Annotated in this window: 46 protein-coding genes and 2 tRNA genes (1 of these 48 running past the window's edge); 11 read left to right on the top strand and 37 right to left on the bottom strand. The window is 71.8% G+C overall.

Annotated features, from left to right (window positions below; all coding sequences use genetic code 11):
* Nucleotides 1–1,833 carry the 5' portion of a S41 family peptidase gene (locus QIT00_RS21290; protein ID WP_282536925.1) on the bottom strand. Its footprint begins 1,491 nt before the window's first position, so only the first 1,833 of its 3,324 coding nucleotides appear in the window; the start codon lies at nt 1,831–1,833; the stop codon falls past the left edge of the window.
* 77 nt (nt 1,834–1,910) lie between these two features.
* Between QIT00_RS21290 and QIT00_RS21285 the strand changes: the two genes are divergently transcribed.
* Nucleotides 1,911–2,264 carry a hypothetical protein gene (locus tag QIT00_RS21285; protein ID WP_282536924.1) on the top strand — a complete coding sequence of 118 codons (354 nt, stop codon included), beginning with the start codon at nt 1,911–1,913 and terminating at the stop codon, nt 2,262–2,264.
* Nucleotides 2,265–2,440: 176 nt separating this feature from the next.
* Here QIT00_RS21285 and QIT00_RS21280 read toward each other — a convergent pair whose 3' ends face one another.
* The 4 genes from QIT00_RS21280 to hrcA form a co-directional block, all read right to left on the bottom strand.
* Nucleotides 2,441–3,178 carry a 16S rRNA (uracil(1498)-N(3))-methyltransferase gene (locus QIT00_RS21280; RefSeq protein ID WP_282536923.1) on the bottom strand — a complete coding sequence of 246 codons (738 nt, stop codon included), beginning with the start codon at nt 3,176–3,178 and terminating at the stop codon, nt 2,441–2,443.
* Nucleotides 3,175–4,251: a nitronate monooxygenase gene (locus tag QIT00_RS21275; RefSeq protein WP_282536922.1), complete on the bottom strand. Its 1,077-nt coding sequence runs from the start codon at nt 4,249–4,251 to the stop codon at nt 3,175–3,177. Before QIT00_RS21275 ends, QIT00_RS21280 begins: the two co-directional genes overlap by 4 nt.
* 159 nt (nt 4,252–4,410) lie before the next feature.
* Nucleotides 4,411–5,547, bottom strand: coding sequence for a molecular chaperone DnaJ (gene dnaJ / locus QIT00_RS21270; RefSeq protein ID WP_282536921.1), 1,137 nt, complete (start codon nt 5,545–5,547; stop codon nt 4,411–4,413).
* Nucleotides 5,548–6,564 (bottom strand): heat-inducible transcriptional repressor HrcA, encoded by a 1,017-nt coding sequence (hrcA, locus tag QIT00_RS21265; protein WP_282536920.1) that lies wholly within the window; start codon nt 6,562–6,564, stop codon nt 5,548–5,550.
* A 175-nt stretch (nt 6,565–6,739) separates the two neighbouring features.
* On the opposite strand from hrcA, the gene QIT00_RS21260 reads away from it, so the two are divergent.
* Both QIT00_RS21260 and QIT00_RS21255 read left to right on the top strand, forming a co-directional pair.
* Complete coding sequence (locus QIT00_RS21260; protein WP_282536919.1) at nt 6,740–7,480, top strand: MBL fold metallo-hydrolase; 741 nt, start codon at nt 6,740–6,742, stop codon at nt 7,478–7,480.
* Nucleotides 7,481–7,514: 34 nt separating this feature from the next.
* Nucleotides 7,515–8,384: a DUF3097 domain-containing protein gene (locus tag QIT00_RS21255; protein WP_282536918.1), complete on the top strand. Its 870-nt coding sequence runs from the start codon at nt 7,515–7,517 to the stop codon at nt 8,382–8,384.
* Nucleotides 8,385–8,632: 248 nt separating this feature from the next.
* Here the strand turns inward: QIT00_RS21255 and hemW are convergent, their stop codons facing one another.
* From hemW to lepA, 4 genes are all read right to left on the bottom strand, one after another.
* On the bottom strand, nt 8,633–9,874 hold the full coding sequence (hemW, locus tag QIT00_RS21250; protein WP_282536917.1) for a radical SAM family heme chaperone HemW: 1,242 nt from the start codon (nt 9,872–9,874) through the stop codon (nt 8,633–8,635).
* Nucleotides 9,875–9,940: 66 nt separating this feature from the next.
* Nucleotides 9,941–11,995 carry a SpoIIE family protein phosphatase gene (locus tag QIT00_RS21245; RefSeq protein WP_408909818.1) on the bottom strand — a complete coding sequence of 685 codons (2,055 nt, stop codon included), beginning with the start codon at nt 11,993–11,995 and terminating at the stop codon, nt 9,941–9,943.
* Between the two features lie 365 nt (nt 11,996–12,360).
* Nucleotides 12,361–14,247, bottom strand: a complete 1,887-nt coding sequence (locus tag QIT00_RS21240) for an AMP-dependent synthetase/ligase (RefSeq protein ID WP_282536915.1) — start codon at nt 14,245–14,247, stop codon at nt 12,361–12,363.
* Between the two features lie 315 nt (nt 14,248–14,562).
* Nucleotides 14,563–16,428: a translation elongation factor 4 gene (gene lepA / locus QIT00_RS21235; RefSeq protein ID WP_282536914.1), complete on the bottom strand. Its 1,866-nt coding sequence runs from the start codon at nt 16,426–16,428 to the stop codon at nt 14,563–14,565.
* 274 nt (nt 16,429–16,702) lie between these two features.
* Here lepA and rpsT point away from each other — a divergent pair, with 274 nt between their 5' ends.
* Nucleotides 16,703–16,969, top strand: coding sequence for a 30S ribosomal protein S20 (rpsT, locus tag QIT00_RS21230; RefSeq protein WP_282536913.1), 267 nt, complete (start codon nt 16,703–16,705; stop codon nt 16,967–16,969).
* A 355-nt stretch (nt 16,970–17,324) separates the two neighbouring features.
* Here the strand turns inward: rpsT and holA are convergent, their stop codons facing one another.
* Nucleotides 17,325–18,308, bottom strand: coding sequence for a DNA polymerase III subunit delta (holA, locus tag QIT00_RS21225; protein WP_282536912.1), 984 nt, complete (start codon nt 18,306–18,308; stop codon nt 17,325–17,327).
* A gap of 161 nt (nt 18,309–18,469) precedes the next feature.
* Here holA and QIT00_RS21220 point away from each other — a divergent pair, with 161 nt between their 5' ends.
* Entirely contained in the window at nt 18,470–18,694 is a 225-nt protein-coding gene (locus QIT00_RS21220; RefSeq protein ID WP_282536911.1) for a hypothetical protein, read from the top strand.
* Nucleotides 18,695–18,772: 78 nt separating this feature from the next.
* On the opposite strand, the gene QIT00_RS21215 is transcribed toward QIT00_RS21220, so the two are convergent.
* The 7 genes from QIT00_RS21215 to leuS all read right to left on the bottom strand — a co-directional run bounded on the left by QIT00_RS21215 (nt 18,773) and on the right by leuS (nt 29,641).
* Nucleotides 18,773–19,018 (bottom strand): hypothetical protein, encoded by a 246-nt coding sequence (locus tag QIT00_RS21215; RefSeq protein WP_282536910.1) that lies wholly within the window; start codon nt 19,016–19,018, stop codon nt 18,773–18,775.
* 68 nt (nt 19,019–19,086) lie between these two features.
* Nucleotides 19,087–19,968 carry a YceI family protein gene (locus tag QIT00_RS21210; RefSeq protein ID WP_282536909.1) on the bottom strand — a complete coding sequence of 294 codons (882 nt, stop codon included), beginning with the start codon at nt 19,966–19,968 and terminating at the stop codon, nt 19,087–19,089.
* 332 nt (nt 19,969–20,300) lie between these two features.
* On the bottom strand, nt 20,301–23,126 hold the full coding sequence (locus tag QIT00_RS21205; protein ID WP_282536908.1) for a ComEC/Rec2 family competence protein: 2,826 nt from the start codon (nt 23,124–23,126) through the stop codon (nt 20,301–20,303).
* Complete coding sequence (locus QIT00_RS38775; protein ID WP_349017198.1) at nt 23,123–23,893, bottom strand: ComEA family DNA-binding protein; 771 nt, start codon at nt 23,891–23,893, stop codon at nt 23,123–23,125. Before QIT00_RS38775 ends, QIT00_RS21205 begins: the two co-directional genes overlap by 4 nt.
* Nucleotides 23,894–24,719: 826 nt before the next feature.
* Nucleotides 24,720–25,565 carry a DegV family protein gene (locus QIT00_RS21195; protein ID WP_282536906.1) on the bottom strand — a complete coding sequence of 282 codons (846 nt, stop codon included), beginning with the start codon at nt 25,563–25,565 and terminating at the stop codon, nt 24,720–24,722.
* Nucleotides 25,566–25,794: 229 nt separating this feature from the next.
* A complete protein-coding gene (locus QIT00_RS21190) occupies nt 25,795–26,619 on the bottom strand; it encodes a hypothetical protein (protein ID WP_282536905.1) in 825 nt (274 codons plus the stop codon).
* A gap of 142 nt (nt 26,620–26,761) precedes the next feature.
* Nucleotides 26,762–29,641, bottom strand: a complete 2,880-nt coding sequence (leuS, locus tag QIT00_RS21185; RefSeq protein WP_282536904.1) for a leucine--tRNA ligase — start codon at nt 29,639–29,641, stop codon at nt 26,762–26,764.
* Between the two features lie 483 nt (nt 29,642–30,124).
* On the opposite strand from leuS, the gene QIT00_RS21180 reads away from it, so the two are divergent.
* Together QIT00_RS21180 and QIT00_RS21175 are read left to right on the top strand one after the other, a co-directional pair.
* Nucleotides 30,125–31,357, top strand: coding sequence for a hypothetical protein (locus QIT00_RS21180; protein ID WP_282536903.1), 1,233 nt, complete (start codon nt 30,125–30,127; stop codon nt 31,355–31,357).
* A 43-nt stretch (nt 31,358–31,400) separates the two neighbouring features.
* Nucleotides 31,401–32,978, top strand: coding sequence for an NADH-quinone oxidoreductase subunit NuoF family protein (locus QIT00_RS21175; protein WP_282536902.1), 1,578 nt, complete (start codon nt 31,401–31,403; stop codon nt 32,976–32,978).
* Nucleotides 32,979–33,042: 64 nt separating this feature from the next.
* On the opposite strand, the gene QIT00_RS21170 is transcribed toward QIT00_RS21175, so the two are convergent.
* Nucleotides 33,043–33,115, bottom strand: a tRNA-Ala gene (locus QIT00_RS21170).
* Between the two features lie 244 nt (nt 33,116–33,359).
* On the opposite strand from QIT00_RS21170, the gene QIT00_RS21165 reads away from it, so the two are divergent.
* Complete coding sequence (locus tag QIT00_RS21165) at nt 33,360–34,625, top strand: glycosyltransferase 87 family protein (protein ID WP_282537004.1); 1,266 nt, start codon at nt 33,360–33,362, stop codon at nt 34,623–34,625.
* Here QIT00_RS21165 and QIT00_RS21160 read toward each other — a convergent pair.
* From QIT00_RS21160 to QIT00_RS21150, 3 genes are all read right to left on the bottom strand, one after another.
* Nucleotides 34,604–34,837, bottom strand: a complete 234-nt coding sequence (locus QIT00_RS21160) for a hypothetical protein (protein ID WP_282536901.1) — start codon at nt 34,835–34,837, stop codon at nt 34,604–34,606. The genes QIT00_RS21165 and QIT00_RS21160 overlap by 22 nt on opposite strands.
* A gap of 3 nt (nt 34,838–34,840) precedes the next feature.
* The gene (locus QIT00_RS21155; protein WP_282536900.1) at nt 34,841–35,074 is read right to left on the bottom strand and encodes a hypothetical protein; all 234 of its coding nucleotides are present in this window, start codon (nt 35,072–35,074) and stop codon (nt 34,841–34,843) included.
* 89 nt (nt 35,075–35,163) lie between these two features.
* The gene (locus tag QIT00_RS21150) at nt 35,164–36,606 is read right to left on the bottom strand and encodes an MFS transporter (RefSeq protein WP_408909817.1); all 1,443 of its coding nucleotides are present in this window, start codon (nt 36,604–36,606) and stop codon (nt 35,164–35,166) included.
* Between the two features lie 103 nt (nt 36,607–36,709).
* Here QIT00_RS21150 and QIT00_RS21145 point away from each other — a divergent pair, with 103 nt between their 5' ends.
* A complete protein-coding gene (locus QIT00_RS21145) occupies nt 36,710–37,567 on the top strand; it encodes a helix-turn-helix transcriptional regulator (RefSeq protein ID WP_408909816.1) in 858 nt (285 codons plus the stop codon).
* A gap of 107 nt (nt 37,568–37,674) precedes the next feature.
* Here the strand turns inward: QIT00_RS21145 and QIT00_RS21140 are convergent.
* From QIT00_RS21140 to QIT00_RS21110, 7 genes are all read right to left on the bottom strand, one after another.
* Nucleotides 37,675–37,747: transfer RNA gene (locus QIT00_RS21140), tRNA-Ala, on the bottom strand.
* 94 nt (nt 37,748–37,841) lie between these two features.
* Nucleotides 37,842–38,513, bottom strand: coding sequence for a histidine phosphatase family protein (locus QIT00_RS21135; RefSeq protein WP_282536898.1), 672 nt, complete (start codon nt 38,511–38,513; stop codon nt 37,842–37,844).
* A complete protein-coding gene (gene rsfS, locus QIT00_RS21130; protein ID WP_282536897.1) occupies nt 38,510–38,950 on the bottom strand; it encodes a ribosome silencing factor in 441 nt (146 codons plus the stop codon). Before rsfS ends, QIT00_RS21135 begins: the two co-directional genes overlap by 4 nt.
* Before the next feature lie 141 nt (nt 38,951–39,091).
* Complete coding sequence (locus tag QIT00_RS21125; protein ID WP_282536896.1) at nt 39,092–40,909, bottom strand: LCP family protein; 1,818 nt, start codon at nt 40,907–40,909, stop codon at nt 39,092–39,094.
* A 16-nt stretch (nt 40,910–40,925) separates the two neighbouring features.
* Nucleotides 40,926–41,552: a nicotinate-nucleotide adenylyltransferase gene (nadD, locus tag QIT00_RS21120; protein WP_282536895.1), complete on the bottom strand. Its 627-nt coding sequence runs from the start codon at nt 41,550–41,552 to the stop codon at nt 40,926–40,928.
* A gap of 54 nt (nt 41,553–41,606) precedes the next feature.
* A complete protein-coding gene (locus QIT00_RS21115; protein ID WP_282536894.1) occupies nt 41,607–41,771 on the bottom strand; it encodes a hypothetical protein in 165 nt (54 codons plus the stop codon).
* Between the two features lie 123 nt (nt 41,772–41,894).
* Complete coding sequence (locus QIT00_RS21110; protein WP_282536893.1) at nt 41,895–42,080, bottom strand: hypothetical protein; 186 nt, start codon at nt 42,078–42,080, stop codon at nt 41,895–41,897.
* Between the two features lie 145 nt (nt 42,081–42,225).
* Here QIT00_RS21110 and QIT00_RS21105 point away from each other — a divergent pair, with 145 nt between their 5' ends.
* Nucleotides 42,226–43,404 (top strand): M48 family metallopeptidase, encoded by a 1,179-nt coding sequence (locus QIT00_RS21105; RefSeq protein WP_282536892.1) that lies wholly within the window; start codon nt 42,226–42,228, stop codon nt 43,402–43,404.
* Between the two features lie 69 nt (nt 43,405–43,473).
* Here QIT00_RS21105 and QIT00_RS21100 read toward each other — a convergent pair whose 3' ends face one another.
* The 5 genes from QIT00_RS21100 to proB form a co-directional block, all read right to left on the bottom strand.
* The gene (locus QIT00_RS21100) at nt 43,474–44,595 is read right to left on the bottom strand and encodes an SCO2583 family membrane protein (RefSeq protein ID WP_282536891.1); all 1,122 of its coding nucleotides are present in this window, start codon (nt 44,593–44,595) and stop codon (nt 43,474–43,476) included.
* 136 nt (nt 44,596–44,731) lie between these two features.
* A complete protein-coding gene (locus QIT00_RS21095) occupies nt 44,732–45,469 on the bottom strand; it encodes an SCO2584 family spore wall biosynthesis protein (RefSeq protein WP_282536890.1) in 738 nt (245 codons plus the stop codon).
* A 79-nt stretch (nt 45,470–45,548) separates the two neighbouring features.
* Nucleotides 45,549–46,832 (bottom strand): glutamate-5-semialdehyde dehydrogenase, encoded by a 1,284-nt coding sequence (locus QIT00_RS21090; RefSeq protein WP_282536889.1) that lies wholly within the window; start codon nt 46,830–46,832, stop codon nt 45,549–45,551.
* Between the two features lie 134 nt (nt 46,833–46,966).
* Nucleotides 46,967–47,455, bottom strand: a complete 489-nt coding sequence (locus QIT00_RS21085; RefSeq protein ID WP_282536888.1) for a hypothetical protein — start codon at nt 47,453–47,455, stop codon at nt 46,967–46,969.
* A 220-nt stretch (nt 47,456–47,675) separates the two neighbouring features.
* On the bottom strand, nt 47,676–48,782 hold the full coding sequence (gene proB / locus QIT00_RS21080; protein ID WP_282536887.1) for a glutamate 5-kinase: 1,107 nt from the start codon (nt 48,780–48,782) through the stop codon (nt 47,676–47,678).
* 423 nt (nt 48,783–49,205) lie between these two features.
* Between proB and QIT00_RS21075 the strand changes: the two genes are divergently transcribed.
* Nucleotides 49,206–51,281: a hypothetical protein gene (locus tag QIT00_RS21075; protein WP_282536886.1), complete on the top strand. Its 2,076-nt coding sequence runs from the start codon at nt 49,206–49,208 to the stop codon at nt 51,279–51,281.
* Nucleotides 51,282–51,376: 95 nt separating this feature from the next.
* Here QIT00_RS21075 and obgE read toward each other — a convergent pair whose 3' ends face one another.
* The 4 genes from obgE to QIT00_RS21055 form a co-directional block, all read right to left on the bottom strand.
* Nucleotides 51,377–52,816 carry a GTPase ObgE gene (gene obgE, locus QIT00_RS21070; RefSeq protein ID WP_282536885.1) on the bottom strand — a complete coding sequence of 480 codons (1,440 nt, stop codon included), beginning with the start codon at nt 52,814–52,816 and terminating at the stop codon, nt 51,377–51,379.
* 221 nt (nt 52,817–53,037) lie between these two features.
* Complete coding sequence (gene rpmA / locus QIT00_RS21065; protein ID WP_282515039.1) at nt 53,038–53,292, bottom strand: 50S ribosomal protein L27; 255 nt, start codon at nt 53,290–53,292, stop codon at nt 53,038–53,040.
* A gap of 14 nt (nt 53,293–53,306) precedes the next feature.
* A complete protein-coding gene (rplU, locus tag QIT00_RS21060) occupies nt 53,307–53,627 on the bottom strand; it encodes a 50S ribosomal protein L21 (RefSeq protein WP_282515038.1) in 321 nt (106 codons plus the stop codon).
* 357 nt (nt 53,628–53,984) lie between these two features.
* The coding region (locus tag QIT00_RS21055) for an Rne/Rng family ribonuclease (protein WP_282536884.1) at nt 53,985–57,671 on the bottom strand (3,687 nt) is incomplete at its 5' end.

Raw genomic sequence — 57,671 nt, 5'->3', positions numbered from 1 at the left:
GCGCAGCGTGGAGTAGCGGGCGGCCTCCACGGGGAAGGGCACGATCCGGTCGGCGAGCCCGTCGAGGTCGATACGCGTGGTGGGCGCGTCGTCGCCTCCTTGCACCTCGCCGGACTTCTCGGCGCTCTCGAAGGGCCGGCCGTGCCGCTGCGGTCCGAACGGCGACGGCGTCGTCGCGGACAGGGTGATGAGGTGCGGGCGGCAGGCGCCGACGAAGGCCAGGTCGAAGACGTGCACGTCGTAGACCGGGTCGAAGGAGCGCTCGGAGAGGAACGCGAGATGCCGGCCGTCGAGGGTGAACGCGGGCGCGTAGTCGCAGAAGCGCAGCGGGGTCGCCTCGGAGACGGTGAGGTCGGTGGTGTTGGCCAGCTTGAGCTGGCGCAGCGGGGAGGGCCCGGCGTGGGACCAGGCGAGCCAGCCGGAGTCGGGCGAGAAGACGAGCCCGGACGCCTCGCCGTGCTCGCTGCGGTCGACCTCCCTGACCTCCCCGGAGGCGCGCTCGACGAGCAGGATCCGCCCGTCGTGCGAGGTGACGGCGGCGCGGCTGCCGTCGGGCGCCATGGCGAGCGACAGCACCCGGCCCAACTGCCCCGCGGCGACCCGCCGTACGGTCCCGCCGGGCGCGACGCCGGTGGCCGGGGAGAACTCCAGGGCGTCGTCACCCTCGGCGTCCGTCACCCACACCACATGCTCCTCGCCCTCCACCCGGAAGGTGCGGGGCAGGCGCGCGCGTACGCCCAGTTCGGCGGTGAGGGTGCGGGCGGGGCCGTCGCGGTGGGTGACCCAGTGCACGGCGCCGCGCACGGAGACGGCGCTGCCCCGGCCGGTGTGGTCGGGGGCGGCGGTGCCGAGGTACCGCTCGGGCCGGACGGGGTGCGGCTGCAGGTCGGTGCGCTGCCCGCCGAGGCTGATGTCGAGGCGGCGGGGTTCGACGGCCGTGCGGTCGTCGAGGCTGTCGAGGCTGTCGAGGAGCCAGAGTTCACCGGCCGCGGAGTAGACGACGCGGCGCCCGTCGGTGGCGGCGTGCCGCGCGTAGAAGCCGTCGAGCGGGGTGTGCCTGCGCAGGTCGCTGCCGTCGAGCGGGGTGTGCCTGCGCAGATCGCTGCCGTCGAGCGGGGTGTGCCTGCGCAGATCGCTGCCGTCGAGCGGGGTGTGCCTGCGCAGATCGCTGCCGTCGGGCAGGGAGGAGTAGACGGCCCCGACCCCTTCGTGATCGGACAGGAACCCGATCCGCTCCCCGACCCACAGCGGATACTCGGCGTTCCCGTCGAGCTCGTCGAGTACGCGGACGAACTGGCCCTCTCCCGCCCGGTCGATCCACAACTTCCCCGCCGTGCCGCCGCGGTACCGCTTCCAGTACGCGGCCTCGCGGCCCATCGTCACGCTCTGCAGCAGCACTTCGCCGCCGGGGCCGAAGGCGAGGTCACCGACCGGCCCGTACGACAGCGTGCGCGCGGGCCCGCCGTCGAGCGGCACGGCACGGGCCCAGCTGCGGCGCAGTGAGGCCTGGCCCTCGGTGGTGACGGCGAGGACCTGTCCGTCCGGGGTCCAGCCGCGCACGGAGGTCTTCCAACTCCCCCAGTGCGTCAGCCGCTTGGCGGGACCGCCGTCGACCGGCGCGAGGTGCACCTCGGGGGCGCCGTCCCGGGTGGAGGTCCAGGCGACCTGGGTGCCGTCGGGCGAGATCCGCGGATGGTCGACCGGCATGTTGTCCGCGCTGACACGCCAAGCGCGACCACCGTCGAGCGGCGCGACCCAGACGTCGTCCTCAGCGATGAAGGCGACCAAGTCGCCCTGAATATGCGGGAACCGGAGGTAGGCAGGCTGCGTCACTCGGTCAGCCTATGCAGGTCACGCACCGGCCGTGGGGGGTTTGGATCACTTGGCCGGACCTTGCCTACGGTGAGCGGGTGCCCCGACTCCATCGCCTGCGACGGCTGGTGACCGACGACGCCACGTACCTCTGGACGGTCCGCCATCGCCACTCCCGCACGGGACCCTGCGCCGAGGTCCTCAGCCTCTACGCGGAGGGCTCCAAGGTCCCCTTGCGGCTGGTGTTCCGGGCGGGCGAGGGCCGGTACGTGGCCGACGGCTTGTGGCACGCGGGCTGCGTCACGACGGGCGACGGCAGGCTGCTGAACCTGCGGAAGCCAGGAGCCGTACGGCAGTTGGCGGATGCGGCACGGGCGGGCGGGTGGCTGCCGGGGGTGGGCGAACGGGACGGCTGGGTTCTGTTCGACACGGTGTTCCGGAGCGCGGGCTGAGTCTTCCCCGCCCCGCCCCTTCCCGAACTGGGGGCCAGCCCCCAGACCCCCGCTCCTCAAACGCCGGAGGGGCTGAATTTGCCGGTCTGGGGCCGCCCCCCCAGCCCCTCCGGCGTTTGAGGAGGCCCGTCCGGCAGGACTTCGGGAAGGGGCGGGGTGGGGAAAGAAGCACCCGGCTAGCCCCAGCGGCCCGAGCGGCCGAGGAGCAGTGCCGTGGCCGCCGTACCGGCCGTAGACGTGCGCAGGACGGACGGGCCCAGGCGGTACGGGGCCGCGCCCGACGACGCGAAGAGGTCCAACTCCTCGGGGGAGACGCCGCCTTCGGGGCCGACGACCAGGATCACGTCACCCGTCGCGGGGAGCGCCGCCGAGGCCAGCGGCGTACTGCCCTCCTCGTGCAGGACCGCCGCGAACGCCGCCCCGGCGAGCAGCTCCGCGACGTCCTTCGTCGAGGCGAGGTCGGCGACCTCGGGGAACCGCAGCCGGCGGGCCTGCTTGCCCGCCTCACGGGCGGTCGCCCGCCACTTGCCGAGGGACTTGACCCCCCGCTCCCCGCGCCACTGCGTGATGCAACGGGACGCCGCCCACGGCACGATCGCGTCGACGCCGGTCTCCGTCATGGTCTCCACGGCCAACTCGCCCCGGTCGCCCTTGGGCAGAGCCTGGACGACGGTGATGCGGGGCGCGGGCTCGGGGTCCGCGAGGGACCCGGTCAGCTCGACCGTGAGCCGGTCCTTGCCCTCCGCGGCGAGCACGACAGCCGAGGCGCCGCGGCCGAGCCCGTCCGTGAGGACCACCCGCTCCCCCGCGCGCAGCCGCCGTACCGACACCGCGTGCCGGCCCTCGGGCCCGTCGAGTACGAACTCGCCGCCGCCGCAGGGGACTTCGTCCACCACGAAGACCGGCGCGGTCATCGCGCGCCGCCCCGCTGGGTGAGCCCCGCCCGCGCCGCGTCCAGCTCGGCCGCGAGCACCTCGACCAGCTGACCGGCGGGCAGCTCCCGGCTCAGCCGGTGCCCCTGGCCCGCCCACAGGCTCATGCCCTGCGCGTCCCCGGCCTTGGCCGCCGCCTTGCGGATGCCGCCGGTCAGGTAGTGGACCTGCGGGTACGCGGCGGGCGCGTAAGGCCCGTGCTCGCGCATGAAGCGGTTGACGAGGCCACGCGCCGGGCGGCCGGAGAACGCGCGGGTGAGTTCCGTGCGTACGAACAAGGGGTTCGTCATGGCCTGCTTGTGCAGCGGGTTCGCGCCCGACTCGGGGCAGACCAGGAACGCGGTGCCGAACTGCGCCGCCTCCGCCCCGGCCGCGAGCACGGCCGCGATCTGGCTGCCGCGCATCAGGCCGCCGGCCGCGACGATCGGCAGCTGCACGGTCTCGCGCACCTGGGCGATCAGCGCGAGCAGGCCGACGCCGCTGCCGTCGCGCTCGGGGTCGTCGCGGTGCGTGCCCTGGTGGCCGCCGGCCTCGACGCCCTGCACGCACACCGCGTCGGCGCCGGCCCACTGCGCGGCCTGGGCCTCTTCGGCGCTGGTGACGGTGACGACGGTGGTGGTGCCGACCCGCGCGAAGGCCTCGAGGACGTCCCGCGTGGGGCAGCCGAAGGTGAAGGAGACGAGGGGTACGGGGTCGTCGAAGAGGATGGCCAGCTTGGCCTCATAGCCGTCGTCACGCCCGGAGTCCGGGTCGCCGAGCGGGGCGTCGTACCAGGCGGACTCGCCGGTGAGCTGGTGGGCGTAGACGGCGATCGCGCTCGGGTCGGCGTAGTCGGGCTGCGGCATGAACAGGTTGACGCCGAAGGGCCGGTCGGTGAGCCCGCGCAGCTGCTGGATCTCCTGGTACATGCCGTCGGCGGTCTTGTACCCGGCGGCCAGGAATCCGAGGCCGCCGGCTTCGGAGACGGCCGCGGCGAGAGGAGGGCAGGATGCGCCACCGGCCATGGGGGCCTGCACGATCGGGTACGGGCTGAGATCGGTCAGTGCGGTGGACATGAGCGCATGCTTTCACGTCCACCGCACCCCGCAGAATTCAGGCCCGGCCCCAGCCGTCACCGCCCGTTGAACGCATCCTTCAACCGATGGAACAACCCCTGCTGCCCCGACTGACTGTGCCTGCCCGGGGGACAACCCCCGGACCCCCGGCCCAGGCCGTCACCGCCCGTTGAACGCATCCTTCAACCGATGGAACAACCCCTGCTGCCCCGGCTGGAACTGCCCCGTGGGCCGTTCCTCGCCGCGGGCCTTGGCGAGCTCGCGCAGGATCCGCTCCTGCTCCGGGTCCAGCTTGGTGGGCGTGGTGACCTCGACGTGCACGATGAGGTCGCCTCGGCCGCCGCCGCGCAGGTGCGTGACGCCGCGGCCGTGCAGCGGGATCGACTGGCCGGACTGGGTGCCGGGCCGGATGTCGACCTCCTCCATCCCGTCGAGCGTCTCAAGCGGGACCTTCGTGCCGAGTGCCGCCGCCGTCATCGGGATGGTGACCGTGCAGTGCAGGTCGTCGCCGCGCCGCTGGAAGACCGGGTGCGGGAGTTCGTGGATCTCGACGTAGAGGTCGCCGGCGGGGCCGCCGCCGGGGCCGACCTCGCCCTCGCCCGCGAGCTGGATCCGCGTGCCGTTGTCGACACCGGCCGGGATCTTCACCGTGAGCGTGCGCCGGGACCGGATCCGGCCGTCGCCCGCGCACTCGGGGCACGGGGTCGGGACGACGGTGCCGAAGCCCTGGCACTGCGGGCAGGGGCGCGAGGTCATGACCTGGCCCAGGAAGGACCGGGTGACCTGGGAGACCTCACCGCGGCCGCGGCACATGTCACAGGTCTGCGCCGAGGTGCCGGGGGCCGCGCCCTCGCCGGAGCAGGTCGTACAGACCACGGCGGTGTCGACCTGGATGTCCTTGGTGGTGCCGAACGCGGCCTCGTCCAGCTCGATCTCGAGCCGGATCATCGCGTCCTGGCCCCGGCGGGTACGCGACCGCGGGCCGCGCTGGGACGCCGTACCGAAGAACGCGTCCATGATGTCCGAGAAGTTCCCGAACCCGCCCTGGCCGAAGCCGCCGGCACCGCCGCCGCCCGCCTGGGACAGCGGGTCGCCGCCGAGGTCGTAGACCTGCTTCTTCTGCGGGTCCGACAACACCTCGTAGGCGGCGTTGATCTCCTTGAAGCGCTCCTGCGTCTTCGGATCGGGGTTCACATCCGGGTGGAGCTCGCGCGCCAGTCTCCGGAAGGCCTTCTTGATCTCGTCCTGGGAAGCGTCGCGGCGCACGCCAAGAGTGGCGTAGTAGTCCGTGGCCACTTACGACTCCGCCAGGATCTGTCCGACGTAACGTGCCACTGCGCGTACTGCTCCCATCGTTCCGGGGTAGTCCATGCGGGTCGGTCCGACCACGCCGAGTTTGGCGACTGCTTCGCCGCCCGAACCGTAGCCGACCGAGACGACGGACGTGGAGTTGAGGCCCTCGTGGGCGTTCTCGTGCCCAATACGTACGGTCATGCCCGAATCCTTGGCCTCGCCGAGCAGCTTGAGGAGCACGACCTGCTCCTCCAGCGCTTCGAGCACCGGCCGGATCACGAGCGGGAAATCGTGCCCGAAGCGGGTGAGATTGGCGGTGCCGCCGATCATCAGCCGCTCCTCGGTCTCCTCGACGAGGGTTTCGAGGAGGGTCGCGAGCACGGTCGAGACGGTGCCGCGGTCGTCCGTCTCGAAGGACTCGGGAAGGTCCTGCACCAGCTGCGGTACGTCGGAGAAACGACGCCCCGCGACCCGGCTGTTGAGCCGGGCCCGCAGATCCGCTAGCGCGGTGTCGCCGAACGGTGCCGGGCAGTCCACGTGCCGCTGCTCGACCCGGCCGGTGTCGGTGATCACCACCAGCATCAGCCGCGCGGGCGCGAGCGAGAGCAGTTCGACATGGCGCACCGTGGACCGCGTCAGGGACGGGTACTGCACCACGGCGACCTGCCGGGTCAACTGCGCGAGCAGCCGGACCGTACGACCCACGACGTCGTCGAGGTCGACGGCGCCGTCGAGGAAGTTCTGGATCGCGCGGCGCTCGGCACCGGAGAGCGGCTTGACGCCCGCGAGCTTGTCGACGAAGAGGCGGTACCCCCTGTCGGTGGGGATGCGCCCGGCACTGGTGTGCGGCTGGGCGATGAAGCCCTCTTCCTCCAGGGCCGCCATGTCGTTGCGCACGGTGGCCGGGGAGACGCCGAGGCTGTGCCGCTCGGTGAGCGCCTTGGAGCCGACGGGCTCCTCGGTGCCGACGTAGTCCTGGACGATGGCGCGCAGCACCTCAAGTCTGCGTTCACTCAGCATGCGCACACACCTCCCTGCCCTCGTCCCCGCAGTGTCCGTCTCGCCGACCGCCTGGCACTCAACACAGCAGAGTGCCAGCTTCACCGGCCCAGTGTACGGCCGTGGGGTACTCCCGCGGCAAGGGTGGGTGCGATGAGGCCGCGCAGCCCCGCGCGGGCGGGGTTAGCGTCTCGGTATGCGGTTGACTTGGGAAGAGCCGTACGCGTCCGAGTGGGAGCGGTTGTCCCCCTGTGCGGCGCGGCGCCGCCTCCCCCGCTGGGACTGCACGGTGGGCCTGGTCGCGGGTGAGCACGCGGCGCTCCTGGTGGACGCGGGGTCGTCACTGCGGGAGGGCGCGGAGCTGCGTCGGCAGGCCGAGGCGCTCCTCGGCGGGAGGCGTGTGACGCATCTCGCGCTCACGCACCCCCACTTCGACCATGTCCTGGGCGCGGCCGCGTTCTCCGGAGTCGAGGTGTTCGGCGCGGTCGGCGTCGACGGGGTCCTGACCCGCGGCCGCGACGAGCTGGCCGCGGACGCGGTACGGCACGGCCTGGACGCGCGTGCGGCGGGCGAGGCCGCCGATCTCCTGGTCCGCCCGCACCGTCTTGTGTGCGGCGAGTGGACGCTCGACCTGGGCGGGGTGCAGGTGCTGCTCGCCAATGTCGGCCCCGGTCACACGGGTCACGATCTGGCAGTCCTGGTGTCGGGGTCGGGCGGCTCCCCGGAGATCGTGTTCTGCGGCGATCTGGTCGAGGAGTCCGGCGACCCGCAGGCGGGCCCGGACGCGATGCCCGCCCAGTGGCCGCACGCCCTGGACCGACTGCTCGACCTGGGCGGGGAGCACGCGGTGTACGTACCGGGGCACGGTTCGGTGGTGGACGCGGCGTTTGTCCGTGAGCAACGGGCCACGCTGGCCGCGCTGTTCGGCGTGTCGTAGCCACCGCCGGGAGGCTTCTCTTATCGTCGGCCGAATGCGCCCACCCGTCTCCCGCCACCGCCCCTCCAACGAGGGCCCTTCGGGCCCGCAGCGCCGTTCGTACAGCCCCGATCTCACCCCGCCGTGGAAGAAGCGGAAGCCGGTCCCCGAGGTGGCCGCCGACCGCGATCTGGTCGTGGAGGAGGTGTCCACCGGGTTCTGCGGTGCGGTGATCGGCTGCGAGGCGGGCACGGTCACGCTGGAGGACCGCTTCGGCAAGCACCGCGTCTTCCCGCTCGAACCGCGCGGCTTCCTCCTGGAGGGCCGCGTCGTGACCCTGGTCCGCCCTGCCGCGTCGACTCCGGTACGTCCCACCCGTACCGCCTCCGGTTCGGTCGCCGTCCCCGGCGCTCGGGCCCGGGTCGCGCGGGCCGGACGGATCTACGTCGAGGGGCGGCACGACGCGGAGCTGGTCGAGAAGGTGTGGGGCGACGACCTGCGGATCGAGGGCGTGGTCGTGGAGTACCTGGAGGGTGTCGACGATCTCCCCGCCATCGTCGCCGAGTTCGCCCCGGACGCTCAGGCGCGCCTGGGGGTCCTGGTCGACCATCTGGTCCCCGGCTCGAAGGAGTCCCGCATCGCGGCGTCGGTGAGCAGCGAGCACGCGCTGGTGGTGGGGCACCCGTACATCGACATCTGGGAGGCCGTGAAGCCCTCCGCGCTGGGCATCGCGGGGTGGCCCCGCGTGCCCCGGGGCCAGGACTGGAAGACGGGCGTCTGCGAGGCCCTGGGGTGGCCGTCCGCGAACACCGGGGCGGTGTGGCAGGCGATTCTGGGGCGGGTGTCGTCGTACCGGGACCTGGAACCTGAACTCCTGGGGCGGGTGGAGGAGTTGATCGATTTTGTAACGGTGCCGGTGGAGTAGGGCCGGGGGGTTTTCCCCTCCCCGCCCCTTCCCGAAAGTCCTGCGGACAGCCACGGGGGCCAGCCCCCGGACCCCCGCTCCTCAAACGCCGGAGGGGCTGGATTTGCCGGTGGGGCGGGTTTTTCAGGGGCGCGGGGAACTGCGCGACCAGCCACGACGGCGCGGCAGCCGAATGACAGCGCCGCAGCCACGCGGCGCCAGCCGCATATCGGACACAGTCGGGAGGGCGGGGAGGGGAGGAATCCGCCTCAGTCGACCAGGTCCCGCACCACCCCGTCCGCCAGCAACCGCCCCCGCAGGGTGAGGACCGCGCGGTCCTCCTCGTACTGGACCGGGTCCAGCAGCCCCTCCGCGAGGAACCCGCGCGAAGCCGCGAGCCCCTCCGGACGGAGCAGGGACAGCGGCACCCCTTCCCGCAGCCGGAGTTCGAGCAGCACCCGCTCGACCCGCCGGTCCTCCGAGGACAGCAGCTCCCGCCCGGCACCGGGCGAACCACCGGCCACCAGCGCCTGGGCGTACGCGCCCGGATGCTTGACGTTCCACCACCGCACGCCCCCGACGTGCGAGTGCGCGCCCGGGCCTGCGCCCCACCAGTCCGCGCCGCGCCAGTACAGCTCGTTGTGCAGGCAGCGGGCGGCGTCGGTGGTGGCCCAGTTGGACACCTCGTACCAGGAGAAGCCCGCCTCGGCGAGCAGCGAGTCGGCGATCAGGTAGCGGTCGGCGTGCACGTCGTCGTCGGTCATCGGGACCTCGCCGCGGCGGATGCGGCGGGCCAGCTGGGTGCCCTCCTCGACGATCAGGGCGTACGCCGAGACATGGTCGGGGCCGGCGCCGATCGCCGCTTCGAGGGAGGCCCGCCAGTCGTCGTCGGACTCGCCGGGCGTGCCGTAGATCAGGTCGAGGTTGACGTGCTCGAAGCCGGCCGCGCGGGCCTCCGCGACGCAGGCCTCGGGGCGGCCCGGGGTGTGCGTGCGGTCGAGGACCTTCAGGACGTGCTGCCGGGCGCTCTGCATGCCGAACGAGATCCGGTTGAACCCGCCCTCGCGCAGCTCCGTGAGGTACGCCGGGTCGACGGACTCCGGGTTGGCCTCGGTCGTGACCTCGGCGTCGGGGGCGAGGCCGAACTCCGCGCGCAGTGCGCCGAGGACCCGGACGAGATCGGCAGCGGGCAGCAGCGTGGGCGTGCCGCCGCCGACGAAGACCGTGCGGACCGCGCGCGGGTCGTCGCCGAGGACCTTGCGGGCGAGGCGGATCTCCTCGATCAGGTGGTCCGCGTAGTTGTCCCGCGAGGCCAGGGCGCCCTCGGGTCCGCGCAGCTCGCTGGCGGTGTAGGTGTTGAAGTCGCAGTACCCGCAGCGGGTCGCGCAGTACGGGACGTGCAGATAGAACCCGAGGGGGCGGGCGGCCGCGTCGGCCAGGGCGTGCGCGGGCAGCGCCCCGTCGAAGGGCACGGGCTCACCATCGGGGAGTACGGAGGGCATGGGGTCCATTGTCCCGTACCGCCGCCGGAAGCCGGTCCGCCTGTGGATAACTCCAGCAAGCCGACGGGCCGGGGCTCACTGCGCCTGCAGCACGAGCAGCGCGAGGTCGTCGTCCGGCGGTTCGGCGGAGAACTCGTGCACGAGGTGCCTGATCCGCTCCGCGACGTGCAGGGCGCTGAGGCCGGTGCAGGTGGCGAGGGCGTCCGCGAGCCCGTCGCCGTCGTCGAACTGGCGGGGCCCGTCCCGGCGTTCCGTGACGCCGTCGGTGACGAGGAGCAGCGTCTCTCCGCGGCGCAGCAGGAAGGTCTCGCCGGTGTACGTCGCGTCGTCCATCACGCCGAGGATCACCTGCGGCTCGGCGACGGCACGGACGCGGCCCTCGGGGTCGAGGACCAGCGGCAGCGGGTGGCCGGCGCAGGCCACGGTGCAGCGCACGCCCTCGTCGGTGGGGACGAGCTCGCCGTACAGGACGGAGAGGAAGCGGCTGGGCGAGGCGGTGTCGGGGTGGCCGGTGTGCGGCAGGGCGGTGTGCGCGGACCCGTGCGCACCGCTCGTACGCGAACCGGGCTCGGGCAGTCCGGGCAGTCCGGCGGCGGCGACGGCGCGGGCGGCGGCCTCGGCGGCTTCCATGGCGTCGTCGAGCAGGGCCTGGTTGAGGCGGGTGAGGACGTCCCCGACGCTGTATCCCTCGCGGGCGAGCAGCCGCAGCCAGGGGCGGGCGAGGCCGGTGACGACGGCGGCCTCGGGGCCGTTGCCGCAGACGTCGCCGAGGGCGAAGCACCAGCGGCCGTCGCCCGCGGGGAACACGTCGTAGAAGTCGCCGCCCGCGAGGCCCTTGTCGCGGGGTTCGTAGACGAGCGCGGTCTGGAGCCCCGGGACCTCGGCGACGGAGCTGGGCAGCAGGCCGCGCTGCAGGACGCGGCTGATGGTGGCCTGCCGGGTGTACTGCCGGGCGGCGCCCACGGCGAGGGCGACGCGGCGGCTGAAGTCCTGCAGCAGACCGGTGACTTCGTCGGGGAAGCGCTGCTGTCCGGCCCGGCCGACGAGCAGCGTGCCGAGGGCGCGGCCGCCCGCGACCAGGCGGTGGGCGAGGGCCGTGCCGTCCGGCTCCGCGAGACCTTCGGTGGGCCAGGGCACGGTGAAGGGGCCGGAGTGCGGCGGTCCGTGCAGGTGCGGCGGCTCCTTCTCCAGGACGCGGTGCAGCTCCTCGATGCGGTTCTCGCTGCGGTGCCAGACGCGGGCGAGGCGGGGTGCGGAGGCCGCGGGTGCGCTGCGCCGGTCGCCCTCGTCGTCGAGCCAGACCGCGCACCAGTCGGCGATGTGCGGGACGAGCAGCTGCCCGGCGAGGGCGGCGACCAGGTCCTCGTCGAGCTGCCCGGCGAGCAGGTCGGAGGCCTCGGCGAGGAAGGTGACGGCGTCGCGGTGGCCCCAGGCGCCGGGGTCGCGGGCGCGGTCGGAGTCGCGGCCGCCCTGCTCGCGCGCGTGGTCCGGGTCGCGGGCGCGGTCGTGGGCGAGCAGTTCGGCGGCGCGGAGCCCGCGCTCGGTGGCCTGCTCCCCCGCGTACACCTCCAGCTCCCTCGCCACGTCGACGCCGTCCACGGGCAGCCGCGCCCAGACGGTCTTGCTGCCGGTGCGGTACGTGATGCCCCAGGACTCGGAGAGGGAGGCGACGAGGTGGAGGCCGCGGCCGTACTCGGACCCGTCCGCGGTGCGCTCGGTGCTCGCGCCGTGCACGGGCCGGGCCGGGTGGTGGTCGGTGACCTCGACGAGCAGGGAGGCGCCCTCGCCCTCGTCGTTCTCCTCGGCGTACTCCAGGCGGCAGAGCACCTCGACGTCGGTGCCGGCGTGCACCACGGCGTTGGTGACGAGTTCGCTGACGAGGACCACGGCGTCGTCGACGAGGCGTTCGGTGATGCCGTCGACGGCGGGCGGCGGGGCGTGTTCCGCCGGGTCGGCGCGTGCGGCGGGCTCCGCCCAGTCGGCGAGGGCGGAGCGGACGAAGCGGCGGGCGGCGGCGGGGGCGAGGGAGTTGCCGGTCAGGGTGGTGCGCGCGCAGGGATGGGCCTCCCGTGGGACATGCGGAGGCGACGGGCGGGACTCCGGCGCGGACGTGCCGGTCTCCCGCTGCATTGGAATGAACCCCACGTGCAGCTCCTGAGCGGGTCGGACGGTGTGCTGCCTCAGGCGGCCACGCCAGAGTGACAGACAGAGCCCGCTCATAAGCACCGAGTTACCGAACTAGGCCGCCAAGAGCGCAAACCGTGCTATGCCCGCGCTCGGAAACGATCAATTCCGGACGGAGTGGCGCAGCCCGGAGGAGATCATTCCGGAAACACCGCCGACACGCGTGGGCGCGGCCCCCGGACCGCATCCGGGGGCCGCGCCCGCTCTCGTCACCCTCAGGGGCTACGCGTGCCTAACTTCTCCATGGCCCCCGCGCGCCTCACTTCTCCATAGCCCCCGCGTGCCTCACTTCTCCATAGCTCCCGCGCGCCTCACTTCTCCATAGCGCCCGCGTACATCTCGTCGATGAGCCCCTTGTACTCGCGCTCCACGACCGGCCGCTTCAGCTTCAGGCTGGGCGTCAACTCGCCGTGCTCCACGTCGAGATCGCGCGGCAGCAGCCGGAACTTCTTGATGGTCTGCCACTTCTGCAGGCCCTGGTTGAGCTCCCGCACATAGCCGTCGACGAGCGTGACCGTCCGCTGGTCCGCCACGACCTCCGCGTACGACTTCCCGCCCAGGCCCTGCTCCTCGGCCCAGGCGAGGATCGACGGCTCGTCAAGGGCGACCAGGGCGGTGCAGAAGTTCCGGTCGGCGCCGTGCACCAGGATGTTGGAGACGTACGGGCAGACCGCCTTGAACTGGCCCTCGACCTCGGCCGGCGCGATGTACTTGCCGCCGGAGGTCTTGATCAGGTCCTTCTTGCGGTCGGTGATCCGCAGATAGCCGTCGGCGGACAGCTCGCCGATGTCGCCGGTGTGGAACCAGCCGTCGCTCTCCAGGACTTCGTCGGTCTTCTCGGGGAGGCCGTGGTAGCCCTGCATGATGCCGGGGCCGCGCAGCAGGATCTCGCCGTCGTCCGCGATCCGCACCTCGGTGCCGGGCAGCGGCTTGCCGACGGTGCCGGTGCGGTACGCCTCGCCGGGGTTCACGAAGGAGGCGGCGCTGGACTCGGTGAGTCCGTACCCCTCCAGGATGTGGATGCCGGCGCCGGAGAAGAAGTAGCCGATCTCGGGCGCGAGCGCCGCCGAGCCGGAGACGCAGGCGCGCAGGCGTCCGCCGAAGGCCTCGCGCAGCTTGCCGTAGACCAGCTTGTCGGCGACGGCGTGCTTGGCGGAGAGCGGGAACGGTGCCGAGGCGTTGCCGGTCCTGCGGAAGTTGTCCTGCGTGACCTTGGCGTACTCGCGGGCCACACCGGCCGCCCACTGGAAGATCTTGTACTTGGCGCCACCCCCGGCACGAGCCTTGGCGGCGACCCCGTTGTAGACCTTCTCGAAGATCCGCGGCACGGCGGCCATGTACGTCGGCTGCACGACCGGCAGATTCTCGATGATCTTGTCGACGCGTCCGTCGACGGCGGTCACGTGCCCGACCTCGATCTGCCCGCTGGTCAGCACCTTGCCGAAGACGTGCGCGAGCGGCAGCCACAGGTACTGCACGTCGTCGGGCCCGACGAGCCCGGTCGCCGCGATGGCCTTCGCCATGTACGACCAGTTGTCGTGCGGAAGGCGCACACCCTTGGGGCGGCCGGTGGTGCCGGAGGTGTAGATCAGCGTCGCGAGCTGGTCCTTGGTGATGTTCCCGATCCGCTCCTTGACGGCCTCGGGGTGCTTCTCCAGGTACGCCGCTCCGCGCGCCTCCAGGTCGGCGAGCGAGAGCACCCAGTCGTCGCCCTCACCGGTCGCGAGCCCGTGGTCGCCGTCGATGACGACGACGTGCTTCAGGTCCGGCAGCTCCGCGCGCCGCTCCCGCGCCTTCGCCAGCTGCGCCTCGTTCTCGGCGATCAGCACCTTGCTGGCGGAGTCGGACAGGATGTACGCCGATTCGTCGGCGTTCGTCGAGGAGTACACCGTCGTCGTGGCCGCGCCCGCGCAGAGGATCGCGAGGTCGGCGAGGATCCACTCGACCCGGGTGTCGGAGGCGAGCGCCACCCGCTCCTCGGGCTGGATGCCGAGGTCGATCAGGCCGGCCGCGATCGCGAACACCCGCTCGGCGGCCTGGCCCCAGCTCAGGGACTTCCAGTCGTCGGGCCCGCTGCCGGAGGCCGACGGCACCGGATAGCGGTAGGCCTCGGCGTCCGGCGTGGCCGCAACGCGCTCAAGGAAGAGGCTCGCCACGGAGGGCGGACGGTTCTCGATCTGTGTCTGTGTGTCGCTCACGACATCCTCCGGGCCCGCGACAGTGCGTGCGTCTGTTGGCGTGCGTCTGCTGGGGGGCGGTTGTTTAACTAGCGAGTAACCTTCGAGCAGTGATCAGAGTAGAGCGCCCGCGCCCGCCACGTAAGGGGCTGCGACCTCTCACTTTCAACAGAACGCGGCAGGGCGTGCGGGGGTGACGGGGCGAGACTCACGCACATGACAAAGGCCCGCCGCGCGAGTCGCGCGGCGGGCCTGCACCCGGCCTCCCCGGAGATTCCGCTTCCGGGCTGCTTCGGGCTGCTTAGGGCTTGCTGCTTAGGGCTTGCTGCTTCCGGCCTACTTCTTCTTCGACGGGCCCTCGTCGCTGGAGAGCACGGCGATGAAGGCCTCCTGCGGCACCTCGACGGAGCCGACCATCTTCATCCGCTTCTTGCCTTCCTTCTGCTTCTCAAGCAGCTTCCGCTTACGGGAGATGTCACCGCCGTAGCACTTGGCGAGCACGTCCTTGCGGATGGCGCGGATGGTCTCGCGGGCGATGACCCGCGAACCGATGGCGGCCTGCACGGGCACCTCGAACGCCTGCCGCGGGATGAGCTCCCGCAGCTTGGCGACGAGCCGCACTCCGTACGCGTACGCCTGGTCCTTGTGCGTGACGGCGGAGAAGGCGTCGACCTTGTCGCCGTGCAGCAGGATGTCGACCTTGACGAGCTGCGCGGACTGCTCGCCGGTGGGCTCGTAGTCCAGCGAGGCGTAGCCACGGGTCTTGGACTTCAGCTGGTCGAAGAAGTCGAAGACGATCTCCGCGAGCGGCAGGGTGTACCGGATCTCGACGCGGTCCTCGGAGAGGTAGTCCATGCCGAGCAGCACACCGCGCCGGTTCTGGCACAGCTCCATGATCGAGCCGATGAACTCGGACGGCGCGAGGATCGTGGCCCGTACGACCGGCTCGAAGACCTCGTCGATCTTGCCCTCGGGGAACTCGCTCGGGTTCGTGACCTGGTGCTCGGTGCCGTCCTCCATGATCACGCGGTAGACCACGTTGGGGGCGGTGGCGATCAGGTCGAGGCCGAACTCGCGCTCCAGGCGCTCCCGGATCACGTCCAGGTGCAGCAGGCCGAGGAAGCCGACGCGGAAGCCGAAGCCGAGCGCGGCCGAGGTCTCCGGCTCGTAGACGAGCGCGGCGTCGTTCAGCTGCAGCTTGTCCAGTGCCTCGCGCAGGTCCGGGTACTCCGAGCCGTCCAGCGGGTAGAGCCCCGAGAACACCATCGGCTTCGGGTCCTTGTACCCGCCGAGCGCCTCCTCGGCGCCCTTGTGCTGCTGGGTGATCGTGTCACCCACCTTGGACTGGCGGACGTCCTTCACACCGGTGATCAGGTAGCCCACCTCGCCGACACCGAGGCCGTCGGCGGCCAGCATCTCCGGCGAGTTCGTGCCGATCTCGAGGAGCTCGTGCGTCGCGCCCGTGGACATCATCCGGATCCGCTCACGCTTGTTGAGCTGCCCGTCCACGACCCTGACGTACGTGACCACGCCGCGGTACGAGTCGTAGACCGAGTCGAAGATCATCGCGCGGGCGGGGGCGTCCTTGACGCCGACCGGGGGCGGGACGTCGTTGACCACGCGGTCGAGCAGCGCCTCGACGCCGAGGCCGGTCTTGGCGGAGACCTTCAGGACGTCGTCGGGCTCGCAGCCGACCAGGTTCGCGAGCTCCTCCGCGAACTTCTCCGGCTGCGCGGCCGGCAGGTCGATCTTGTTGAGCACCGGAACGATCTGCAGATCGTTCTCCATCGCCAGATACAGGTTGGCGAGCGTCTGCGCCTCGATGCCCTGAGCGGCGTCGACGAGCAGGATCGTCCCCTCACAGGCGGCGAGCGAACGCGACACCTCGTACGTGAAGTCCACGTGGCCCGGGGTGTCGATCATGTTCAGGATGTGGGTCTGGCCCTGACCCTCACCCTCGGTGGGCGCCCAGGGCAGGCGGACCGCCTGGGACTTGATGGTGATGCCGCGCTCGCGCTCGATGTCCATCCGGTCGAGGTACTGAGCGCGCATCTGCCGCTGCTCGACCACACCGGTCAGCTGGAGCATCCGGTCGGCGAGCGTGGACTTGCCGTGGTCGATGTGCGCGATGATGCAGAAATTGCGGATCAGCGCCGGGTCGGTACGGCTCGGCTGAGGCACATTCGTAGGGGTCGCGGGCACGCAGGGTCCTGATTCTTGAGACGTCTGCAGCTCTCTGCAGCCACGGGTCGGATCGTTACGTAGCCTCCATCGTCCCATGAGCGGCGAGGAAGGCTCGGTTTGGGCCGCCGGGAGGGGCGCTGGTAGCCTGGTCAGCTGTGTCTCGCGTGCCCTCTCAGCGTACGAGGCACTCCCTCGGTCTCCCGGCTCGTCCTGCTCGCGGTCTTCGGCCTGCGGGTGTGGCTGTCGCCGGGTGGCCGCCGTAAAGAATCATCGAACCTGAAAAGGCTCTTTCGTGGCGAACATCAAGTCCCAGATCAAGCGGAACAAGACGAACGAGAAGGCGCGCCTGCGCAACAAGGCCGTCAAGTCCTCGCTCAAGACCGCGATCCGTAAGACCCGTGAGGCTGCCGCCGCGGGTGACGTCGAGAAGGCCACTGCGGCCCTGCGCGACGCCAACCGCAAGCTGGACAAGGCCGTCTCGAAGGGCGTCCTCCACAAGAACAACGCCGCCAACAAGAAGTCGGCGCTTGCCACCAAGGTCGCCGCCCTCAAGGGCTGACACTTGATTTGATCGCCGGGACGGACCCCGAGCGGGCCCTCTCATCCGCTCCCGCCCGGCACCCCGGATCCGCACGCGGCCTGCGTTCGCCACGCGGGTGCGGATCCAGAAGCTTCAACCGGAGACCCCGTTGAGCGCCCTTCCCCAGGGCGGTCGGCGGGGTTTTTGGGTGTACGGGGTGCACCACTCAGCCCGTCCGGCGTTTGAGGACGAGCGCTTCAGCGCGATACGGGGTCTGGGGCGGAGCCCCAGTTACGGGAAGGGGCGGGGCGGGGAGAAGGCCCGCCGCAGGCGCCCCGGACCGCATTGATCACGGCCCAGTCCAGCGGGGCCCGGGGCGAGGCTCGGGGTGGGCTCAGCGCCGCGCCCGCGCCGCACGGGCGATCGTGACGACCGCCTTCTCCAGCGCGTACTCCGGATCATCACCCCCACCCTTCACCCCCGCGTCCGCCTCCGCGACCGCCCGCAGCGCCACCGCGACCCCGTCCGGCGTCCAGCCGCGCATCTGCTGCCGCACGCGGTCGATCTTCCAGGGCGGCATGCCGAGTTCACGGGCCAGGTCCGCGGGACGGCCGCCGCGCGCGGAGGACAACTTGCCGATGGCGCGCACCCCTTGGGCCAGCGCACTGGTGATCATCACGGGCGCGACCCCGGTCGCGAGGGACCAGCGCAGCGCCTCCAGCGCCTCGGCCGCCCTGCCCTCCACGGCCCGGTCGGCGACGGTGAAGCTGGAGGCCTCGGCCCGGCCCGTGTAGTACCGGCCGACCACCGCCTCGTCGATCGTCCCCTCGACGTCCGCCACCAGCTGCGTCACCGCGGAGGCCAGCTCCCGCAGATCGCTGCCGATCGCGTCCACCAGGGCCTGGCACGCCTCCGGCGTCGCGGACCGGCCCAGCGTCCGGAACTCGGCGCGTACGAACGCGAGTCGGTCCGCCGGCTTCGTCATCTTGGGGCAGGCCACCTCGCGGGCGCCCGCCATGCGCGCGGCGTCGAGGAGGCCCTTGCCCTTCGCCGCTCCGGCGTGCAGCAGGACGAGGGTGATCTCCTCGACCGGCGCCCCGAAGTACGCCTTCACGTCCTTGATCGTGTCCGCCGAGAGGTCCTGCGCGTTGCGTACGACCACGACCTTGCGCTCGGCGAACAGCGACGGGCTCGTCAACTCCGCGAGCGTGCCCGGCTGGAGCTGGTCGGGCGTGAGGTCACGCACGTCCGTGTCGGAGTCGGCGGCCCGGGCGGCGGCCACCACCTGCTGCACGGCGCGGTCGAGCAGCAGGTCCTCCTGGCCCACGGCGATCGTGACGGGGGCGAGCGGATTGTCGTTTGCGGGTTTCCTGGCCATCGCGGTCAAGGATCCCACGCGCCACTGACAACGCCGGACGAGCGGCGCTGCTGGCGGGGGGCTACCGGGGGAGGGGCGCTGCCGACGAGGGCCGCCGGTGGTCGGCCGCCCTCCCGTCCTATCACCCACAACGGCGGCATGGGGCGGGCCACGCGGCGCTGATGTACAGCACGCCCGACGGCAGCAAGACCCTGACCGCCGCGCTGAACTACGTCGACGATGCCGCACTGTCGATGGCGGCGGCCTTTCACCAGGCGACGCAGAGGCTGGTCGAGGAGGTGTTCGGCGGCGGCGGGCAGGCCGGGGCGGCGGGCGAGGCAGGCGGGCAGGCCGGGGCGGCGGGCGAGGCAGGCGGGGCGGGCGGGGCGGCCGATTCGGCTCCGTAGACACGGTGACCGGGCCGGATCGGCCCCGGCAGGGCGGGTCCGGTCCGATCGGGTCCGGTCCCATCGGCGGTCGCCCGCCTAGGGCTCTTCGCGCCAGCCCTCCCACTCGGCCGCGAACTCGTCCAGCTCCGCCGGGTCCAGGCGGTCCTGCGCGTCCTCCAGGACCAGCAGCCACTGTGCGTCCTCGGCGTCGTCCTCCCCGGCCAGGGCGTCCCGTACGAGCTGAGGCTCCTCGGTGACCGGGAAGCGTTCGGCCAGCGCCTCGGCCGCTTCCTCGGCGGCATCACGGTCGGGCAGGACCAGCACATGTCTCACATCGCTCACGAGAAACATTGTCCTGGTCCGCCGCCGTGCCCCGTGCCCGCCCCTGCGGACCGGCCGGCCGGGAGGGCTCAGCCCTGGGGGACGATCTGCACGTCCAGGTCGATCTTGATGCTCGGGCCGACCACCGCGATGCCCTTGGCCAGCATCGTCTGCCAGCTCACCGTGAAGTCGTCGCGGTGCAGCTCGGTCGTGGCCCGGCAGGCGGCGCGGGTCTCGCCCTCCATACCGCTGCCGGTGCCCAGGTACTCGGTGTCGAGCGTGACCGTGCGCGTCACCCCGTGCAGCGTCAGCGCCCCCGTCACGCCCCAACGGATGCCGCCGCGGTGCACGAAACGGTCGCTGTAGAACTCCAGCGTCGGGAACTGCGCGACGTCCAGGAAGTCCCCGGACCGCAGGTGGTCGTCGCGCATCTTGACGTTCGTGTCGATGGAGGCCGCGTCGATCACGATGTGCATGGCGGACCGCTCCATGCGCTCCGCTATCCGTATCGCGCCCGCGAAGTTGTTGAACCGGCCGTGGATGCGCGCCAGTCCGATGTGCCGGGCCGTGAACGCGATCGAGGAGTGCATGGGCTCCATCTCCCACTCACCGGGCTGCGGCAGCGGCGCCGGTGCCGCGAGCTGCAGCGTCAGGTCGCCGATCGCCGCGTGCCCGCCCTCGGTCACCGTCGCGCTGCCGCGGTACGGCGTGTACCCCTCGGCCGACACCGCGACGCGGTACTCCCCCGCGGGCACCGTTGCCACGAACGAGCCGAACGGGTCCGCCCCTCCCGCCACGACCTTCCTGCCCTGCGCGTCCGAGATCGTGAACTCCGCCTGCCGCAAGGGCTCGTCGATCGGGTCGAGGACCCGGCAGCTGACCATTCCCCCGCTGGGCGGCACCGGCAACCACGACGCGGAACCACCGCCGCTCGCCCGGTTCTTACGGTTCTCCAGCCAGCGGCCGAACATGGAAAGCACCCCTGATTGCGCTATGGACCTGCGGTGCGGAGCGGACGCACCGGTTGACGTGCGATGGGTGCCGTACGACGTCCTGCGGACGGCCTGCGGACGGCCTGCGCGGCCTTCGACACGGCGGCGTATCGTGAGCCCGCGGACTCGTGGTGATCGCACGGTGACCGTTCGGGGCGGTCGGGCGCGCGATCGTTCCGTAGGACTGGACAACTCCCCCCATCGAAGGTCCATTCGACCATTACTGCGGCTTTCGGGGCAACACGGCCTCATTCTCAACAGACTCTTCCGTTCAGTCGGGCCTCAGTTCTGTTCCGTCAGACAGTTCTCCTTCAACCTCCCGGCCCGTTGTCCTCCTTCGACGGCGTGGCGTGCAGATCGGGGCCGGTGCCCGTCACGGCGACCGAGCCATGCACATCGGTACGGAGCACGAGCGCGCCCCTCGATCTCAGTGCGGCGAGCGTGCCGGGTGCCGGGTGCCCGTACTCGTTGTCCCTGCCTGCCGAGATCAGGGCCAGGCGCGGATCGAGCCGACGCATCAACTCCGGGTCCTGGTAGGCCGAGCCGTGGTGGGCGACCTTCAGCACGTCCACCGTCGGCAGTCGCGGCAGCGCGCGCAACAGGGCTTGCTGGGCGGGCGGTTCCAGGTCACCGGGCAGTAGCAGCTTCAGCCCGGCCACCTCCGCGAGCAGCGTCACACTCGCGTCGTTGGGCCCCTCGGGCTGGGGATGCGGACCCGGACCGACCGGCGGCCACACCACCCTCCAGCGCAACGGCCCCGCACGACGACGCTCCCCCGCCACCGCCCGCACCACCGGAACGTCCCGCGCGGCGGCCTCCGCCTTCACGAACTCCGCGCGCTCCTGAGGCACTTCGAGCGGCGTCGTCTGGATCAGCCCCACCTCCCGTCCGCGCAGCGCCCCCGGCAGGCCCGTCACATGGTCCGCGTGGAAGTGCGTGAGCAGCACCAACGGGATGCGCGTCACGCCGAGTGCGCTCAGGCACCGGTCCACAAGGGCGGGGTCCGGCCCCGCGTCGACCAGGACCGCCTCCCCCGGCCCGGTCGCCAGCACCGTGGCATCGCCTTGCCCCACGTCGCACATCACCAGCCTCCAACCCGGCGGCGGCCAGCCCGAGATCACCCGGGTGAGCGGCGCCGGACGGACCACGGCGAACAGGAACAGCAGCGCACACACCCCGACCGTCGCCGGATGCCCGAGCACTCTCCGCCCCGACCCCCGTGCCAGCCGGCCGACCAGCACCACCCCGCACACCGTTGCCCCCGCGAGCAACGCCCCGCCACGCCACCCGCCGGGCCAGTCGACCCCCGCCCCCGGCAGTGCCGCGCCTCTCCTCGCCACCTCTGCGATCCACTCCACCGGCCAACTCGCCACCCAGCACAGTCCTTTGGCGAGCGGCAGCGAGACCGGCGCCAGAGCGAGCGCGGCGAATCCGAGCACCGTCGCCGGCGCCACCGCCAGCTCGGCGAGCAGATTGCACGGCACCGCCACCAGGCTGACGCGAGCCGCCAGCACAGCCACGACGGGCGCGCAGACGGCCTGCGCCGCGAGCGCCGCGGCCAGCGCATCGGCCACCCTGCCCGGAACCCGTCTGCGCCGCAGCGCGGCACTCCACCCTGGCGCCAGCGTCAGCAGCGCGCCGGTGGCGAGCACCGACAACGCGAAGCCGTAACTCCGCGCCAGCCACGGGTCGTACAGCACCAGGAGCAGTACGGCGGCCGCCAGGGCCGGGATCAGCGAGCGGCGCCGCCCTGTGCCGACTGCGACCAGCACGATCAGCCCGCAGGCCGCCGCCCGCAGCACGCTGGGATCGGGCCTGCACACCACGACGAACGCCAGTGTGAGCGCTCCGCCGAGCAGAGCCGTGCCTCTGAGCGAGATGCCGAGGCGTGGCGCCAGTCCCCCGCGCTCCGCCCGCATCGCTCGGCCTGGCGGGCCGGTGAGCAGGATGAGGACGATGGTCAGGTTGCTCCCGGACACCGCGAGGAGATGGGTGAGATCGGTGGCCCGGAAAGCCTCGTCCAGCTCCTCGGTGACGCGTCCGGTGTCCCCGACGACCAGGCCCGGCAGCAGGGCGCGGGCGTCCGGCGTGAGGCCTTCGGTCGCCGCCCGCAGCCCGGCCCGCAGCTTTCCGGCGGTACGCTGCAGGGCGCTCGGCCCCTGGACGACTCGCGGCGCCTGGCCGCCCGGCACCCGAATGACCGCCGCTATCCGGTCCCCGTCCCGCATCGGCGGCGCGAGCCGGGCGTCCACACGCAGCCTCGTGGAGGGCAGGAGGGCACGCCAGGGGGAGCTCTCGCGTTCGCCCCTCTCCACACCCTCAGCGTCGACCTGGTACTCGCCCCTGCCCTCCCGCCCTGCGTCGGCCCGGCGTTCGCCCTTCCCCGCACGCCCTGCGTCGGCCCGGCGTTCCCCTTTTCCCGCACGCCCTGCGTCGGCCTCGCGGGCGAGGAGCAGGACCGGCGTGCGGGTCTCCGTGACCTGCCCGGCCGACGTGGTGACCTCGACTACGTCCGCCTCGACCGCCGTACCCGGCGGCAGAATTCTGGCACCCGCCGCGCGCGCCCGGATCGGGCGTGGATCGGCCGTCACCTCCAACTCGGCCGTGGCTCGGGCGTACTCGCGGGCCAGCGCGGGGACGGGGCCGCGATACAGGTCTGCCGTGTGCAACGCGGTGGAGCCGAGGGCGGCGGCGGTGCAGAGGAGCGTCATGGCCACGGCGACGCGTCCCGACCGCATCACACCGGCCGGCCCCGGCCGCATCAGGCCGGACCGCCCCGGCCCCATCGCACCCGACGGCCGCGCGGTGTCCGAACGCCCCCGCCCCCTCCCCGACCGGGGTGAGCGCCTCAACCGCCGCGCCCTGAGCGCTTCCGCGCCCAGCACGCCCACCGCCGCCACCGCACACAGAGTGAGCGCCAGGACCGTCCACTCGCCGGAGTCACCGAGCGCCACCCCCGTCGCCGCCCATGCCGCCAGCGCGGGCGGGACGAGACGGAGGTCCGCCGGGCCCTCCGGCCGCCCCGAGGCCTGCACCCGCCGGCCTGTGGCATCCGCCCGGCGGGGCTCGCAGGCGAGCACCACCTCCTGGTCTCCACCGTTGGACTCGGACGCGGCGCGAACTGCCGCGCGGATCATGGCCGTACGGCGTTCTTCAGGTCCGCGAAGCGGCGCTCGCCGATACCGTTCACTTCGCGGAGTTCGCCGATGGAGCGGAAGCCGCCGTGCCGGGTGCGGTAGTCGACGATGTGCTGGGCCAGCACCGGGCCCACTCCCGGAAGCGTGTCCAGTTGTTCGAGCGTGGCCGTGTTGAGGCTGACCTGAGCTGTTCCCGCCCCTGCGCCGGAACCGGCCCCGGTGCCCGAGCCCGAGGAACCTGATGAGCCCGACGACGTGGCTCCGGTGGATGCCGATCCACCTTGCCCAGCCGCGCCGGGTGCCGCCGGGACACCGACGACGACCTGTTCGCCGTCCATCAGGAGCCGCGCCCGGTTCAGACCGGTGACGTCCGCTCCCCGGCGTACCCCGCCTGCGGCCTTCAGCGCGTCGGCGACCCTGGCGCCCGCCGGCAAGCGGTGGATCCCCGGGCTGCGCACCTTGCCGCTGACGTCCACGACGATCCGGCCGCCGGAGGCTCCCGGCGCACCCGTGGCACCTGATGTCTCCCGTCCCCCTGCGCCGGCCGCCCCGACCGCCCCCGGCTCCGTCACGGACGCACCCGGCGACGGGACGGGCACCGCCGCCTCGCCCAGCGCCTCCGGTGCGCGTACCGATCGCGGCTCGCCGGACCAGAAGTGGTGCACGGCGAAACCGACTGCGACCACCAACACCACGGCAAGGGCGATCAGACTCCGACGCTCGACGCCACACCTCAACTGCAGCCACAGCGGGAGACGTTCACGCACGGCGAGCCGCAGGCGCTCTCGCCGGGGCTGCTCCCGCTCCCTGTCGTCCGATTCAGCCCTCGGCCCGTCCGGCTGAACCAGCCCGTCCGACGGAAGCGGCCCGTCCGGCTGATCCGGTCCACCCGGCCCCTGCTGATCCGGTCCGCCACGACGTGCCTCCTCCACGCGCGTCCTCGGCCCACGCCTGTCCGCACCCCCAGCCGCCCACGCCGCATCTGCCTGATCCTCAACGACCGCCGCCCGCAGCCCACCCGGCGGGACAGCCCGCAGCTCGGACGGCAGAGACGACGGCGCGAACGACGGAACGGACGACGGAATGGACGAGGTAACGGACGAGGTAACGGACGACGGCACAGCAGACGGAGCCGTACGGTCACCGCCTCCGCCCGGGTCGAACAGCACCTGCGCACGCATCCGTACGTGCTCGGTCGCAGCACGCCGGTGCCGAACCCCCGCCCGTGCGCCGCTCGTTCGGTAAGGAGCCCTGCCACGGCGCAGCGCAGGACGATGCCGCATCCGGCCGTCCGACGACGGGCCACGGCCCGGGCCGCTCGTCGCAGCGGCGGTGAAGGAGCGGCGCGGGGAACCGGAAGAGCGAGGAGCGCGAGGCGATCGAAGAGTCATGTCCGCGACGCTAGGCAAGTCCGAACGAACTTGCTGATCTTGGTCAATTCCTGTGGATTACCCGGGAGTTGTGGATAACTCCGTCACTCACACGAGTCACACCACAGCACGCCCACCACAAGTACCGGCCGTAGGGCCCGGCATGACAACCCAAGCCCCACCGAGGCAACCCCTGCCGAAGCAAGCCCTGCCGAAGCAAGCCCTACCGAGGCGAGACAACCGCCCCCAGCAGCCCCGGCCCCGTGTGCGCCCCGATCACCGCGCCCACCTCGCTGACGTGCAGCTCGGCCAGCCCCGGCACCCGCTCCCTGAGCCGGTCCGCGAGGGCGCTCGCGCGCTCCGGCGCCGCCAGGTGGTGTACCGCGATGTCCACCTCGCTGACGCCGGCCCGCTCCGTCACGATCTCCTCGAGCCGGGCGATGGCCTTGGAGGCGGTCCGCACCTTCTCCAGCAACTCGATGCGCCCGTTGTCCAGTTGGAGCAGCGGCTTGACCGCGAGCGCCGAGCCGAGGAGCGCCTGGGCGGCCCCGATCCGGCCGCCGCGGCGCAGGTAGTCCAACGTGTCGACGTAGAAGTAGGCGGAGGTGGAGGCCGCGCGCTTCTCGGCCGCGGCCACCGCGTCGTCCGCCGTACCGCCTGCGTCGACGGTCTCCGCCGCGGACAGCGCGCAGAACCCGAGGGCCATCGCGACCATGCCGGTGTCCACCACGCGTACGGGCACGGGGGCGTCCTTCGCCGCAAGCACCGCCGCGTCGTACGTACCGGAGAACTCTGCCGAGAGGTGGAGCGACACGATGCCCGTCGCGCCCGATTCGGCAACGCGGCGGTAGGTCTCGGCGAACAGCTCGGGGCTCGGCCGGGAGGTGGTCACCGGCTGGCGCTTCTGCAGTGCGGTGGCGAGCGAGCGGGCCGAGATCTCGGTGCCCTCTTCCAGTGCCTGAGCGCCCAGGACCACGGTCAGTGGGACCGCGGTGATGCTGTGCCGCTCCATCGTCCGCTGCGGCAGGTAGGCCGTTGAATCCGTGACGATCGCGACATGGCGGGACATGAGCTGGAGATTACCTGCCTGGCCTCTCGTCCGGCAGCCCGGGGCCTGCGGGTTGATCAGCAGGGTGGATCAGCGGGGTCACCTGCGGTGCGGCACAGTCGCCGAACCGCGCCTGTCCGTATCCCGAGACGTGACTGACCATTCTCCGGATTCGCGAAAACCCTGCCCAGAACGCCCGCCCGGATCCTGCTCAAGTCCGCCACGCATAAACGGGTTCACGCACACCGCTTCAGGTCGTGCTCTCCGGCTTCACGTCCTTCTGCCACGGGTACGTGGGCGCCGGTCTGCTCGGCTCGATCGCCTCAGGGCCACGCTCGGCATCCGCCTCGGAGCGATCCGCATGATCCGACCGCTCCGACCGCTCCGACCGCCCATCGGGCCACGTCTGCTCGGTGGGCGCCGCAGGGCCGTCGACCAGCGTCGGCTCGGGCCACGAAGGCGCGGCCGGCCGCGAGGGAGCAGCCGCCTTCTCCTCCGCGTCCCCCTCCGAACCCGTCTCGGCCGGCTGAGCCGGGGTCCAGTGCCGCAGCGCGCCGGACTCCATGTCGATCTGCCGGCCCAGCTCCGCCAGGTCGCCGTCGGCGAAGTTGCGGGCGCGGTCGTGGGCGGCCCAGCGAAGGGAGTCCGCGGCCTGGGTGATCTGGTCCGTCCGCTCCTTGAGGTCGGGCAGCCGCTGTGCGAGGCGGGCCTTGTCCGGGTCGCGCTCCAGGCGCTTCAGCTCACGGTCCAGCTCGTGTCCATGGGCGGTCAGACGGTCGAAGAGGCGGAGCGACTCCTGCAGCGAGGCATCCTCCTGGGCGCCGCTGCCGAGGGCCTCCTGGGTGGCCTTCATCGTCGAGCGCAGTTGCACGCGCAGCCGCGCCAGCTCGCCCACAGGGCCGGGCTGTGCGTACGTCTTCGCCTTCAGGGTGGTGTCCTCGACTGTGCGGCGGGCCTGCTCGATGGTGCGGTCCACTCCGCGCGCGGCGGCCTTCGCGACCTTGATCGTGACAAACACCCCCAGCACCACGAAGAGCACGAAAAGCACCGCCAGTACGGCGATCGCTTCACCCATGACGGGCCTCCGGGGGTCTTGACGACGGTCTCTTCCACGGTAAACGCAGACGGGCAGGCCAAGGGTTCCTTCGAACCCCCAACCTGCCCGTAGGGGACATCCCTGCCACCGCGTCAGGCACCGACGCGCGGCAGGTGACGCATCAGGCCGGAACGATGTTGACCAGCTTCGGCGCCCGCACGATCACCTTGCGGATGCCCGCGCCGGCCAGCGCCGCCACGACCTTCTCGTCGGCCAGGGCCGCCGTCTCCAGCTCCTCGTCCGAGATCGACGGGGACACCTCCAGGCGTGCCTTGACCTTGCCCTTGATCTGCACGACGCAGGTCACGGTCTCGTCGACGACGTACGCCGGGTCGGCGACCGGGAACTCCTCGTGGACGACCGACGCATCGTGGCCCAGCTTGCGCCACAGCTCCTCGCCGATGTGCGGGGCCAGCGGCGCGATCAGCAGCACCAGACGCTCGGCGACCGAACGCGGCACCGCACCACCGGACTTGGTCAGGTGGTTGTTCAGCTCGGTGATCTTGGCGATGCCGGTGTTGAACCGCATGCCGTCCAGGTCCTGGCGGACGCCGTCGATCGCCTTGTGCAGGGCGCGCAGCGTGTCCTCGTCGGGCTCGGCGTCGGACACGGTGACCGCGCCGGTCGACTCGTCGACGACGTTGCGCCACAGCCGCTGCAGCAGCCGGAACTGGCCCACCACCGCGCGCGTGTCCCACGGCCGGGAGACGTCCAGGGGACCCATCGCCATCTCGTAGAGGCGCAGGGTGTCCGCACCGTACTCGGCGCAGATCTCGTCCGGGGTGACCGCGTTCTTCAGGGACTTGCCCATCTTGCCCAGCTCGCGCTTGACCGGCTCGCCCTCGAAGAAGTACTTGCCGTCGCGCTCCTCGACCTCGTCGGCGGGCACCGGGAAGCCACGGCTGTCGCGGTAGACGTACGCCTGGATCATGCCCTGGTTGTACAGCTTGTGGAACGGCTCGGAGGACGCGATGCAGCCCAGGTCGAACAGCACCTTGGACCAGAAACGGGCGTACAGCAGGTGCAGTACGGCGTGCTCCTGGCCGCCCACGTACAGGTCGACGCCGCCGTGCGGCTGGCCCTCACGCGGGCCCATCCAATAGCGCTCGATTTCCGGGTCGACCAGCTTGTCGTCGTTGTGCGGGTCCAGGTAACGCAGCTCGTACCAGCACGAACCGGCCCAGTTGGGCATGGTGTTGGTCTCGCGGCGGTACGTCTTGACGCCGTCACCCAGGTCCAGCTGGACGTTGACCCAGTCCTCGTTGCGCGACAGCGGGGTCTCCGGGGAGGTGTCCGCGTCGTCCGGGTCGAAGGTGCGCGGGGAGTAGTCCTCGACCTCCGGCAGCTCCAGGGGCAGCATCGACTCGGGCAGCGAGTGCGCGACGCCGTCCTCGTCGTAGACGATCGGGAAGGGCTCGCCCCAGTAGCGCTGGCGGCTGAACAGCCAGTCGCGCAGCCGGAAGTTGACGGTGCCCTCGCCGACGCCCCGCTGCGCCATCCACTCGGTGATGCGCGCCTTGGCCTCGGCGACGCCCAGGCCGTCCAGGGAGATGTCGTCGTTCGACGAGTTGATGATCTTCGCGTCGTTCGAGCCGAAGGCGTCCTCCCAGGTGGAGGTGTCCGTGCCGCGGCCGTCGGTCGGCTCGACGATGCAGTGGATCGGCAGCTCGAAGGCGCGCGCGAACTCGAAGTCGCGCTGGTCGCCCGCGGGGACGGCCATGATCGCGCCGGTGCCGTACCCCATCAGGACGTAGTCGGCGATGAAGACCGGGACCTGCTCGCCGTTGACCGGGTTGGTCGCGTACGCGCCGATGAAGACGCCGGTCTTGTCCTTGGCCTCGGCCTGGCGCTCGACGTCGGACTTGGTCGCGGCCTGCTTGCGGTACGCGGCGACGGCCTCGGCGGGCGTCGCGTGGCCGCCCGTCCAGACGTCGTGGGTGCCCTCGGGCCAGGCGTCCGGGGTGAACTTCTCGACCAGCGGGTGCTCGGGCGCCAGAACCATGTAGGTGGCGCCGAACAGGGTGTCCGGGCGGGTCGTGAAGACCGTGATGCGCTCGCCGTCGATCGGGAAGTCGACGCGGGCACCCTCGGAGCGGCCGATCCAGTTGCGCTGCTGCAGCTTGATCGCCTCGGGCCAGTCCAGACCGTCCAGGTCGTCGATCAGGCGGTCCGCGTACGCGGTGATGCGCATGTTCCACTGGCGCAGCTCGGACTTGAAGACCGGGAAGTTGCCGCGCTCGGAGCGACCGTCGGCGGTGACCTCCTCGTTCGCCAGTACGGTGCCCAGGCCGGGGCACCAGTTGACGGGGGCGTCGGAGGCGTACGCCAGGCGGTACTGGCCCAGGACCTCGGCGCGGTCGGCCGGGCTCAGCTCGGACCACGCGCGCGTGGTGCCGGTTTCGTCGGCGGGAACGGGGTGCTCGCCGCTCTCGAACTGGGCGATCAGCTCAGCGATCGGCCGGGCCTTCTGCGCGTCCGCGTCGTACCAGGAGTTGAAGATCTGCAGGAAGATCCACTGGGTCCACTTGTAGTAGTCCGGGTCGATCGTCGCGAAGGAGCGGCGCTTGTCGTGGCCCAGGCCCAGGCGGCGCAGCTGCGCCTTCATGTTGACGATGTTGGCCTCGGTGGAGACCCGGGGGTGGGTGCCCGTCTGCACGGCGTACTGCTCGGCGGGCAGGCCGAAGGCGTCGAAGCCCAGGGTGTGCAGGACGTTGTGCCCGGTCATGCGCTGGAAGCGCGCGAAGGCGTCGGTCGCGATGTATCCCAGCGGGTGGCCTACGTGCAGGCCCGCGCCCGAGGGGTACGGGAACATGTCCATGATGAACTTCTTGGGCCGGTCGGCGACCGCCTGGTCACCGGCCAGGTCACCGCTCGGATTCGGCGCCTCATAGGTGCCGTTTTCGTCCCAGAAGTCCTGCCAGCGTGCCTCGATGTCCGCGGCCAGGGCGGCCGTGTAGCGGTGCGGCGCTGCCACTTCGGCAGCCGAATTCGTCTCGCTCATGATCCTTAAGGCTCCATCGATCGTCTCTGCCGGCGTTTTCGGCTGCGACGTACAGCCGAAATGAAAAAACCCCTCACACAGGAGGGGTCGCCGCGCTGACTCCGACCACCTTCGCCGGAAGGCCGTGGTCGGTACTGATCAGCGCGGCTCGCTAAGCAGAAGGCGTACGGCACGCATGGCGTCAGGGTACCGCAGCGCCCCTGGGGGTCGCACCGAGCTTCCAGGACCGCCCGAGTTCCGGATTTCCCTCCGGGTTCAGTCCGAGGGTTACTCGGCGTACCGGCGCCTATCGGGGCAACACAACAGACCGATCGCCACTGGATAACAACGCAATAACTCGAACCCCTTACTGGCCGGTATGGAGCCACTTAGCATGCGGCCCGGGACGCGCTTTGCCGAACCATTCGGAGTGACCCCATGAACCCTCCACAAGCTTCTGCGCACGTTCGAGATCCACATCAACGCTCCGGTCCCGCACCGGAGTTGAGCCGCACCGCTCGCGGCGGTCTGGTCGCCGCGCTGCTCCTCCTGATCCCCCTCGTCGTCCTCACCGGGGGCGACGGGCTGCGGGGCGCCCTCGACTTCACCACAGGAGTGCTCGCCCTCGTCGCCCTGACCTGCTCGATCGTCTGGGGCCTGGTCGCCTCCGACCGGATCTTCCTCAGCACCCGCCACAGACTGCTCGCCCAGGCAGTGCACCGGGCCACGGCGATCGCCGCGATCGGGTTCCTGCTGCTGCACGGCACAGTGAAGGTGGCCCTCGACCACGTGTCGCTCGTCGGCGCCCTGGTGCCGTTCTCGCTCGGCCCGAGCGGAACGGGCGTACTGATCGGCCTGGGCGCCCTGGCCGGGCTGCTCATGCTGGTCACCGGCGTCACGGGAGCCCTGCGCAGCGCCTTCGCCTCCCCGGCCCGGGTCGCCGGCCGCTGGCGCGCGCTGCACACCCTGGCCTACCCGGCCTGGTGCGCGGCGCTCGCGCACGGCCTGTACGCGGGCCGAGAGCCCAGTGGCTGGGTCGTCGCGCTGTACTGCCTGTGCCTGGTCGCCGTCGGCGGCGCCCTGGCCCTGCGCTCCGCACCCGCGCCGATCAAGCGCCAGGTGGCCCGCCGCCTCCTGGACCTGCTCGACCAGGCACCGCGCGGCCGCCGATCCGCCCACCGGCAGCCGCCCCGCAGGCAGACCCCACTGCCCGGAATGGAGCCCACCCCGACCGCACCGCGGACAGCCACCGACATCCCCACCCGACCCGACTGGACACCGCCCACGCCACCGGGCGGACAGGAGCACGATTTCGCTCCCTACGGGCAGGAGCACCGCCTCGACGCGCGCGCCCCCGAACACCGCTACGCGCCGCCCCCTCCCCCGCTCGGCGAAGCCCCTCCCCAGCCGTCCGTCGGACCGGCGGCAAGGACCGACATGACGGCCGCCTACCGCGCCCTGTCCGCGCCCTACGGCCACCAACCCGCCCCGCTGCCACCCCGGCCGACGCGCGCCCCGCACACGGGCCAGGAGCCGCCCGCGTACACACCGCGCGCATACGACCCGTACGACTCCGGGGAGACGCCGGCGGTCACGCCACGCCCCTGTGCGGAGAGCGAGGAACCCGACAGCGCCCGCCCTGCCCCCCACCTCCCCGCGCAACAGCACAGGCCCTACGGGCAGCCCACGTCCGGTGAGCCCTGGAGCACATCCGGCTCCACAGGAGGCTGTCCTTGAAATCCCGCTCTCCAGGGAGCCGTCCCTCTCCAGGAGGCCGTCCTTGAACGCTCCGCTCCCCGACGTCCCCGAAGTGCGAGTCGTCGGCCTCCCCCAACTCACCTCGGGCTTCGACCTGGTCGAGCGGCTCGACCTGGCCATGCACCTCAAGGTGCACGGTCCGCTGGAGCCGGTGGCCGGTGAGCGGCTCGCCGCGCTGGCCGACGAGGTACTGCTGCGCGGCCGCGGCGGCGCCGGTTTCCCCTTCGCGAGAAAGCTGCGGGCCGTCGCCCACACCGCGATCGGCCGCGGCATCCGTCCGGTCGTCGTGGTCAACGGCAGCGAGGACGAGCCCGCCTGCCGCAAGGACACCGTGCTCCTCAACCGTGCGCCGCACCTCGTCCTCGACGGCGCACTCCTAGCCGCCGAGGCACTGGGCGCACGCACCCTGGTGATCGGTGTCACCCGCGACTCGACCGAGGCGGCGATGACAGCGGCCCTCGCCGAAAGAGGCCTCACCAACCGCCGAAACGCGGCACTACGCGCGCGTGTCCAGCGAAACCCGCACCGCATGGTGACCGGCGAGGCATCCGCCCTGGTGCGCTCCGCCGAGGGCGGCCCCGCTCTGCCGCCGGGGCGCAAGGTCCGCGCGTCGGACGCCGGTGTCGGTGGCGCGCCCACGCTGCTGTCCAACGCGGAGACGTTCGCCCAACTCGCCGTGGCCGCACGGATCGGGCCGGCCCGCTACCGCAACACCGGCCTGCGCGACGAACCCGGCACCGTACTGCTGACCCTCTCCGGCTCGGTGGCCCGCCCCATGGTCATCGAGGTGCCCACGGGCGTGCCGCTGCGCTACGTCCTTCAACTGGCCGGCGCCCCGCCGCTCCCCCAGGGCGTGCTGACGGGCGGCTATCACGGCCGCTGGCTTGACGCGACGGCCGCACGCGACGCGATCGTGTCCCGCGCCGCCCTCGAGGCGATGGGCGGCGCCCTGGGCGCGGGCGCGGTGCTGCCGATCGGCCCCGAGACGTGCCCGGTCGGCGAGGCTCTGCGGGTGGCGAACTGGCTGGCCGCGGAGAGCTCCGGCCAGTGCGGCCCCTGCCGCCTCGGCCTGCCCGCAGCGGCGGGCGGCCTCGCCGACCTCCTCACGGGCGGCGGCCCCACGGCACTCGAAGCGCTGCGCGAGGTGATCGCGGCGGTCCGCGGGCGGGGGGCCTGCAAGCACCCGGACGGTACGGCGAGCTTCGTGGAATCGACGCTGGCGGCGTTCGCGGACGACGTGGCAGCGCATGTGCTGAGCGGTGGCTGCGGCCGTCGTACCAGAGGCCTACTGCCGCTGCCCACCGCCGCCGGAGCGCCCGATCCCGGGGCGACGAGCGGGGAGCGGCTCGCCGTCGACTGGACCCTCTGCGAGGGGCACGGACTCTGCGCGGACGTCGTGCCCGAGCTGATCAGGCTCGGCCCCGACGGCTTCCCCGCGGTCGCGGACGCCTCGGTGCCGCTGCAGCTGCGCGGACGCGCTCAGCGGGCCGTACGGCGCTGTCCCGCGCTCGCCCTGCGCCTGGAGCGGACCGCCCCTGAGGGGCGCCCCGCCCTGCCCGGACCACTCGGCCGCAAGGCCCTGGACAGCGGCCGGAGTTGAACCGAACAGGCACACACAAAGAGAGCGGGTCGTCCGATCCGGACGACCCGCTCTCCAACTTCTGTGGAGCTAAGGAGAATTGAACTCCTGACCTCTTGCATGCCATGCAAGCGCTCTACCAACTGAGCTATAGCCCCTCGCGGTGTGCCGCCCGGGTCTTCCCCGCGGCGACGTCGACAACAGTACCGGTCCCCCGCCGCTCCTCCAAATCGTTTGTCCGCCCCACCGGCGACGATGTGCCACCCGGTACTGTCAGCACGCGTGACCACACAGGGACGAGCGGCCGCGAACACCGACGAAGGGCCCGAGCAGGACCGTGCCGGAGCCGATGCCCAGCCCCGTCCGGACGGCGGCACGGCAGGCCCCGGCCGGCGTCGGCTCCTGATCGCCCTCCTGGTCTGCCTGGCGTCGTTCAGCGCCTTCTGGGTCGCCCAGCGCCTCGCCGGCGTCACGCTCCTCGACGTGATGGTCTACCGCGCCGAGGGCTGGACCGTCCGCAACGGCGGCGACCTGTACGCCCTGGAAGCGACCATCCACAAGCTGCCGACGACGTACCCGCCGTTCGCCGCCCTGCTGTTCACGCCGCTGACGCTGCTCGGCGTCCCGGAGATGCGCACCTTCGCGACCGGCTTCAACCTGGTGCTCGTCCTGGCCGTCGTCCACCTGTCACTGCGCCTGATCGGCGTCGAGCGGCGCTCGCAGCGGCTCGTGGTCGCGCTGTGGGTGGCCGCGCTGCTCGTGTGGTGCGAGCCGGTCTGGACGACGCTGCGGTACGGGCAGATCAACCTGCTCCTCGCCGTGCTCGTGCTGTGGGACCTGACCCGCCGCCCCGGCAACCGCTGGGCCGGGATCGGCATCGGCGTCGCGGCCGCGATCAAGCTCACGCCCGCGCTGTTCGCCGTCATGCTGGCGCTGGCGGGCCTCGTTCAGGCGGTGCGCCTCGCGCGTGCCGGGCAGCGGTGGTGGAACCCGTGGCTGCGCCGCTCCGTGCTGGCCACGGTCACGTTCCTCGCGGTCACCGCGGCGTCCTGGCTGGTCCTGCCGTACGACTCGAAGCGGTTCTGGACGGAGATGGTGTTCGCCGCGAGCCGTCCGGGCCAGGCCGAGGACACCGCGAACCAGTCCTTGCGCGGTGTTCTGGCGCGGCTGCTGCACACCGCCGACCCGGGCGCCGCCTACACGGTGGTGGCGGCTCTCGTCGCCGTGGCCGGGCTCACCGTGTCGGTCGTCTCGCTGCTTCGCGCGCGCGACTCCTGGGCGGTCACCTCCTGTGCGGTGACCGCGTTGCTGATCAGCCCGATCTCGTGGTCGCACCACTGGGTGTGGATCGTGCCGGTACTGATCCTGCTCGGCGCGGAGGCACGGCACACGCGCGGTGCGTGGTTCAGGGCGGGGACGGCCGGGATGGCGGTGCTGTTCTTCTCGTTCGCGCTGTGGTGGGTGCCGCACGCCGGAGGGAGCGCCACGTCACGTCCCGAACTCGACCAGAACGCCTGGCAGTTCATGCTCTCCGCGGGCTACACGCTGGCCGGCCTCGCGTTCCTCGCCGTGGCCGCCCGGCGACTGCGCGAAAACCGGCACCACGCGCGCGTGCCGGTGCCGAGGCAGCCTCAGGACGCCAAGCCTCAGGCCGTCGCGAACGAGTAGAAGCGCTTGAGCGTGCAGTGCTCGTCCAGGAGCCTGCCGTAGATCGGCTCGCCCTCGAGTTCGCGGTACGTCTCGATGGGGTCGCCTTTTATGATCAGTGCCCGCGCGCATTCCTCGCACCAGTACTGGTACTCGGAGTTGACCGGCTCCATGTCGCGGACGATCGGCGTACCACTGCCGCACCAGTCGCACTTCCGCCTGTGTGCACCCATCGATCAGCTCCAGCTGTGGCCGCAGGCCGTGCACACGTAGGAGATCCCTCCGTTGTCGCCGAGGACCTGGGCGACGTGGGCGGAACCGCAGGACGGGCAGTTGAGGGAGGTGCGGACCGCGGGGCACTCGCACGGGGGGCAGGTGAAACGGAGCGCGTACTCCGGCAACCAGTCGTAGCCCTGCGCCTCGGCCACGTCGAGCAGGTCGTTGACCTCCTCGAGGATGCTCGCAGGCATCGCGCTTCTCCCTCCCGTCGGGCGCCCTTCGCCGGTTGTGCAGCCCCCTCTTCCGGCCCGCCCGATTCTGCCACGGACCGCCAGATGGGTCAGCGACGCGCGCGTACCGGTCCGGATACGGCGCCCAGGGCCGCGGTCACCGCAAGTGCCAGGCAGCACACCAGAAGGGCGTCGGCGGAGCGCTGCCCGGCCGAGACGGCCGCCGTGTCCGCGAGGCGGCCGAGGAAGAGGCTGCCGAACACGGCCACGCCGACGAGCTGACCGAGTTGTGTGACGGTCGCGAGCAGCCCGCTGGCGTCCGCCGCGTCCTCCTGGCGTACGCCGGCGAGGGCGCCGGTCAGGGACGGGCTGTAGCCCAGCGCGAGGCCCAGGCCGACGGCCGCGAACGCCACGTACAGCCACGGACCTCCGAAGGAGCCGTCGCGCAGCAGCAGGCCGACCGCCGCACCGGACACCGCGGCCACGGTGAACCCGGCCGGGACCAGGGCCCTTTGGAGCGGTCGCGGCCAGCGCGCCCAGGTCAGTCCGACCACGCCGAACACCACGGCCGTCGGCGCGAAGGTGAGCCCCGTCCGGAGCGCACTGTGTCCGAGCCCTGCCTGGAAGTGCAGGGTCAGGACGAACAGGAAGCCCGCGTTCACCGCCATGACGAGCAGGATCCGGAGGGCTGCCACGCCGATCCCGGGAATCCGCAGCACGCGCGGGGCGATGAGCGGCGCGCCGCCGCGCGTGGAGAGGCGATGCTCGTACGCCACGAATACGGCCAGAAAAGCGGCACTTGAGGCGAGGGAGAGCCAGGACCACAGCGGCCAGTCCTGTTCCTGGCCGAGCACGAGCGGGACCGTGAACAGCGAGACGGCCGCGGCGAGCAGCAGCAGTCCCGGCAGGTCGAAGGCGCGGGGTGCCCGCGCGCGGCTGTCGCGGGGCAGCACCCGGGCTCCTGCGGCGAGCAGGGCGAGGCCGATCGGGACGTTGACGAGGAACACGGGCCGCCAGCCGCTGCCGAACAGATCGGCCGCGACCAGGACCCCGCCGACGACCTGTCCCGCCGCGGCGCCGACGGCGAGGACCGCGGCATAGGCGCCGAGGGCCCGCACGCGCGCGTGGCCCGTGAAGTTCCGCTGGATCAGGCTGAGCACCTGCGGAATCATCACCGCCGCCCCCGCGCCCTGGCCGAGCCGGAAGGCGATCAACTGGCCCGTGTTCTGGGCGAGTCCACAGGCCAGCGAGGCGGCCGTGAAGAACGCGAGCCCCAGGAGCATCACCCGTCTGTTCCCGAACCGGTCCCCGAGCCGCGCGCCGGTGATCAGGAGCACCGCGTACGAGACGGTGTAGCCGGCCACCACGAGCTGCAGGCCCGCGCCGGACGCGGCGAGTTCGGCGCGGATGGTGGGCGCCGCGACGTTCACGATGAAGACGTCGAGAAGCGCCATGAACTGGGCGGCGAGCACCACCGCGAGGAGCCTGCGGGACCGCACGGGAGTCGCGTTGTCAGTGCCAAGGTCTTTACTGGGCACAGCGGTTGTCGTCATGGCAGCGAGCGTGACCGCCCACGCCCGCGCCTCACGAGAGCCCGCTGATACGGGTACTGACAGCACCTGGCAACAGCACCCGATCCGATCGACCCTGGGGGATGTGACGACCGTGACGGAGACAGTGGGTACCAGGGGCCGCAGGCCCGAGCTGGCCGCGTTCCTGCGCAGCCGCCGGGCCCGGGTGACCCCCGCCGACGTGGGCATGCCACCGGGCCTGCGCCGCCGCACCCCCGGCCTGCGCCGCGAGGAGGTCGCCCAGCTCTCCGGTGTGGGGGTGACCTGGTACACGTGGCTGGAGCAGGGCCGCCCCATCAACGCCTCACCGCAGGTCCTGGACGCCGTGGCGCGCACTCTGCGCCTGGACGAGGCCGAGCGCGAGCACCTCTACCAACTGGCGGAGGTGGCGTACGTACCACCGCGCGGCCACGCCACGGACTGCGTCGGCCCGGAGATCCAGGGCGTCCTCGACGCCCTGGACCCGCACCCGGCGGTGGTCTACAACGCGCGGTACGACGTCCTCGCCACCAATCCCGCCTATCGGGACCTCTTCGACACTCCGGCGATCCGCTCGGTGGGCGTCTACAACACGCTGTGGGCGCTGTTCACGCTCGACGAGACGGAGTGCCCGGTGGTGTTCCGGGACACGGAGCTCCCGATGATGGTGGCCCAGTTGCGCCAGGCGTACGGCTCCCACGTGGGCGAGTCCGCCTGGGAGGACTTCGTGCGCGGTCTGTCCGCCGCGAGCCCGTACTTCGCGGAGCTGTGGCGCAGTGGGAACGTGGTGACGCCCGGCCCGCGCGTGAAGACCTTCCGGCACAGAAAGGTCGGCGAGATACGCATGACGTCGGTGTCCCTGTCGATCAACGGCATGCCCGAGTGCCGGATCGTGGCGTACACCCCGGCCGACGAGGAGAGCAGGTCCCGCACGGCCGCGCTGGGCGCTCACCGGCGCAGCTGACCGCTCTGTACGGGCGGGCCCGTGCGCAGGGAGTCGGACGGGTCGTACTAAAGGCCGCGTACAACGCGAAATCCCGCCCCCTGACGGGGACGGGATTCCGGTGACTGTGGAGCTAAGGAGAATTGAACTCCTGACCTCTTGCATGCCATGCAAGCGCTCTACCAACTGAGCTATAGCCCCTGGTGTTCTTCCCGCTCGGCGGGCGAACAAGAAGAACTTTAGCCTGCGACCTGCCGGAAAGTGAAATCCGGGTTCCTGGCCTCCGGCGGCGGGATCAGTCGTCGTCGCCGAGGACCGGCTCCGGCAGTGTGCCCGCGTTGTGCTCGAGCAGCCGCCAGCCGCGGGCGCCCTCGCCGAGCACCGACCAGCAGCAGTTCGAGAGGCCGCCGAGGCCCTCCCAGTGGTGCGGATCGAGGCCGAGGAGCCTGCCGATCGTGGTGCGGATCGTGCCGCCGTGGCTGACGACGACGAGCGTGCCGCCGTCGGGCAGCTTGTCCGCGTGCCCGAGGACGACGGGCGCGGCCCGCTCGGCGACCTCGGTCTCCAGCTCGCCGCCGCCCCTGCGCACGGGCTCGCCGCGCTTCCACGCGGCGTACTGCTCGCCGTACTGCGCGATGATCTCGTCGTGCGTGAGGCCCTGCCAGTGGCCGGCGTAGGTCTCCCGCAGGGCTTCGTCGTGCGTGACGTCGAGGCCGGTCAGGGAGGCCAGTTCGGTGGCGGTGGTGGCGGCGCGCTTGAGGTCGGACGCGACGATGGCGTCCGGCTTCAGGGAGGCGAGCAGCCGGGCCGAGCGGCGGGCCTGGGCCACGCCCTCGTCGGTCAGCTCGATGTCCGTGCTGCCCTGGAAGCGGCGCTCCAGGTTCCAGGCCGTCTGGCCGTGCCGCCACAGGATGAGGCGGCGGCCGCGGCCGCCGGAGGCGTTCAGGAACGAGCTCTTGGAGCTCACCGGAGGTCTCCGGCGCTGTCGGCGTCCGCCTCCTGCTGCTCGGCGTGCTCGGCGCCCTTGCCGCGGGTGGCCTTGGCGTCCGCGGGCAGGTCCAGCTCGGGGCAGTCCTTCCACAGGCGCTCAAGGGCGTAGAACACGCGCTCTTCGCTGTGCTGGACGTGCACCACGATGTCCACGTAGTCGAGGAGGATCCAGCGGGCCTCGCGGTCGCCCTCGCGGCGCACGGGCTTGGCGCCGAGCTGCTTGTTGAGCTGCTCCTCGATCTCGTCGACGATCGACTTGACCTGGCGGTCGTTGGGCGCGGAGGCCAGCACGAAGGCGTCCGTGATGGCAAGGACGTCGCTGACGTCGTAGGCGATGATGTCGTGCGCGAGCTTGTCGGCGGCCGCCTGCGCGGCAACGTTGATGAGCTCGATGGAGCGGTCCGTCGCGGTCACTACGAGGCTTTCTTTAGGCGGTCAGTACCCGTCAAGGGTCTCACGGACCATGGACAGCCCCTCCAACCATTACTCGGGCCCCGGCTGCACACGCGCGTGCGGCCGGGGCCCGAGGCGGTACGGGGCGCCGGTGCGGGCGGCTCAGCCCGCGCGGTAGTCGGCGCCGAGGACGACTCCGACGTCGGCGTTCGCTGCGACCTTGCCCTTCCTGACGGCGCTGCTCGGCAGGTCGAGGGTCTTGGCGACCTCCTCCGCCTCCGCCTTCTGGGCGGCATCGGCGTACGTGACCTGCGACGCCGTGCCCGCCCGTGCCCTGCCCTGGACGACGGCCCAGCCGCCGTTGACGAGGTCGACGCGGGCGCTCTGCACCGACTGCTCGGCGCCGGAGACGCTGATGCGCACCGTGTCGCCCTGGTCGGGGTTCTTGACCTTGCCGCCGAGGACGTCCTTGACCACGGCCCGCGTGGCCTGCTCGGTGAGGGTGCCGTCCTGCTGCACGGGCAGAACCGACGTCTTGTAAGCGCCGGTTTTCGCGTGCTCGGCGAGCTTCGCGAGCGAGGCGCCCAGATCGTTCTCCTTGAGAGACGGATCGAGGATCTGGGTGAGGGTCTTGACGGTGGTGGTGGCGGCGTCCGGGTCGCTGGAGATCTTCCGCAGTACGCCGTGCATGACCGCGCCGAACCGCTCCAGCTGCGCCGTCTCGCTCTCGCCCGGTGCCCTGTAGGTGGCGTACGCGACGGCCATCGGGCCGCTCAGGGTCTGCTTCTCGCCCTTCTTGACGAGCGGAGCCTCGCCCTTCTTCTTGGCTTCCGGGTCCGGCACGTTCGCATCGGTGTCGATCTCGATGTTGCCGACGAGTTCGACGAGGTTGTTGAGGTACGGGGTGTCGAGGCGCCAGGTGCCCTCGATGCTGGTGCCGAGGAGCGAGTCGATGGCCTGGCGGGTGCCGCCGGCGCCGTCTTCGTCGACGGACTTGCCGAGGGTGGTGGCGGCACCGTCCTCGTCGGTCACGGAGAGCGAGTTGGGCAGCAGCACGGTGTAGCCCTGCCCGTTGGTGGTGTTGTCGACGAGCAGGGCGGTGGAGGTGCCGCGCTTCTTGGTGTTGTGCAGGTGGAGCACGATCACGTCGCGCTTCTGCGGCCCGCTCGCCGTGGCGCCGCCGCCCTCCGAGCCGGACAGGCCGGGCAGCTTGCCCGCGTACCAGAGGTAGCCGACGCCTCCGGTCAGGGCGAGCGCGAGCACGACGACGAGGGCGATCAGGCGGTTGCGGCCGCGGCGCTTGGCCTCTTCGCGGCGCTCCGTGCGGGACTCGGTGAACTTCAGCCAGTCGATGACGTCCTCGGACTCGTCGTCCGGCTCCTCGACGAACTGGAACTGCTCGGTGCGGTACTCATCGCGGTACTGATCCTCCGCGCGTGACTGCCCGGGCACCTGGGCCTGGTTCCGCTGCGGAGGGGTCTGCGGCTGCGGCTCGGGACGTGGCTGCTCCGGGCGCTGCGGCTCGGGGCGCTGCGGCCCGGGGTGCGGCTGCTGCGGCACCCACGCGGTCTGCTCGTCGACGCGCTGCTGCTGTCCGGTGCCGGCCGCCTGCCCGTACGGGTCGTACGCGGTGTCGCGGCCCTGGCCGTACGCCGGGTCGCCGTACCCCTGATCGCCGTACCTCTGATCGCCGTATCCGCCCTGGCCGTAGCCGCCGTTGTCGTAGGCGGTGTTGCCGTAGGCCGTGGTGTCGTAGCCGCCGGTGTCGTAGCCGGACTGCTCGGCGTACGGGTCGTAGCCGTAGCCCTGGGGCTGCTGCTGGTTCCCGTACGGGTCGTAGCCCTGGGGCTGCTGCGGGGGCTGCTGGGCCTGCTGCGGGGAGACCTGCTGGTACACCGGCTGCCCGTACTCGTCGTAGCCGACGATCTCGTAGCGGCCCTCTGCGTACGGGTCGTAAGGCTCGTACTGTCGGTCGTTCACCGGTGCCCCTCTCGGCTCACTCGCCGCGGTACAGCTCGCGCTTGTCGATGTAGCGCACCACGCCGTCCGGCACCAGATACCAGACCGGGTCACCCTTGGCGACCCGCGCGCGGCAGTCCGTCGAGGAGATCGCGAGGGCGGGCACCTCGACCAGCGAGACCCCGCCTTCCGGAAGACCGTCGTCCGAAAGGTGGTGGCCCGGCCGGGTGCAGCCGATGAAGTGCGCGAGGGAGAAGAGCTCGTCCGCGTCCCGCCAGGTGAGGATCTGGCCGAGTGCGTCGGCACCGGTGATGAAGAACAGATCCGTGTCGGGGTTGAGCGCGCGCAGATCGCGCAGAGTGTCGATCGTGTACGTCGGTCCGCCGCGGTCGATGTCGATGCGGCTGACCGAGAACTGCGGGTTCTCCGCCGTCGCGATGACCGTCATGAGGTAGCGGTCCTCTGCCGGGGAGACGGCCTTGTGGCTCTTCTGCCACGGCTGACCGGTCGGCACGAACACGACCTCGTCCAGGTGGAACTGAGCGGCCACCTCGCTGGCGGCCACCAGGTGCCCGTGGTGGATCGGGTCAAACGTTCCGCCCATGACGCCGAGACGGCGCTTGCCCGAGATCGACGGGCCGGTAGGCATGTCCTGCTCTCCCATGCGTGCAGACCCTACCGGCCTTGGGCAAGTGGCCCGTCGGCGGCTGTGTGCGGATCAGCGGTCGCGGTTGAAGCGGGTGGTGATCCAGAGGAGCAGCATGAGCCCGAGGAACGCACCGATACCGGTGACGTAAGGGCTGATGCTGGCGTGCTCGTCTACGTGCTCACCGCCGCCGGAGGCGAGGGTGACCAGCTGGGCGGTGGTGGTGTGGAGGCTCATCGTCGGCAGGACCTATCCGGGTGGGAGCGGGCTTGAGACTTCCCGCACATCGTATGCGGGCACCTCGCGGGCGCTCACGCCGACTCAGGCATCGGGGACCGGTGGAGGTTCGGGGGGTCTTGCTCAGGCGTCGTCGCCGTCGTCGTCCGCGTCCCTGCGGTAGCCGCGGAGCAGCAGCCAGGCGAGCAGGGCGGCGCCGACGAGGGAGGCGACGAGGACGATCCGCAGGGTGTTGCCCGGCCCCTGGTCCTCCGCGGCGAACTCGGCGAACTCGGCGGCGGCCAGCAGGGCGCTGTGGCCGTACTCCATGACTCGTACTCCTTCGGTGTGCTGCCAGGCCACCGTAGCCCGCGCGGGAAAAACGGATCGATGTGACCCCGCCGCGGCGGAACCGAAGCGCATAGGCTGGACGTTCTTGGGGGGCGGGACCAGCCGCAGAGAATTTGGGGGCCACATGACCGAGAACTCCGGACGCCACGAGAACCTCCCGGGCCGGCAGCGCCGACGCTTCCCCGGGATCTCCTCGCGGGCGTACGAACACCCGGCGGACCGTTCGGCGCTGGTGGCCCTGCGCCGGCTCAGCGGTTTCGACACGGTGTTCAAGGCGCTCAGCGGTCTGCTGCCGGAGCGCAGCCTGCGGCTGCTGTTCCTGTCGGACTCGGTGCGGGTGAGCGACGCCCAGTTCGCGCACCTCAACACCATGCTGCGCGACGCCTGTTACATCCTGGACCTGGAGAAGGTCCCGCCGATGTACGTCACGCAGGACCCCAAGCCGAACGCGATGTGCATCGGTCTGGACGAGCCGATCATCGTCGTCACGACCGGCCTGGTGGAGCTGCTCGACGAGGAGGAGATGCGCGCCGTCGTCGGCCACGAGGCGGGGCACGCCCTGTCCGGCCACTCGGTGTACCGCACGATCCTGCTGTTCCTCACCAACCTCGCTCTGAAGGTGGCGTGGATCCCGCTGGGCAACGTCGCGATCATGGCGATCGTGACGGCGCTGCGCGAGTGGTTCCGCAAGTCGGAGCTGTCCGCGGACCGCGCGGGCCTGCTCGTCGGCCAGGATCTGCAGGCGTCGATGCGCGGCCTGATGAAGATCGCGGGCGGCAACCACCTGCACGAGATGAACGTGGACGCGTTCCTGGCCCAGGCCGAGGAGTACGAAGCGGGCGGCGACCTGCGCGACTCGGTCCTGAAGATCCTGAACGTCCTGCCCCGCTCGCACCCCTTCACCACGGTCCGCGCGGCCGAGCTGAAGCTCTGGTCCGAGACCCGTGACTACCAGCGGATCATGGACGGCCACTACCCGAGGCGTGACGAGGACAAGGACACCTCGGTCTCCGACTCCTTCCGTCAGTCCGCGTCGAGCTACGCCAGTGATGTCCGTACGTCCAAGGACCCGCTGATGAAGCTGGTCTCGGACATCGCGGGCGGCGCGGGTGACCTGGGCGGCAAGCTGCGGGACAGGTTCACGGGCGGAAGCGCCGGTACGAGCGGAACGGGCGGCGCCGCCGGACAGAACGGCACGGGCGAAGCGGACTCCGCGGGCGGTGCGGGCGGTGCAGGCGGTGCAGGCGGTGCAGGCGGCCAGGAGGACGACCGAGGCGAACGCGATGGCGACGACAACCGCTGACCAGCCCCTGACCTGCCCCTGACCAGCCCCTGACTGACCCGCCGGGCCGCGGGTAACAGCCCGTAGCGCCTAGTCACGCGGTGAGGGCTGGTCCGAGTCAGACGGTGAAGGCTGGGCCGCCCCCGCCAGTGATCCGCACAACGCCACGCTGCGCGGCCCGCTCGCATACGGGTCGGTGCCCGCGGGGCCGCCCGGCTTCGCCGTCTCTCCGGCGTGCAGGGGGCGCAGCCGGTCGGCCGAATCGGTGGAGCAGGAGAGCGGTCCGGCCTGGACGTGCGCGGCGAGCAGTTCGGTGCGCTGGCGCTGGAGGTCCTCGCGGTCGAAGCGGAAGTGCAGCTCGCGGCGGACGGTGAAGAGGCTGGCCCGCTCGTCGTCCCCGCCCACGGGCCGTACGGCGTAGACGAAGGTGTGCTCGGAGGTCACGTCGATGAGCTCGGAGTTCACCTCGGTGGCGCGCAGCCTGCCCTGGACGCGGACGCGCGGGTCAGCCAGCTCGGTGCGGGCGGGGTCGAACCGGACGAGCCAGCCGGTGGCGGCATGGCGGCCGTCGGCGGCGGGACTCTCGAAGCTGCGGTCGAACTGGTCCAGCTGGTCCGGGTCGAGCAGGATCCGCACGGAGCGCACCTCGCCCCCGGTGAGCGCGTCGGGGTCGAGGGAGGACGCCACGAGGTAGTCCTTCGCGGTGGTCAGGGCGGTGAGGACCTGGCTGTCGGAGAAGTGCTCGGTGCGCTGCTCCGCGGGCAGCCCGATCCCGGCGGCCCCGGTCTTGAACTGCTTGGCGGGACTGCCGGACAGCAGCTCGGCGACGCCCTGCGCGCCGGGCACGGGCCCGCGCGGCTCAAGGGGGACGACGGTCGTCCGCAGCGGGTCGGCGGGCCGGTGGCGAGGGGGCGGGGCCGGGTTGCGTACGCCCATGAAGATCGCCGTGGCGAAGGCGACCGCGATCAGCAGGACGAGGATCAGCGCCTGCCGGGACAGCGAGCCGGAAGCGGTGGCGGCAGCGGCGGGGCGGCGGCGCACGGCGGGCGTGTGCTCGCCGACGCGCTCGCGCGCGGAGAACTCCTGGAGGCGGGCAGCGCGTACGAACGACTCGTCGAAGACGACGGATCGGTACTCTTCCTCGCCTCCACCGGGGACGCCTTCTGGTGTGCCTTCGGGTGTGCCCTCAGGTGGGTCTCCAGGCCCGGCCATACTTTCAGGGTAGGTCTCCGGCGCCTCGGGTAAACGCGCTGGTACGCGTCAACTTCCGGCAGGGTCACAGAACTTACCGGCATGGACGTACCAGGACATACACAGGGCGTACGCAGGCCGTACGCCCAGCCCTGTGTCAGGGCATCCGCGGCTGCACGGGCAGAGCGGGCGCGGAGCGATCGGCCGGGACGGACGGGCCGACCGGAACGGAGGGGCTGCTGTCGACGCCGCTCGTGGCGGGCGACGGGACGGGGTCCTGGCGGTGGGACGCGTTGCCGCGGTAGACGGCGGTGAACGCGAGAGCGACCATGCCGATGCCCATGACGAGGGCGAGCACCCAGGCGACGGGCCGGTGCCAGCGGCCCGGAGCGCGGCGCCCGGCGGAGAAGCCGTCCGCGTCGCAGTCCGCGCAGAATCCGGCGATCCCGTGCTCGACGCACCCGGCGTGCCCGCGCCGCCCGCGTCGGCGGCCGCGCCCGTAGGGGGCGTACGGGTCGTACGGGTCGTACGGGTCATACGGATCGTCACGCTCCGGATCGTGACCGAATTCGTCCGCGTACCCGTCGCCGAAGGCGAGACGCTCGTACTCGTCCCGGTCCTCGTGGTACAGGCCGTCCGGGTCGTCCGGATCGTTCGGATCGTCCGGGTCGTGCTCGCGGCGGGTGCGGCCGCGGCGGCGGTGTTCGGCCTCGGCCCGCGCCTCGGCCGCGGCGAGCAGGCGCTCGACGGCGCTGGGCTCGTGGAAGGGGGCGGAGCGGACGAAGTCCTCGTCGAAGACCACGGCGGCGAACTCGTCGTCCGCACGTCCGTGGTCGCGGTCGTCGTCGGGCTCCCGGCCGTCCGAAGACGGCGTGCCCCCCACGTCCTCCGGCACGGGTCCAGAGTAGACCTGGGGGGTCAATTTGGGCAGGGCGTAAGGGAATTCGCCGCTTCGTACGCGTACGCCGTTCGGCTCAGCGGGTGTGGCCGTCGCCGGTGACGATGTACTTCGTCGAGGTCAGCTCGGGCAGGCCCATCGGGCCGCGGGCGTGCAGCTTCTGCGTGGAGATGCCGATCTCGGCGCCGAAGCCGAACTGGCCGCCGTCGGTGAACCGCGTCGAGGCGTTCACGGCGACCGTGGTGGAGTCGACCAGCTGGGTGAACCGGCGGGCGGCCTGCTGCGAGGTGGTGACGATGGCCTCGGTGTGCCCGGAGGTCCAGAGCCGGATGTGCTCGACGGCCTTGTCGAGGGAGTCGACGACGGCGGCGGCGATGTCGTACGAGAGGTATTCGGCCTCCCAGTCCTCAGTCGTCGCGGGCACCAGGGTGGCCTTGGACTCGTCGGCATAGGAGAGGACCCGCTCGTCGGCGTGCACGGTCACACCGGCCTGCGCGAGGGCGTCGAGGGCGCGCGGCAGGAAGGCCTCGGCGATGTCCGCGTGGACGAGCAGGGTCTCGGCGGCGTTGCAGACGCTGGGGCGCTGCGCCTTGGAGTTGATCAGGATGTCGACGGCCATGTCGAGGTCGGCGTGGGCGTCCACGTAGACGTGGCAGTTGCCGGTGCCGGTCTCGATGACGGGGACCGTGGACTCCTCCACGACGGTCTTGATGAGGGAGGCGCCGCCGCGCGGGATGAGCACGTCGACGAGTCCGCGGGCGCGCATCAACTCCCGTACGGAGTCCCGGGATTCACCCGGTACGAGCTGCACGGCGTCGGCCGGCAGGCCCGCTCCGCCGACGGCGTCGCGCAGGACGCGGACGAGCGCGGTGTTGGAGTGGTACGCGGAGGACGAGCCGCGGAGCAGCACCGCGTTGCCGGACTTGAGGCAGAGGGCGGCGGCGTCGACGGTGACGTTGGGGCGGGCCTCGTAGATGATCCCGACGACGCCGAGGGGGACGCGGACCTGGCGCAGGTCGATGCCGTTGGGCAGGGTCGAGCCGCGCACGACCTCGCCGACCGGGTCGGGCAGGGCGACCACGTCCCGTACGTCGGAGGCGATGGCGCGGACGCGCTCCGGGGTGAGGGTGAGGCGGTCGACGATCGACTCGCTGGTGCCGGCGGCGCGGGCCTTGGCGATGTCCTCGGCGTTGGCCTCGACGATGTCCTTCGTCCGCACCTCAAGGGCGTCGGCGATGGCGAGCAGCGCGTCGTCCTTGGCGGCCCGTGGCAGCGGCGCGATGTCGGCGGCCGCGGCGCGGGCGCGGTAGGCGGCCTGGGCGACCGGGGACATGTCGGCGTACGGGGAGAGCGAGGTCATGCCCGCAGGGTAACGGGGGCGCTCGCGGCGTCCAGACGGTGTCCCGTACTCCGAGACGTGGCCGGAACCTGCCGTGAGCCGTGCCGTGCACCCCTCACCGAGGCCTCAGAAGGCGTGCACCCCTCACCGAGGCCTCAGAAGGGGTGGACGCCCACCGGTGCCGCGGGCGGCGGACCGTACCCTTCCGCGATGCGCTGGTGGTACGTGTCCCGGTCGATGACCTCAAGGCCGACGATCTCCCACGGCGGCAGCTGCGCGCTCTGCCGGTGCTCGCCCCAGAGGCGCAGGGCGACCGCGGCGGCGTCGTGCAGGTCGCGGGCCTCTTCCCAGTACCGGATCTCGGCGTGGTCGTTCGCGTACCGGCTGGTCAGCAGGAAGGGGTGGTCGTGGGCCAGCTGTTCGAGGGCCCGCCTGATGTCCGGGAGCGGGGTCGCGGGGCCCGAGACGCTCAGGGTCACGTGCCACAGGCGTGGCTCGTCGGCGGGCGCCGGCCGCTCCTGCTCCGCCCGCTGAGTGGTCGGCTCGGTCCGCTCGACCGGGTCGGCGGGGCGGTCACCCGTCCTGACGCTGGTCAGGGCCCGCTCCCCGCCTCGGGACGCCGCCCCAGGGCGCACTCGTCTCACCGGCGGCCTCCTGCTCTGCCTTCGTCGTGCGGACCTGCCCCGCCCGCCTCACTGCCCCGCAAACAATTGCCCCACAGCAAAGTTGAACAGGCCGGGGCGCTTCGCGTGGCGTTTTTACGGAAGGTCCCCGCCCAGAGCGCGCCATTTCGGCCGGATCGGCGCTCGAACTGTGCGTATCGCGCGTACGGGACCTACGAACGTACGAGCCGTACCCGGGCGCTCACCCGTGCAGGAGCACCAAGTCGTCCCGGTGCACGACCTCCCGCTCGTACGCCGGGCCCAGCTCCTTGGCGAGCTCGCGGGTGGAGCGGCCGATGAGCTGGGGGATCTCCTTGGCGTCGAAGTTGACCAGGCCGCGGGCGATGGCGCGGCCCCCGGAGTCCCGCAGCTCGACCGGGTCGCCCGCGCTGAACTCGCCCTCGACGGCCTGGATCCCGGCGGGCAGCAGTGACGTACGCCGCTCGGTGACCGCGCGCACGGCGCCGTCGTCCAGAGTGAGCGCGCCCTGCGGGGTCGAGGCGTGCTGCAGCCAGAGCAGGCGGTCGGCGGAGCGGCGGCCCGTGCTGTGGAAGTGGGTGCCGGTGTCCCGCCCGGCGAGCGCGTCGGCCGCGTGCACCGCGGAGGTGAGGACGACGGGGATGCCGGCGGCGGCCGCGATCCGGGCCGCCTCCACCTTGGTGACCATGCCGCCGGTGCCGACGCCCGCCTTGCCCGCGCTGCCGATCTGCACGTGCTCTATGTCGGCGGGCCCGCGCACCTCCTCGATGCGCGAGGTGCCGGGCTTGGCCGGGTCCCCGTCGTACAGACCGTCCACGTCGGACAGCAGGACGAGCAGGTCCGCGCGGACCAGGTGGGCGACGAGGGCGGCGAGGCGGTCGTTGTCGCCGAAGCGGATCTCGTCCGTCGCCACCGTGTCGTTCTCGTTGACGACCGGCAGCGCGCCCATGGCGAGGAGCTGGTCGAGGGTGCGCGAGGCGTTGCGGTGGTGGGCGCGGCGGGCCATGTCGTCGCTGGTGAGCAGGACTTGGCCGACGCGTACGCCGTAGCGCGCGAACGAGGCGGTGTAGCGGGCGACGAGCAGGCCCTGGCCGACGCTGGCGGCGGCCTGCTGCCGGGCGAGGTCGCGCGGTCGGCGGCGCAGGCCGAGCGGGGCGAGCCCGGCGGCGATGGCACCCGAGGAGACCAGGACGATCTCCTTCTCGCCGCCGCTGCGGGACTTCGCGAGGACGTCCACGAGGGCGTCCACCCGGTCCGCGTCCAGGCCGCCGGACGCGGTGGTGAGCGACGAGGAGCCCACCTTCACCACGATGCGACGGGCCTCGGCCACGCTCTTCCTTGCTACGCCTGACGCTGCGCCTGACACCTGCGTTCCCCTGCTGCCCTACCGACGACGTTCGACGGCCAGTGCCGAACCACTGCCCACGGCCGGTGACGATCCCTGCTCCCGCAATCTACGTGAGAGTCGGCGGCGGCCGCCTTCGCATTCCGACCCGTGGTCGGCGCGGGCGGATGGGGGTCCCCCCTGCTCGAGCGAAGCCGAGAGCTTGGGGGAGGGGGTTCCGGCCGGACGGTCGGCCCCGCCTCGGGGGTTCAGTCGGTTTGCCCCGGTATCCGGTGATAGTTGTCACGGAAGATTGCCCGGGCAGCACGGATGGTCATACGGTCAGGGGTCAGCCTTCCCCACGCGGCCCTCCCCCACGGGCCGTTTTCACCGCATCCCCCCATCCGAACTTTGCCAGGAGCCCAGCCCGTGCCCTCCGCCGGACTCGCCCCCCGCCGCGTCGTGCAGCTGCTCACGCTGTGCACGATGTTCGCGCTCTTCACGGCGCAACTCGCCAGCGCTCTGCTGCCGAACCTGCCCGTCTTCATCGTCGCGAGCGCCGGCGGTCTGGCCCTCGACACCTATCTGCAGTACAAGCGTCCGGGTCTGCTCGCCCTGCTCGGCAAGATCCGTTTCGACGTGACGGTGCGCCAGCTCCTTCGCGACATGCTGATCGTGGTCGGCCTGCTCCGGCTGCCCGGCATCAACCCGCTCGCCGAGCAGGCGCCGCTCACCATCGCCCTGCTCGCCTTCTACCTGGCGCACTTCGTCTGCCAGGCCCTGGCCGTACTGGTCCGGCGCAGCCGCCAGCTGCCGATCGTCACGCGCAACATCGACGCGTCGACGCTGCGCCTGAGCGCCGCACCGCCGCGCATCCTGGCCCGCCGCCAGGCCCACCGCCTGCTCGTCTTCTCGGCGCCCGCGACGGTCGGCCTGATGGTCTCGGCGCTCACCAGGACCGTGTACGCGGGCGCGATCGGCGTCGGCGTCTCGCTCGCCCTGATGGCCGGCGGCACCGCGTACCTGGCTTCCTGGATGCTGCCGAAGAAGCGCGCCGTGAACGACGCCAAGGTCATGGAGTGGCTCTCCGCCTGGCTGGCCGAGTACAAGCCGACCGTCGCCATGTACTTCTCCGGCGGCACCACCTCCGCGTACCAGGCGAACATGTGGCTCTCCACGCTCGCCAAGGTCGACGGCAAGCCGCTGATCGTGCTGCGTGAGCGCTTCATGGTGCAGAAGATCGACGCCACCGACGTGCCGATCCTGTGCGTCCCCAAGGTCGCGAACATGTTCGCCCTGGAGGACTCGACGCTGAAGATGATGCTGCACCCGGCGAACGCCGCGAAGACCTCGCAGGTGCTGCGCATCCCCACGCTGAAGCACGCGTTCATCAACCACGGCGAGAGCGACAAGCTCTCCTCCTGCAACCCGTACGCGAAGGCGTACGACGAGGTCTGGGTCGCCGGACCGGCCGCCCGCGACCGCTACCAGCTCGCGGACATCGGCGTGGACGACAAGGACGTCGTGGAGGTCGGCCGCCCGCAGCTCTCCCCCATCCGCCCGTACGCGGGCGCCCCCACCGGCGAGTTCACCACCGTCCTCTACGCCCCCACGTGGGAGGGCTGGGACGGCAACCCCGGCAACACCTCGGTCGTCCTCGCCGGTGAGAACATCGTCCGCGAGCTGCTCGCCGACCCGAAGGTCCGGCTCCTCTACAAGCCGCACCCGATGACGGGCTCGCAGGACCCGCGCGCCGGCGTCGCCAATGAGCGCATCAAGGCGATGATCCTCGACGCCAACGCCCAGCGCGCGGGGGCCCGCCCCGGCCCCGAGGCCGACCGCGAACTGGCCCTGCGCACCGCCGAGTTGGACGCCCTGACCTCGTCGTCGTTCCGTACTGGAACCGATGAGATGGAGCGCATGATGCTGCAGACGGCGCCCGCCGATGACCGCGAGGCGGCCGTGGTCGCGGCGACGGCGGCCTGGGAGGCGGCGTACTGGGGCTCGTTCCCCGAGTGGGAGCACCAGATCATCACCACCGCCCGCCCGGCGATCTTCTCCTGCTTCAACCAGGCCGACGTGCTGGTCAGCGATGTCTCCTCGGTGGTCTCGGACTGGCTGAGCAGCGAGAAGCCGTACGCGGTCGCCAACACCTCGGGCCTGTCCGAGGCGGAGTTCCGCTCGGGCTTCCCGACGGTCCGCGCGGCCACGATCCTCACCCCCGAGGCGGACGGTGTGCCCGCGCTCATGGAGTCGGTGCGCAACCCGGAGCAGGACCCGTACGCCGAGTCCCGCGCCGAGCTCAAGGAGCACCTGCTCGGCCCGTCGGACCCGCCGTCCATCGACCGCTTCAACGACGCGATCCGCGCCCTGTGCGCCGAGTCCGACGCCCGCCGCGCCCGCGCGGAGGCCCGCCTGGTCTCGGAGATCCCGGCCCAGCGCACGACGACGGACGTGGCGGCGGAGGAGGACGCGGACGCGGACGCGGAAGAGGTCAACGCCTAGTCCACCCCGGCGCCGAGTGCACTGAACGCCGACCTACGGCACGCAAAGAGGGCGGCACCGGAACAACTCCGGTGCCGCCCTGTCACGTAAGCGGACTAGAACGGCTTGAACTCGTCGAACTCCTGCTCCGCCTCGTCCCGCTCGGCCTGCTTGTCCCGCCGCCGCTGCGCGGCCGGACGCGGCGCCTCGAAGCGGTGGTCCTCGCCACGACGGCCGAGCATCTCCGCGCCGGAGGCCACCGTCGGCTCCCAGTCGAAGACGACCGCGTCCTCCTCGGGGCCGATCGCGACGCCGTCGCCGGAGCGGGCGCCCGCCTTCATCAACTCCGCCTCGACACCGAGGCGTTCGAGCCGATCGGCGAGGTAGCCCACGGCCTCGTCGTTGTTGAAGTCGGTCTGCCGCACCCAGCGCTCCGGCTTCTCGCCCCGCACCCGGAAGAGACCGTCCTCCTCCTGTACGACGCTGAAGCCGCTGTCGTCCACGGCCTGCGGGCGGATGACGATCCGGGTCGCCTCCTCCTTCGGCTTGGCGGCACGCGCGGCGCCGACCAACTCGGCGAGCGCGAACGACAGTTCCTTGAGCCCGGTGTGCGCGACGGCGGACACCTCGAAGACGCGGTAGCCGCGCTCCTCCAGGTCGGGCCGGACCATCTCGGCGAGGTCCTTGCCGTCCGGTACGTCGATCTTGTTGAGGACGACGAGACGGGGACGGTTCTCCAGGCCCGCGCCGTACTCCTTCAGCTCCGCCTCGATGACGTCCAGGTCGGAGACCGGGTCGCGCTCGGACTCAAGGGTCGCCGTGTCGAGGACGTGCACGAGGACCGAGCAGCGCTCGACGTGCCGCAGGAACTCCAGGCCGAGGCCCTTGCCCTGGCTGGCGCCGGGGATGAGTCCGGGGACGTCCGCGATGGTGTAGACGGTCGAACCGGCCGTCACCACACCGAGGTTGGGCACGAGCGTGGTGAACGGGTAGTCCGCGATCTTCGGCTTCGCGGCGGAGAGCACGGAGATCAGCGAGGACTTGCCGGCACTCGGGTAGCCGACGAGCGCCACGTCCGCGACGGTCTTCAGCTCCAGGACGATGTCACCGGTCCGGCCGGGCTCACCGAGCAGCGCGAAGCCGGGGGCCTTGCGCCGGGCCGAGGCGAGGGCCGCGTTGCCGAGCCCGCCCCGGCCGCCCTGCGCGGCGACGTACGAGGTGCCCTGGCCGACGAGGTCCGCGAGGACGTTGCCCTCCTTGTCGAGGATCACGGTGCCGTCCGGCACGGGCAGGACCAGGTCCTGGCCGTCCTTGCCGGAGCGGTTGCCGCCCTCGCCGGGCTTGCCGTTGGTGGCCTTGCGGTGCGGGCTGTGGTGGTAGTCGAGCAGGGTGGTCACGGACTGGTCGACGACGAGCGTGATGTCGCCGCCCCGCCCGCCGTTGCCGCCGTCGGGGCCGCCGAGCGGCTTGAACTTCTCCCGGTGTACGGAGGCACAGCCGTGACCTCCGTTACCCGCGGCGATGTGCAGCTCGACGCGGTCCACGAAGGTGGTCATGGTTCGGTGCCTCCAGGGGGATGCTGCGGGGGTGCTGCCCAGCGGACGGAGCTGCCTGTCCGTCTCTCTGTCTGGGTGATCTGTCCGGGTGGTCTGTCCCGGGTGGTCTGTCTATCTAGTAACACGCCGAGGGCGGACCCGCTTCCCGTACGAAAGCCGTACGGAAAGTGAGGTCCGCCCTCGGAAAAACCGCGAGAGAACTCGCTCTACGGTGCCTCGGTTCAGGCGACCGGAACGATGTTCACGACCTTGCGGCCACGGTGCGTACCGAACTCCACCGAACCCGCGTCGAGCGCGAACAGGGTGTCGTCCTTGCCGCGGCCCACGCCGTTGCCCGGGTGGAAGTGGGTGCCGCGCTGGCGGACCAGGATCTCACCGGCGTTGACGACCTGACCGCCGAAGCGCTTCACGCCGAGCCGCTGAGCATTGGAATCGCGACCGTTCCGAGTGGACGATGCGCCCTTCTTGTGTGCCATCTCTCCTCAGTCCCTTACTTCGCAGCCGTGGGGATCTCAGTGACCTTGATCGCCGTGTACTGCTGGCGGTGGCCCTGACGACGGCGGTAGCCGGTCTTGTTCTTGTAGCGAAGGATGTCGATCTTCGCGCCCTTGTGGTGGTCCACGATCTCAGCCTGGACCTTGATGCCGGCCAGAACCCACGGGTCGCTGGTCACGGACTCGCCGTCGACGAGCAGCAGGGTCGAGAGCTCGACCGTGTCGCCAACATTGGCAGTGGAAATCTTGTCAACCTCAACGATGTCACCGACAGCAACCTTGTGCTGGCGGCCACCGCTGCGCACGATGGCGTACACGCGGATCTCACTCTCTACGACTCGAAACGGGACCCCCGCAGTCCAGCCGCTCGCGAAGACGATCGGCCTCCCCCGGCACGAGGCGCGAGGGGCTCCCGGACAGAGATCCAGGAGGAGAAAGGTTTACAGGGGTGCGGCGCGCCTATGGACACGCCGACGGTCAAGGTTACGGGGCCCACCCGGAAGGGTCAAACCGGCCCCGGACGCACGCAGCCGGTCGAAGTGCGCCCGGTACGCATCGTCCACGGAGTCGTCGTCGGCCCGGGAACGGGCTCGGGACAAGGCGGCGCCCCCGCCCCGGGTTCACCGGGTGCGGGGGCGTCGACGTGGCGGGTGCCGGGCGGTACTGCCGTCCCGTCAGCCTTCGTCGTTCGAAGCGGAGGCCGAGACGGAGGGCAGCGCCTGCTGCTCCGCCGCGGCGGTCTTCTTCGCCGTCTTCTTGGCGGCCGTCTTCTTGGCCGTCGTCTTCTTCGCCGCGGTCTTCTTCGCGGTCGTCTTCTTCGCGGCGGCCTTCTTGGCGGGTGCCTTCTTGGCCGCGGCCTTCTTGGCGGTGGCCTTGGCGGTGGTCTTCTTCGCCGCCTTCCTGGCCGGTGCGGCTTCCGCCTCGGGCTCCGGCGCGGGCTCGGCCTGCGCCTTGCCCTCGGCCGGTGCCGCCTCGGCCTGCTCGGCCGGCTGCTCCGCGGGGACGACCACGACGGCCGCCTCCGCCGAAGCGGTCGGCGCCGACGCCTTGCGCACCGCACGGCGCCGCGGCCGCGCGGGGGCGGCCTCGACGGGAGCGGCGGCCTCGGTCGGCACGGCCTCCGGCTCGGGCTGCGGCTGGACTGCCGGGGCCTCGACCACGGCAGGCTCCACCACGGCGGGCGCGACCACGGCCACCGCCACGTCCTCGGCCGGCTTCGGCGAACCGGCGGGCGCCGTCGCCTTCCGCGTGGCCCGGCGACGCGTACGGCCCTTCGGCGCGGCCTCCTCGACGGCGACCGGAGCGGGCTCGGCCACGGGCTCGGCAGCCGGAGCCGCCGCCTGAGCGACCTCCGCGGGCTCGGCCTGGACCTGAGCCTCCTCGGCCGCCTTGCGCCCGCCCTTCTTCGGCTTCTCGACCTTCTCGCCCTTCTTCGGCTTCTCGGCCTTCGCTGCCTTCTCGCCCTTCACGGACGGGGCCTCGGCCTGCTCGGGCAGCTCCGCCGACTTCGGCGCACCGGCCGGTGCCGTCGCCTTGCGCGTGGCCCGGCGCCGCGTACGGCCACGGGACGCGGCCGCCTCGGCCTCGGCGGCACTGCTGTACAGCTCCTCGTCCGGCTTGAACTCGGGCTCGGCGAGCTTCGCCGGGGCCGCGGCCTCGGCGGCGACCTCCGCCTCCGTCTCGGCCTCGGTGCCCTCCGCCTTCTCGGCGGCGGGCGCCTCGTGGACGTGCTCCTGACCGTCCTTGCGGCCCCGCTTCTTGGCGCGCTTGCCGCCACCACCCGCGGAGGCCGGCTGCTCCATGTGCACGATCACGCCACGGCCATTGCAGTGCACGCAGGTCTCCGAGAAGGACTCCAGGAGCCCCTGCCCGACCCGCTTACGGGTCATCTGCACCAGGCCGAGCGAGGTCACCTCGGCGACCTGGTGCTTCGTACGGTCCCGGCCCAGGCACTCGAGCAGGCGCCGCATCACCAGGTCCCGGTTGGACTCCAGGACCATGTCGATGAAGTCGACGACGACGATGCCGCCCAGGTCGCGAAGGCGCAGCTGGCGCACGATCTCCTCGGCCGCCTCCAGGTTGTTCCTGGTCACGGTCTCTTCGAGGTTGCCGCCCTGACCGGTGAACTTACCGGTGTTGACGTCAATGACGATCATGGCTTCGGTCTTGTCGATCACCAGGGAGCCACCGGACGGCAGCCACACCTTGCGGTCGAGCGCCTTGGCGAGCTGCTCGTCGATCCGGTACGTGGCGAAGACGTCGACCTCGGACGTCCACTTCTGCAGCCGGTCCGCGAGGTCGGGCGCGACGTGGTTGACGTATCCGTGGATGGTCTCCCAGGCCTCGTCACCGCTGACGACGACCTTTGAGAAGTCCTCGTTGAAGATGTCACGGACGACGCGGACGGTCATGTCCGGCTCGCCGTACAGGAGGCTCGGCGAGCTCGTCGAGGCCTGCTTCGACTTCTTCTGGATGTCCTCCCACTGCGCCTGCAGACGCTCGACGTCGCGGCGCAGCTCGTCCTCGCTCGCGCCCTCGGCGGCGGTGCGCACGATGACGCCCGCGTCCTCGGGGACGATCTTCTTGAGGATGGTCTTCAGCCGCGCCCGCTCCGTGTCGGGCAGCTTGCGGCTGATTCCGGTCATCGAGCCCTCGGGCACGTACACCAGGTACCGGCCGGGCAGCGACACCTGGCTGGTCAGGCGGGCGCCCTTGTGGCCGATCGGGTCCTTGGTGACCTGAACGAGCACGGACTGGCCGGACTTCAGGGCGGTCTCGATGCGGCGCGGCCCATTGGCCATGCCGAGCGCCTCGAAGTTGACCTCGCCCGCGTAGAGCACGGCGTTGCGGCCCTTGCCGATGTCGATGAAGGCGGCCTCCATCGACGGCAGGACGTTCTGCACCTTGCCCAGGTAGACGTTGCCGACGTACGAGGTCGACTGCTCCTTGTTGACGTAGTGCTCGACGAGGATGTTGTCCTCGAGCACACCGATCTGGGTGCGGTCGCCGTGCTGCCGGACGATCATCTCCCGGTTGACCGCCTCGCGGCGGGCCAGGAACTCGGCCTCGGTGATGATCGGCACGCGGCGGCGGCCCTGCTCACGACCCTCGCGGCGGCGCTGCTTCTTGGCCTCCAGACGAGTCGAGCCCTTGATGGACTGCACCTCGTCGGACGGCTCGGTCTCCTTCTTGGGCCGCGGCTCGCGGACCTTCACGACGGTACGCTCCGGGTCGCCCGCGCCCGGCTCGCCCTCCGTGCCCGAGTCACCGGCGCGACGGCGACGGCGACGGCGGCGACGGCTGCTGGAGGAACCACCGGACTCGGCGCGCTCCGCACGCTCGTCCTCGGCGTCCTCCTCGGCCTGCTCGGCGGTGTCCTCGGCGTCCTGCTCCGCCTGCTCGGCGGCGACGTCCTCGGCGCCTTCGTCTCCGTTCTCGGCACCCTCGTCATCGTGGTCCTGCTCCGCGGCCTCGCCACGACGACGGCGACGGCCACCGCGACGGCGGCGACGGCCCTGGCGGCCGCCCTGCTCGTCGGTGTCTTCACCTTCGGCGGACTCACCTTCGGCGGACTCACCTTCGGCGGACTCGCGCTCTGCGGACTCGCGCTCGGCGGACTCCTCCTCGGCGGCGGGCGCGGCAGGCGTCTCGACCGGCTCGGCGGCCGGCGTCACCTCGGCGGGCTCGCCACGGCGACGGCGCCGACGGCGGCCACCGGCGGCGGGCTCCTCCTCGACCGGGGCGGGCACCTCGGCGACCTCCTCGGCCGCTTCGGCGGCGGCCGCGGCGGCGGCGCGCTCGGGCGTCTGGAACATCGGCTCGGTGAACACCGGCTGCTGGAACACGGCGACCGAGGGCCGCTTCGGCTTCCGCGAGCCGGACTCGTCGCCCTCCTGCTCGGCGGCGGCGCGACCGGCGCCCCGCGGCTCGGAGAAGATCGACGCCGCCTTACGGGCGGCACGGCGACGGCCGCGCTTCGGCGCTTCGGCGGCTGCCTCGGCGGCGGGCCCGGCCACGGAATCGCCCGACTCGGCGGACGCGGCCTCGACCGGCACGTCGGCAGCGGCGGCGGTCTCGGCCTCGGCGGCGGGCGCGCTCACCTTGCGGGTGGCGCGGCGACGAGTACGGCGGGGCGCGGCCTCGGCGGCCTCATCCTGGGCGGGCGCCTCGGCAGGGGCTTCGACGACAGGGGCCTCGGCGGGCTCAGCGGCCTGCGCGGGCTCCGCGGCGACGGCCGCCTGGCCCTCGCCGGTGGTCTCGTCGGTGGTCTGGGGGGCACCGGCCGGCGCGGTGGCCTTGCGGGTGGCGCGGCGCCGGGTGCGGCGCGGGGCCTCCTCGACGGCGGCGTCTTCGGCGGGCGC

The organism is Streptomyces luteolus (assembly GCF_029968015.1).
GTDB lineage: Bacteria > Actinomycetota > Actinomycetes > Streptomycetales > Streptomycetaceae > Streptomyces > Streptomyces luteolus.
Note: the sequence above shows the minus strand (reverse complement) of the source record. Positions and strands in the feature narration are given on the sequence as shown.

Excerpts from the sequence above, each read along its gene's own strand:
- hrcA (WP_282536920.1), bottom strand. The coding sequence starts at position 6,564 with ATGCTGAGTGAACGCAGACTTGAGGTGCTGCGCGCCATCGTCCAGGAC.
- QIT00_RS21100 (WP_282536891.1), bottom strand. The coding sequence starts at position 44,595 with ATGGCCGGGCCTGGAGACCCACCTGAGGGCACACCCGAAGGCACACCA.
- nadD (WP_282536895.1), bottom strand. The coding sequence starts at position 41,552 with ATGGGAGAGCAGGACATGCCTACCGGCCCGTCGATCTCGGGCAAGCGC.
- QIT00_RS21255 (WP_282536918.1), top strand. The coding sequence starts at position 7,515 with ATGCGCCCACCCGTCTCCCGCCACCGCCCCTCCAACGAGGGCCCTTCG.
- QIT00_RS21220 (WP_282536911.1), top strand. The coding sequence starts at position 18,470 with ATGTACAGCACGCCCGACGGCAGCAAGACCCTGACCGCCGCGCTGAAC.
- hemW (WP_282536917.1), bottom strand. The coding sequence starts at position 9,874 with ATGGACCCCATGCCCTCCGTACTCCCCGATGGTGAGCCCGTGCCCTTC.
- QIT00_RS21160 (WP_282536901.1), bottom strand. The coding sequence starts at position 34,837 with ATGGGTGCACACAGGCGGAAGTGCGACTGGTGCGGCAGTGGTACGCCG.
- QIT00_RS21090 (WP_282536889.1), bottom strand. The coding sequence starts at position 46,832 with ATGACCTCGCTCTCCCCGTACGCCGACATGTCCCCGGTCGCCCAGGCC.
- QIT00_RS21245 (WP_408909818.1), bottom strand. The coding sequence starts at position 11,995 with ATGCAGCGGGAGACCGGCACGTCCGCGCCGGAGTCCCGCCCGTCGCCT.
- QIT00_RS21260 (WP_282536919.1), top strand. The coding sequence starts at position 6,740 with ATGCGGTTGACTTGGGAAGAGCCGTACGCGTCCGAGTGGGAGCGGTTG.
- QIT00_RS21115 (WP_282536894.1), bottom strand. The coding sequence starts at position 41,771 with ATGAGCCTCCACACCACCACCGCCCAGCTGGTCACCCTCGCCTCCGGC.
- QIT00_RS21150 (WP_408909817.1), bottom strand. The coding sequence starts at position 36,606 with ATGACGACAACCGCTGTGCCCAGTAAAGACCTTGGCACTGACAACGCG.
- QIT00_RS21105 (WP_282536892.1), top strand. The coding sequence starts at position 42,226 with ATGACCGAGAACTCCGGACGCCACGAGAACCTCCCGGGCCGGCAGCGC.
- obgE (WP_282536885.1), bottom strand. The coding sequence starts at position 52,816 with ATGACCACCTTCGTGGACCGCGTCGAGCTGCACATCGCCGCGGGTAAC.
- QIT00_RS21155 (WP_282536900.1), bottom strand. The coding sequence starts at position 35,074 with ATGCCTGCGAGCATCCTCGAGGAGGTCAACGACCTGCTCGACGTGGCC.
- QIT00_RS21210 (WP_282536909.1), bottom strand. The coding sequence starts at position 19,968 with ATGTTCGGCCGCTGGCTGGAGAACCGTAAGAACCGGGCGAGCGGCGGT.
- QIT00_RS21275 (WP_282536922.1), bottom strand. The coding sequence starts at position 4,251 with ATGTCCACCGCACTGACCGATCTCAGCCCGTACCCGATCGTGCAGGCC.
- QIT00_RS21205 (WP_282536908.1), bottom strand. The coding sequence starts at position 23,126 with ATGATCCGCGCGGCAGTTCGCGCCGCGTCCGAGTCCAACGGTGGAGAC.
- QIT00_RS21280 (WP_282536923.1), bottom strand. The coding sequence starts at position 3,178 with ATGACCGCGCCGGTCTTCGTGGTGGACGAAGTCCCCTGCGGCGGCGGC.
- rpmA (WP_282515039.1), bottom strand. The coding sequence starts at position 53,292 with ATGGCACACAAGAAGGGCGCATCGTCCACTCGGAACGGTCGCGATTCC.
- QIT00_RS21190 (WP_282536905.1), bottom strand. The coding sequence starts at position 26,619 with ATGGGTGAAGCGATCGCCGTACTGGCGGTGCTTTTCGTGCTCTTCGTG.
- leuS (WP_282536904.1), bottom strand. The coding sequence starts at position 29,641 with ATGAGCGAGACGAATTCGGCTGCCGAAGTGGCAGCGCCGCACCGCTAC.
- QIT00_RS21110 (WP_282536893.1), bottom strand. The coding sequence starts at position 42,080 with ATGGAGTACGGCCACAGCGCCCTGCTGGCCGCCGCCGAGTTCGCCGAG.
- holA (WP_282536912.1), bottom strand. The coding sequence starts at position 18,308 with ATGGCCAGGAAACCCGCAAACGACAATCCGCTCGCCCCCGTCACGATC.
- QIT00_RS21195 (WP_282536906.1), bottom strand. The coding sequence starts at position 25,565 with ATGTCCCGCCATGTCGCGATCGTCACGGATTCAACGGCCTACCTGCCG.